At 71.3% G+C, this 53,127-nt stretch carries 61 protein-coding genes and 1 pseudogene (1 of these 62 only partly in view); 25 read left to right on the forward strand and 37 right to left on the reverse strand.

Translation table 11 applies throughout. From position 1 onward, the window contains the following. The coding region (locus tag AC1DUE_RS00005; protein WP_477037324.1) for a sigma-70 family RNA polymerase sigma factor at positions 1 to 862 on the reverse strand (862 nt) is incomplete at its 3' end. A gap of 152 nt (positions 863 to 1,014) precedes the next feature. Between AC1DUE_RS00005 and AC1DUE_RS00010 the strand changes: the two genes are divergently transcribed. Next, positions 1,015 to 1,845, forward strand: coding sequence for a hypothetical protein (locus tag AC1DUE_RS00010; protein WP_477037855.1), 831 nt, complete (start codon positions 1,015 to 1,017; stop codon positions 1,843 to 1,845). Between the two features lie 113 nt (positions 1,846 to 1,958). Next, positions 1,959 to 2,804, forward strand: coding sequence for a phosphotransferase (locus tag AC1DUE_RS00015; RefSeq protein ID WP_477037325.1), 846 nt, complete (start codon positions 1,959 to 1,961; stop codon positions 2,802 to 2,804). A 90-nt stretch (positions 2,805 to 2,894) separates the two neighbouring features. Here the strand turns inward: AC1DUE_RS00015 and AC1DUE_RS00020 are convergent, their stop codons facing one another. From AC1DUE_RS00020 to nrdH, 7 genes are all read right to left on the reverse strand, one after another. Further along, entirely contained in the window at positions 2,895 to 3,194 is a 300-nt protein-coding gene (locus AC1DUE_RS00020) for a DUF1540 domain-containing protein (protein WP_477037326.1), read from the reverse strand. Between the two features lie 167 nt (positions 3,195 to 3,361). Next, positions 3,362 to 4,237, reverse strand: a complete 876-nt coding sequence (locus AC1DUE_RS00025; RefSeq protein WP_477037327.1) for a DUF2510 domain-containing protein — start codon at positions 4,235 to 4,237, stop codon at positions 3,362 to 3,364. Continuing rightward, entirely contained in the window at positions 4,234 to 4,998 is a 765-nt protein-coding gene (locus AC1DUE_RS00030; protein WP_477037328.1) for a DUF2510 domain-containing protein, read from the reverse strand. Before AC1DUE_RS00030 ends, AC1DUE_RS00025 begins: the two co-directional genes overlap by 4 nt. A gap of 95 nt (positions 4,999 to 5,093) precedes the next feature. Beyond that, positions 5,094 to 6,068 (reverse strand): class 1b ribonucleoside-diphosphate reductase subunit beta, encoded by a 975-nt coding sequence (gene nrdF, locus AC1DUE_RS00035; protein ID WP_477037329.1) that lies wholly within the window; start codon positions 6,066 to 6,068, stop codon positions 5,094 to 5,096. A gap of 43 nt (positions 6,069 to 6,111) precedes the next feature. Beyond that, entirely contained in the window at positions 6,112 to 8,259 is a 2,148-nt protein-coding gene (nrdE, locus tag AC1DUE_RS00040) for a class 1b ribonucleoside-diphosphate reductase subunit alpha (protein ID WP_477037330.1), read from the reverse strand. After that, on the reverse strand, positions 8,229 to 8,660 hold the full coding sequence (nrdI, locus tag AC1DUE_RS00045) for a class Ib ribonucleoside-diphosphate reductase assembly flavoprotein NrdI (protein ID WP_477037331.1): 432 nt from the start codon (positions 8,658 to 8,660) through the stop codon (positions 8,229 to 8,231). Before nrdI ends, nrdE begins: the two co-directional genes overlap by 31 nt. A gap of 99 nt (positions 8,661 to 8,759) precedes the next feature. Further along, on the reverse strand, positions 8,760 to 9,005 hold the full coding sequence (gene nrdH, locus AC1DUE_RS00050; protein ID WP_477037332.1) for a glutaredoxin-like protein NrdH: 246 nt from the start codon (positions 9,003 to 9,005) through the stop codon (positions 8,760 to 8,762). A gap of 420 nt (positions 9,006 to 9,425) precedes the next feature. Here nrdH and AC1DUE_RS00055 point away from each other — a divergent pair, with 420 nt between their 5' ends. From AC1DUE_RS00055 to AC1DUE_RS00065, 3 genes are all read left to right on the forward strand, one after another. Further along, positions 9,426 to 9,809, forward strand: coding sequence for a Rid family detoxifying hydrolase (locus tag AC1DUE_RS00055; RefSeq protein ID WP_477037333.1), 384 nt, complete (start codon positions 9,426 to 9,428; stop codon positions 9,807 to 9,809). 95 nt (positions 9,810 to 9,904) lie between these two features. Continuing rightward, positions 9,905 to 13,087 (forward strand): winged helix-turn-helix domain-containing protein, encoded by a 3,183-nt coding sequence (locus tag AC1DUE_RS00060; protein ID WP_477037334.1) that lies wholly within the window; start codon positions 9,905 to 9,907, stop codon positions 13,085 to 13,087. Between the two features lie 37 nt (positions 13,088 to 13,124). Next, positions 13,125 to 13,454 carry a YbjQ family protein gene (locus tag AC1DUE_RS00065; RefSeq protein WP_477037335.1) on the forward strand — a complete coding sequence of 110 codons (330 nt, stop codon included), beginning with the start codon at positions 13,125 to 13,127 and terminating at the stop codon, positions 13,452 to 13,454. A gap of 52 nt (positions 13,455 to 13,506) precedes the next feature. Here AC1DUE_RS00065 and AC1DUE_RS00070 read toward each other — a convergent pair whose 3' ends face one another. The 5 genes from AC1DUE_RS00070 to AC1DUE_RS00090 all read right to left on the reverse strand — a co-directional run bounded on the left by AC1DUE_RS00070 (position 13,507) and on the right by AC1DUE_RS00090 (position 18,403). Next, on the reverse strand, positions 13,507 to 14,340 hold the full coding sequence (locus AC1DUE_RS00070; RefSeq protein ID WP_477037336.1) for an ABC transporter permease: 834 nt from the start codon (positions 14,338 to 14,340) through the stop codon (positions 13,507 to 13,509). Then, positions 14,340 to 15,335 carry an ATP-binding cassette domain-containing protein gene (locus AC1DUE_RS00075; protein WP_477037337.1) on the reverse strand — a complete coding sequence of 332 codons (996 nt, stop codon included), beginning with the start codon at positions 15,333 to 15,335 and terminating at the stop codon, positions 14,340 to 14,342. The genes AC1DUE_RS00070 and AC1DUE_RS00075 overlap by 1 nt, the downstream gene beginning before the upstream one ends. A gap of 151 nt (positions 15,336 to 15,486) precedes the next feature. Continuing rightward, a complete protein-coding gene (locus tag AC1DUE_RS00080) occupies positions 15,487 to 16,656 on the reverse strand; it encodes a substrate-binding domain-containing protein (protein WP_477037338.1) in 1,170 nt (389 codons plus the stop codon). A 27-nt stretch (positions 16,657 to 16,683) separates the two neighbouring features. Next, positions 16,684 to 17,325, reverse strand: coding sequence for a flavin reductase family protein (locus AC1DUE_RS00085; protein ID WP_477037339.1), 642 nt, complete (start codon positions 17,323 to 17,325; stop codon positions 16,684 to 16,686). Beyond that, the gene (locus AC1DUE_RS00090) at positions 17,318 to 18,403 is read right to left on the reverse strand and encodes a DUF1989 domain-containing protein (RefSeq protein ID WP_477037340.1); all 1,086 of its coding nucleotides are present in this window, start codon (positions 18,401 to 18,403) and stop codon (positions 17,318 to 17,320) included. The genes AC1DUE_RS00085 and AC1DUE_RS00090 overlap by 8 nt, the downstream gene beginning before the upstream one ends. A 118-nt stretch (positions 18,404 to 18,521) precedes the next feature. On the opposite strand from AC1DUE_RS00090, the gene AC1DUE_RS00095 reads away from it, so the two are divergent. Then, positions 18,522 to 19,202: a GntR family transcriptional regulator gene (locus tag AC1DUE_RS00095; RefSeq protein WP_477037341.1), complete on the forward strand. Its 681-nt coding sequence runs from the start codon at positions 18,522 to 18,524 to the stop codon at positions 19,200 to 19,202. Here the strand turns inward: AC1DUE_RS00095 and AC1DUE_RS00100 are convergent, their stop codons facing one another. The 5 genes and pseudogenes from AC1DUE_RS00100 to dnaK form a co-directional block, all read right to left on the reverse strand. Beyond that, positions 19,203 to 20,372 (reverse strand): aminotransferase class V-fold PLP-dependent enzyme, encoded by a 1,170-nt coding sequence (locus tag AC1DUE_RS00100; protein ID WP_477037342.1) that lies wholly within the window; start codon positions 20,370 to 20,372, stop codon positions 19,203 to 19,205. It lies immediately after the preceding gene. A gap of 43 nt (positions 20,373 to 20,415) precedes the next feature. Then, complete coding sequence (locus AC1DUE_RS00105; RefSeq protein ID WP_477037343.1) at positions 20,416 to 20,829, reverse strand: heat shock protein transcriptional repressor HspR; 414 nt, start codon at positions 20,827 to 20,829, stop codon at positions 20,416 to 20,418. A gap of 2 nt (positions 20,830 to 20,831) precedes the next feature. Further along, the gene (locus tag AC1DUE_RS00110; RefSeq protein WP_477037856.1) at positions 20,832 to 21,806 is read right to left on the reverse strand and encodes a DnaJ C-terminal domain-containing protein; all 975 of its coding nucleotides are present in this window, start codon (positions 21,804 to 21,806) and stop codon (positions 20,832 to 20,834) included. 66 nt (positions 21,807 to 21,872) lie between these two features. Continuing rightward, positions 21,873 to 22,346, reverse strand: a pseudogene (gene grpE / locus AC1DUE_RS00115) (nucleotide exchange factor GrpE); the annotation flags it as partial. Continuing rightward, positions 22,343 to 24,208, reverse strand: a complete 1,866-nt coding sequence (dnaK, locus tag AC1DUE_RS00120; protein ID WP_477037344.1) for a molecular chaperone DnaK — start codon at positions 24,206 to 24,208, stop codon at positions 22,343 to 22,345. The gene dnaK and the pseudogene grpE, both read right to left, overlap by 4 nt. Before the next feature lie 361 nt (positions 24,209 to 24,569). On the opposite strand from dnaK, the gene AC1DUE_RS00125 reads away from it, so the two are divergent. The 4 genes from AC1DUE_RS00125 to AC1DUE_RS00140 all read left to right on the forward strand — a co-directional run bounded on the left by AC1DUE_RS00125 (position 24,570) and on the right by AC1DUE_RS00140 (position 27,165). Further along, on the forward strand, positions 24,570 to 24,968 hold the full coding sequence (locus tag AC1DUE_RS00125; protein WP_477037345.1) for an MmcQ/YjbR family DNA-binding protein: 399 nt from the start codon (positions 24,570 to 24,572) through the stop codon (positions 24,966 to 24,968). A gap of 294 nt (positions 24,969 to 25,262) precedes the next feature. Beyond that, a complete protein-coding gene (locus AC1DUE_RS00130) occupies positions 25,263 to 25,937 on the forward strand; it encodes an ATP-binding cassette domain-containing protein (RefSeq protein ID WP_477037346.1) in 675 nt (224 codons plus the stop codon). Further along, positions 25,937 to 26,623: a hypothetical protein gene (locus AC1DUE_RS00135; protein WP_477037347.1), complete on the forward strand. Its 687-nt coding sequence runs from the start codon at positions 25,937 to 25,939 to the stop codon at positions 26,621 to 26,623. Before AC1DUE_RS00130 ends, AC1DUE_RS00135 begins: the two co-directional genes overlap by 1 nt. A gap of 203 nt (positions 26,624 to 26,826) precedes the next feature. Further along, on the forward strand, positions 26,827 to 27,165 hold the full coding sequence (locus AC1DUE_RS00140) for an iron chaperone (RefSeq protein WP_477037348.1): 339 nt from the start codon (positions 26,827 to 26,829) through the stop codon (positions 27,163 to 27,165). A gap of 3 nt (positions 27,166 to 27,168) precedes the next feature. Here AC1DUE_RS00140 and AC1DUE_RS00145 read toward each other — a convergent pair whose 3' ends face one another. Genes AC1DUE_RS00145 through AC1DUE_RS00155 form a run of 3 tightly spaced genes read right to left on the reverse strand, consistent with a single transcriptional unit; the run spans position 27,169 to position 28,419 of the window. Beyond that, on the reverse strand, positions 27,169 to 27,618 hold the full coding sequence (locus AC1DUE_RS00145; RefSeq protein WP_477037349.1) for an SRPBCC family protein: 450 nt from the start codon (positions 27,616 to 27,618) through the stop codon (positions 27,169 to 27,171). Beyond that, positions 27,615 to 28,088 carry an SRPBCC domain-containing protein gene (locus tag AC1DUE_RS00150; RefSeq protein WP_477037350.1) on the reverse strand — a complete coding sequence of 158 codons (474 nt, stop codon included), beginning with the start codon at positions 28,086 to 28,088 and terminating at the stop codon, positions 27,615 to 27,617. Before AC1DUE_RS00150 ends, AC1DUE_RS00145 begins: the two co-directional genes overlap by 4 nt. Beyond that, complete coding sequence (locus AC1DUE_RS00155; protein WP_477037351.1) at positions 28,075 to 28,419, reverse strand: ArsR/SmtB family transcription factor; 345 nt, start codon at positions 28,417 to 28,419, stop codon at positions 28,075 to 28,077. The genes AC1DUE_RS00150 and AC1DUE_RS00155 overlap by 14 nt, the downstream gene beginning before the upstream one ends. Before the next feature lie 184 nt (positions 28,420 to 28,603). On the opposite strand from AC1DUE_RS00155, the gene AC1DUE_RS00160 reads away from it, so the two are divergent. The 5 genes from AC1DUE_RS00160 to AC1DUE_RS00180 all read left to right on the forward strand — a co-directional run bounded on the left by AC1DUE_RS00160 (position 28,604) and on the right by AC1DUE_RS00180 (position 31,869). Then, positions 28,604 to 29,134, forward strand: coding sequence for a DUF3995 domain-containing protein (locus AC1DUE_RS00160; RefSeq protein ID WP_477037352.1), 531 nt, complete (start codon positions 28,604 to 28,606; stop codon positions 29,132 to 29,134). 239 nt (positions 29,135 to 29,373) lie between these two features. After that, positions 29,374 to 29,934, forward strand: coding sequence for a GNAT family N-acetyltransferase (locus AC1DUE_RS00165; protein ID WP_477037353.1), 561 nt, complete (start codon positions 29,374 to 29,376; stop codon positions 29,932 to 29,934). 148 nt (positions 29,935 to 30,082) lie between these two features. Beyond that, positions 30,083 to 30,499 (forward strand): RidA family protein, encoded by a 417-nt coding sequence (locus tag AC1DUE_RS00170; protein ID WP_477037354.1) that lies wholly within the window; start codon positions 30,083 to 30,085, stop codon positions 30,497 to 30,499. 40 nt (positions 30,500 to 30,539) lie between these two features. Next, complete coding sequence (locus AC1DUE_RS00175) at positions 30,540 to 31,178, forward strand: YdeI/OmpD-associated family protein (protein WP_477037355.1); 639 nt, start codon at positions 30,540 to 30,542, stop codon at positions 31,176 to 31,178. 73 nt (positions 31,179 to 31,251) lie between these two features. Continuing rightward, on the forward strand, positions 31,252 to 31,869 hold the full coding sequence (locus AC1DUE_RS00180) for a DinB family protein (RefSeq protein WP_477037356.1): 618 nt from the start codon (positions 31,252 to 31,254) through the stop codon (positions 31,867 to 31,869). Between the two features lie 14 nt (positions 31,870 to 31,883). Here AC1DUE_RS00180 and AC1DUE_RS00185 read toward each other — a convergent pair whose 3' ends face one another. Further along, entirely contained in the window at positions 31,884 to 32,546 is a 663-nt protein-coding gene (locus AC1DUE_RS00185) for a TetR/AcrR family transcriptional regulator (RefSeq protein WP_477037357.1), read from the reverse strand. Positions 32,547 to 32,671: 125 nt separating this feature from the next. On the opposite strand from AC1DUE_RS00185, the gene AC1DUE_RS00190 reads away from it, so the two are divergent. After that, the gene (locus AC1DUE_RS00190) at positions 32,672 to 33,286 is read left to right on the forward strand and encodes an NADPH-dependent F420 reductase (RefSeq protein ID WP_477037358.1); all 615 of its coding nucleotides are present in this window, start codon (positions 32,672 to 32,674) and stop codon (positions 33,284 to 33,286) included. Positions 33,287 to 33,310: 24 nt separating this feature from the next. Here the strand turns inward: AC1DUE_RS00190 and AC1DUE_RS00195 are convergent, their stop codons facing one another. Then, positions 33,311 to 33,961 carry a GNAT family N-acetyltransferase gene (locus tag AC1DUE_RS00195; protein WP_477037359.1) on the reverse strand — a complete coding sequence of 217 codons (651 nt, stop codon included), beginning with the start codon at positions 33,959 to 33,961 and terminating at the stop codon, positions 33,311 to 33,313. A 155-nt stretch (positions 33,962 to 34,116) separates the two neighbouring features. Between AC1DUE_RS00195 and AC1DUE_RS00200 the strand changes: the two genes are divergently transcribed. From AC1DUE_RS00200 to AC1DUE_RS00210, 3 genes are all read left to right on the forward strand, one after another. Continuing rightward, complete coding sequence (locus tag AC1DUE_RS00200) at positions 34,117 to 34,689, forward strand: dienelactone hydrolase family protein (RefSeq protein ID WP_477037360.1); 573 nt, start codon at positions 34,117 to 34,119, stop codon at positions 34,687 to 34,689. An 89-nt stretch (positions 34,690 to 34,778) separates the two neighbouring features. Next, positions 34,779 to 35,351 carry a hypothetical protein gene (locus tag AC1DUE_RS00205; RefSeq protein ID WP_477037361.1) on the forward strand — a complete coding sequence of 191 codons (573 nt, stop codon included), beginning with the start codon at positions 34,779 to 34,781 and terminating at the stop codon, positions 35,349 to 35,351. Next, positions 35,348 to 35,644 (forward strand): transcriptional regulator, encoded by a 297-nt coding sequence (locus AC1DUE_RS00210; protein WP_477037362.1) that lies wholly within the window; start codon positions 35,348 to 35,350, stop codon positions 35,642 to 35,644. Before AC1DUE_RS00205 ends, AC1DUE_RS00210 begins: the two co-directional genes overlap by 4 nt. Before the next feature lie 11 nt (positions 35,645 to 35,655). Here the strand turns inward: AC1DUE_RS00210 and AC1DUE_RS00215 are convergent, their stop codons facing one another. From AC1DUE_RS00215 to AC1DUE_RS00245, 7 genes are all read right to left on the reverse strand, one after another. Continuing rightward, positions 35,656 to 36,597 carry a cold-shock protein gene (locus AC1DUE_RS00215; RefSeq protein ID WP_477037363.1) on the reverse strand — a complete coding sequence of 314 codons (942 nt, stop codon included), beginning with the start codon at positions 36,595 to 36,597 and terminating at the stop codon, positions 35,656 to 35,658. 100 nt (positions 36,598 to 36,697) lie between these two features. After that, positions 36,698 to 37,126: an HIT family protein gene (locus tag AC1DUE_RS00220; RefSeq protein ID WP_477037364.1), complete on the reverse strand. Its 429-nt coding sequence runs from the start codon at positions 37,124 to 37,126 to the stop codon at positions 36,698 to 36,700. Positions 37,127 to 37,150: 24 nt separating this feature from the next. After that, a complete protein-coding gene (locus AC1DUE_RS00225) occupies positions 37,151 to 37,723 on the reverse strand; it encodes a hypothetical protein (protein WP_477037365.1) in 573 nt (190 codons plus the stop codon). Positions 37,724 to 37,810: 87 nt separating this feature from the next. After that, positions 37,811 to 39,400 (reverse strand): GGDEF domain-containing protein, encoded by a 1,590-nt coding sequence (locus AC1DUE_RS00230; RefSeq protein WP_477037366.1) that lies wholly within the window; start codon positions 39,398 to 39,400, stop codon positions 37,811 to 37,813. 114 nt (positions 39,401 to 39,514) lie between these two features. Then, a complete protein-coding gene (locus AC1DUE_RS00235) occupies positions 39,515 to 40,882 on the reverse strand; it encodes a transaminase (RefSeq protein ID WP_477037367.1) in 1,368 nt (455 codons plus the stop codon). A gap of 105 nt (positions 40,883 to 40,987) precedes the next feature. Beyond that, a complete protein-coding gene (locus tag AC1DUE_RS00240) occupies positions 40,988 to 41,437 on the reverse strand; it encodes a group II truncated hemoglobin (protein ID WP_477037368.1) in 450 nt (149 codons plus the stop codon). A 294-nt stretch (positions 41,438 to 41,731) separates the two neighbouring features. Next, complete coding sequence (locus tag AC1DUE_RS00245) at positions 41,732 to 41,905, reverse strand: hypothetical protein (protein WP_477037369.1); 174 nt, start codon at positions 41,903 to 41,905, stop codon at positions 41,732 to 41,734. Between the two features lie 253 nt (positions 41,906 to 42,158). On the opposite strand from AC1DUE_RS00245, the gene AC1DUE_RS00250 reads away from it, so the two are divergent. Continuing rightward, complete coding sequence (locus AC1DUE_RS00250; protein ID WP_477037370.1) at positions 42,159 to 43,043, forward strand: aldo/keto reductase; 885 nt, start codon at positions 42,159 to 42,161, stop codon at positions 43,041 to 43,043. Here the strand turns inward: AC1DUE_RS00250 and AC1DUE_RS00255 are convergent, their stop codons facing one another. Together AC1DUE_RS00255 and AC1DUE_RS00260 are read right to left on the reverse strand one after the other, a co-directional pair. Continuing rightward, complete coding sequence (locus AC1DUE_RS00255; RefSeq protein ID WP_477037371.1) at positions 43,044 to 44,147, reverse strand: epoxide hydrolase family protein; 1,104 nt, start codon at positions 44,145 to 44,147, stop codon at positions 43,044 to 43,046. It abuts the gene before it with no gap. 75 nt (positions 44,148 to 44,222) lie between these two features. Beyond that, complete coding sequence (locus AC1DUE_RS00260; protein ID WP_477037372.1) at positions 44,223 to 45,047, reverse strand: SDR family oxidoreductase; 825 nt, start codon at positions 45,045 to 45,047, stop codon at positions 44,223 to 44,225. Between the two features lie 92 nt (positions 45,048 to 45,139). Here AC1DUE_RS00260 and AC1DUE_RS00265 point away from each other — a divergent pair, with 92 nt between their 5' ends. Further along, positions 45,140 to 45,529, forward strand: coding sequence for a hypothetical protein (locus AC1DUE_RS00265; protein ID WP_477037373.1), 390 nt, complete (start codon positions 45,140 to 45,142; stop codon positions 45,527 to 45,529). Here the strand turns inward: AC1DUE_RS00265 and AC1DUE_RS00270 are convergent. Both AC1DUE_RS00270 and AC1DUE_RS00275 read right to left on the reverse strand, forming a co-directional pair. After that, positions 45,526 to 46,164, reverse strand: coding sequence for a hypothetical protein (locus AC1DUE_RS00270; protein ID WP_477037374.1), 639 nt, complete (start codon positions 46,162 to 46,164; stop codon positions 45,526 to 45,528). The genes AC1DUE_RS00265 and AC1DUE_RS00270 overlap by 4 nt on opposite strands. 155 nt (positions 46,165 to 46,319) lie before the next feature. Further along, a complete protein-coding gene (locus AC1DUE_RS00275; protein WP_477037375.1) occupies positions 46,320 to 47,078 on the reverse strand; it encodes a ParA family protein in 759 nt (252 codons plus the stop codon). A 135-nt stretch (positions 47,079 to 47,213) separates the two neighbouring features. On the opposite strand from AC1DUE_RS00275, the gene AC1DUE_RS00280 reads away from it, so the two are divergent. After that, positions 47,214 to 47,663, forward strand: coding sequence for a nitroreductase/quinone reductase family protein (locus AC1DUE_RS00280; protein ID WP_477037376.1), 450 nt, complete (start codon positions 47,214 to 47,216; stop codon positions 47,661 to 47,663). 5 nt (positions 47,664 to 47,668) lie between these two features. Here AC1DUE_RS00280 and AC1DUE_RS00285 read toward each other — a convergent pair whose 3' ends face one another. Both AC1DUE_RS00285 and AC1DUE_RS00290 read right to left on the reverse strand, forming a co-directional pair. After that, positions 47,669 to 48,133, reverse strand: a complete 465-nt coding sequence (locus AC1DUE_RS00285; RefSeq protein WP_477037377.1) for a GNAT family N-acetyltransferase — start codon at positions 48,131 to 48,133, stop codon at positions 47,669 to 47,671. A gap of 9 nt (positions 48,134 to 48,142) precedes the next feature. Beyond that, positions 48,143 to 48,574, reverse strand: a complete 432-nt coding sequence (locus tag AC1DUE_RS00290) for an ester cyclase (RefSeq protein WP_477037378.1) — start codon at positions 48,572 to 48,574, stop codon at positions 48,143 to 48,145. Positions 48,575 to 48,935: 361 nt separating this feature from the next. On the opposite strand from AC1DUE_RS00290, the gene AC1DUE_RS00295 reads away from it, so the two are divergent. From AC1DUE_RS00295 to AC1DUE_RS00305, 3 genes are all read left to right on the forward strand, one after another. Then, positions 48,936 to 49,871, forward strand: coding sequence for a DMT family transporter (locus AC1DUE_RS00295; protein ID WP_477037379.1), 936 nt, complete (start codon positions 48,936 to 48,938; stop codon positions 49,869 to 49,871). Further along, positions 49,868 to 50,239 carry a group I truncated hemoglobin gene (locus AC1DUE_RS00300; RefSeq protein ID WP_477037380.1) on the forward strand — a complete coding sequence of 124 codons (372 nt, stop codon included), beginning with the start codon at positions 49,868 to 49,870 and terminating at the stop codon, positions 50,237 to 50,239. Before AC1DUE_RS00295 ends, AC1DUE_RS00300 begins: the two co-directional genes overlap by 4 nt. Before the next feature lie 98 nt (positions 50,240 to 50,337). Next, entirely contained in the window at positions 50,338 to 51,024 is a 687-nt protein-coding gene (locus AC1DUE_RS00305; RefSeq protein ID WP_477037381.1) for a DUF998 domain-containing protein, read from the forward strand. Between the two features lie 21 nt (positions 51,025 to 51,045). Here AC1DUE_RS00305 and AC1DUE_RS00310 read toward each other — a convergent pair whose 3' ends face one another. Beyond that, a protein-coding gene (locus AC1DUE_RS00310) for an AfsR/SARP family transcriptional regulator (protein WP_477037382.1) crosses the window boundary here: on the reverse strand, positions 51,046 to 53,127 show its 3' portion. Its footprint extends 735 nt past the window's final position; 2,082 of the gene's 2,817 nt are visible here — the last part of the coding sequence; its start codon lies off the right edge, out of view; its stop codon occupies positions 51,046 to 51,048.

Here is a 53,127-nt window from a genome sequence, read left to right on the forward strand (position 1 = left end):
CGGCCCCGCCGGCCGCGCCGCTCGCCGCTGCACCCGCCGCGATGCCGCCGCCGACGGGCAGCGCCACCCCGAGCGCTCCGAGGGCCGCGATCCCGAGCACCAGCGGGGCGATGACGGCCCGCATGCCGTGGTTGACGTCGCCGAGCTCGAGCACGAGGGCGCGACAGTCCCCGCAGTCGTCCAGGTGGGCCTCGACCTGCGCGGTCTCCCGCGTGCCGAGACCGCTGCGCACGTAGGCACCGAGCTTGCCCGCGACCCCGCGACAGCCCTCGTCGAGCGGATCCTGCAGGTGCTGCTGGAGGTACGCCTGGCGCAGACCCTCGCGCGCCCGGTAGGACAGAGCGGCGACGCCGTTCGCGGTCAGCCCGAGGATCGGCGCGATCTCGGCGGGGGGCAGGCCCTCGACCTCGGTGTGCCACAGCACGGCCTGCCAGCGCTCGGGCAGAGAGTGGAACGCGCGCGCGACGACACCACGCTCGAACCCCGCGAGCGCCGGGTCCTCCGCGGTCGCGGCCATCGCGGTGCCGCGCTCGAGGACCGCGACGTCGTCGGTCGGCTCGACGCGCCGCGCCTTGTCGCGCCCGACCCCGGCCACGCGGCGCACGACGGTGAACAGATAGGCACGGAACGCTGCCTCGGGACCCTTGCCCCGCTGCAGGGCTCCGAACACGGCCGCGAAGGAGTCGGCGACGACGTCGTCGGCGTCGGCCTCGGAGTTCGTGTACTGCCGGGCGACCACCCAGGCGGCCCCCGCGTGACGCTCATAGAGCGCGCCAACGGCAGCGGCGTCGCCGGTGCGCGCGGCAGCGATGAGCTCCGCGTCGCCCGTGACGCCGTCGTCGAGCCGCGCGCTGAGTGCCACGACACGCTCCCGTCCGTACAAGCGTCCGAGGGCACAGCCTGCCATATGCGTCGAACCACTCGAACCACACGTACCAGGGTGAAATTCACCGGGTGAAAAGCGCAGGACCGGCGTCACAGACCGCGCACCGCCCACTCTCATCCGGCGTGACGATGAACTCGGGACCGAACAACGCTGCCTTTCCGGCGCTCTCCGGTGAGTCCCTCGACGGGCTCCCCCACGGCGTGCTGCCCGCCGCCCTGCGCGAGCGGTGGCGCGACGAGAGCGTCGGCTCTGTCTGGCTGCGGCCCTCCGACTGGTATCACCCCGCGGTCGACGCGATCGCCGCCGCCATCCTGTCGCCGTCCGACACCGCGGTCGCCGCGGAGGAGCTCGGTCGTGCGCGCGGCTACGACGGGGTCGGCATCGGCGAGACGATCGACGACCTTGGAGCCCTCTACCGGGCGCTCGGCGCGACAGAGCCCCCGGCCACGGTGATCCGCGCGCTGTGCGAGGGATGGGCCGACGCCCAGGCCGGCGCGCTGGCGTTCGGCACCGCGCTCGACCCCGAGTCGGGTCTCCCCACCCGGCAGTACCTGGCGATCCGGCTCGCGGAGACGTACCGCGACGCCGCGATCCCGACGCAGCGCGCCCGCACGTCGAACGACGTCGGCCACCACCTGGTGCTCGTCGACGTGGCAGCGGGGGACATCGACCCGTTCACGCGGGCCGCCCGGTCCGCGGCCGTCGGCGCGGCAATGACCACCACGTACGGCGAGGGTCACCCGATGGCCACGCTCGGCGGCGGCGTGTTCGCGGTGCTTTCCCGGACGGACGAGCACACGCCCACCCCGCTGGAGGCCCTGCACGCCGAGATCGACCGACGGTGCGAGCTGCTCGACATCCGTGCGGCGACACGCATGCCCGTCCGGGTCTGGGTCGAGCCCCTGCCGGACACCCACGAGCAGGCGCTCCGCACCCTGGAGCGGGTCGCGCGCGCCTGACGATCCGCGTGTTGCCCAGGTCAAGCACTCGTCATGCTCGGCTCCGCCGCAGGTCAGCGACGAGTCGGTGGCCAGGCCGGGACAAGTCCGATCTGCCGTATTAACGTCTATGCATGAACTCCGCTGGACTTGCCCCGAACGACCCCACAGGGCGGCCGGTACACGAGTCGCCCAACCCGCCGAGCGTGCCGACCGCTCGGCCCCCGCACGACAGCTCCCTCCCGCCGGTCGACCCCTCCCTGGCCGCGGAGCCGGGCCCGTTGCTGGCTTCCGGCGCGACCGTCGACGTGTTCGCGATCGACGACCAGACGGTGCTGCGCCGGTACCGGTCCGGACGCGACGCCACCCACGAGGTGTCCCTGCTCCGCCACGCGGTCGCGCACGGGTTCCCCGCCCCCGCGGTGCTCGCGGCCAGCGGCCCGGACCTGGTCATGGAACGCCTGCACGGCCCGACCCTGCTGCAGGCCCTGGGTGCCGACGAGGTCTCGCTCCCGGACGCAGCCGCGATCCTGGCCGACCTGCACACCCGCCTGCACGCCATCGACGCTCCCGCGGGCTGGGGCGCGAGCGAACCGGACGCCTGGCCGCTCCTCCCGGCCGGACCGGTGATCGTCCACCTGGACATCCACCCCGCCAACGTCATCCTGTCCGAGGCGCACGGCCCGGCGCTCGTCGACTGGTCGAACGCCCGCACCGGCACCGCGGAGCTCGACGTCGCGCTGACGGCGTTGATCGTCGCCGAGGTGGCGGTCGACGCGGGCGGGCTCTACTCGCAGGCGGCCCGTGCACTGCTCGCGGCGTTCCTGCACGCGATCGACGTCGACCCGACCGACGCGCTCGACGCCGCCGCCGAGCTGCGGTCCGCCGACCCGTCGCTGGTGCCCGGCGAGAAGGCCCTGGTGCCCGCGGCGGCCGGGCTGGTGCGGGACCTCATCGCCGTGGCCCGGCCGTCGAGCTGACGGCGACCACGCACACCCGCACACGACGACGGCCGCCCTCGGTCGAGGGCGGCCGTGTCTCTTGCAGGTCTGTGGGTGTCCCCGCGCCGGTCAGGCGGGCGTGAACGTGAGGCAGTCGGCCTCGTCGTGACCCGCGCCGATGCGGATCGACGCGGCCGTGCACTCGAGGTGTGAGTTGTGGGTGCACTCCGCGCGCTGGCAGGCGCCGACGTGGGTGACCACCTTGTCGAGGCCGCCCTTGATGCCGAGCGGGATGAACGTGGTGCACTGCGCGTCGCCCGAGCCTCCACCGATCGTCACAGCGGCCGCGTGGCAGTGCGAGTGGTCGTTGTACGAACAGCCGGCGACCGAACACTCGTCGACGGCGGGCATGTCCATCAGCGTGCTCATGACGACCTCCGTGGGGGACTCAGCGGTGCGTTCTTCACGACGGTAGACCCGTTGCGGGCAGCCTGCCTAGCCAGTGAGGCCTTGCTTACCCGCAGGTCAGAGGCCCTTTTGAGGTGAGGCTGCCCTCACCAGGACGGCCGTCCGGGCGCCCCACCTGCGGCGATGCGCTACAGCGACGTGTAGCGGCGGGACCTGACCAGGCCGCGCACCGCGAAGCCCGCGAGCAGGAGGCCGCCGAGCGGGATCAGCCAGATGAACGGGCTCGTGCTCTTGATCCGGGCGTCGCCGTCGCCCGGGTGGACCGTCGTGTAGATGACTGTCACCGCCGACCCCATGGCCGGGCAGCTCTGCGTCGAGATGCTGGTGCCCGCGCGGTAGGTGGAGCCACCGACGCTGAACGACGCGACCGGCGAGCACATCGAGCTCCCGTCGTCGTCGACCCAGGTCCGGTGGTCGACGACCGTCCCGGAGACCGTCGACTCGTCGGAGTGGGTCAGGTTCTCGCTTGTGATCGAGGTCGCGACGACGAGCCCGATCAGCAGGACGACGAGCCCGAAGACCAGCTGCCCGACGGGGCCCATCGGCTTGCTCCGGCGACGACGCCCGGCATGGCGGTCGTCCGGGTCCGGCCCGCCCGTGAACGGACCGACCCGCCACGAGAGGCCCCCGGTGCTCGCGGCGTCGCCGGCGCTCGTGCCGAACGGGTTCTCGAACGCGGGCCGGCCGTAGGGCTGGACGCCCGGGCCGGTCGGCGTCGGTGGCGGAGTCTGGGACTCGATCAGGTCGGCCGCCACGGCCGCGAAGACCCCGACGAGCCCGCCCTGCTGCTGCATGGCGTCGAGCGCGGCGACGGCCTTCTCGCGGTCGTCGGTCGGTGACGCCTCGTCGGACCCGTAGGGCTGCACGGTGTCCGTGCGCTGCGTGGGCACGGCGACCGTCTCCGGGTCGGGCCGCGTCATCGACGTCCAGGCCGTGCCGTTCCACCAGCGCTGCAGCAGGTCGTCGTCAGGGCTCGGGTACCAGGCCGCGGGCGGCGTGCTCATGCGTTGGTCCCCCCGCCGCGCCTCGTCGACCGAGCGCCGCTCAGGGCGCGGCCCACGGCACCGAGCTCGCGCGCGCTGCGGTGCAGGTCCCGGCTGGTCACGTACAGCACGCGGACGCCGATGCCCACGAACACCAGCCCGACCAGCTGCAGGACGACCGCGACGACCGGCGGTCCGACGAAGAGCAGGACCAGACCGAAGACGCCGACCACGGCGCCGAACCCGATCGCCTTGATCGCGCCGAAGGGGCTGATGTCCAGGTCGTCGTCGTCATCGTCGCCGCCGAGCCCGACCTGCAGGTTCTGCAGGGCCGGGTCGTGCGTCCGGGCGAACCCGAGGTCGCCGAGCATCACCAGAGGCACGCCGGGTGCATCGGTGATCGGGACCGATCCGTACGGGACGGGTGGGTACTGCGCGGCCTGCTGGTGAGCTGGCCGTTGCGCGGGCGGGTACTGCGCGGCGGGCTCGTAGCGGGCGACCGGCTGCGGTGCGGCGACCTCCTGCGCGCCCAGGGCCGCGGACATCGCGCCGCCGATCGTGCCCGCGAGCCCGCCGCGCTCCTTCATGGCGTGCCACATCTCGGCCGCCTGGCGGTTGTACGGCTCGACGTGGCTGACGTCGAGCACGCGCGCGGTCGGCTCACCCGGCACGGGCTGCGGCACGTCGTGCCGGACGTGGTCGGTCCAGCGCGCACCGTCCCACCAGCGATGCACGCCGTCGCTGTCCGGGCTCGGGTACCACCCGGGCGGTGCTGTGCTCACGCGTGCCCCCATGCGTTTCGACGCCCGACGACCGAACGGCCGACTCCTTCGAGGAATCGGCCGTTCGTGGTCGGCGGTTGAGCGCCCGTTCGGGTTCAGAAGTCCCAGTCGTCGTCTTCGGTGTTCACGGCCTTGCCGATGACGTAGGACGAGCCCGAGCCGGAGAAGAAGTCGTGGTTCTCGTCGGCGTTCGGGGACAGGGCCGACAGGATCGCCGGGTTGACGTCGGTCTCGTCGCGCGGGAAGAGCGACTCGTAGCCGAGGTTCATGAGGGCCTTATTGGCGTTGTAGCGCAGGAACTTCTTGACGTCCTCGGTCAGGCCGACGCCGTCGTAGAGGTCCTGCGTGTACTCGACCTCGTTGTCGTACAGCTCGAAGAGGAGCTCGAACGTGTAGTCCTTGAGCTCGGACTTCTCGGCCGCCGACAGCTTCTCGAGGCCCTTCTGGTACTTGTAGCCGATGTAGTACCCGTGGACGGCCTCGTCGCGGATGATCAGGCGGATGAGGTCGGCCGTGTTGGTGAGCTTGGCGCGGCTGGACCAGTACATGGGCAGGTAGAAGCCCGAGTAGAAGAGGAACGACTCCAGCAGCGTGCTGGCCACCTTGCGCTTGAGGGGCGAGTCGCCGCGGTAGTACTCCATGACGATCTCGGCCTTGCGCTGGAGGTTCGCGTTCTCCTCCGACCAGCGGAACGCCTCGTCGATCTCCTTGGTGGAGCACAGCGTCGAGAAGATCGAGCTGTACGACTTGGCGTGCACCGACTCCATGAACGCGATGTTCGTGTAGACGGCCTCCTCGTGCGGCGTGATCGCGTCGGGGATCAGCGACACCGCGCCGACCGTGCCCTGGATGGTGTCCAGCAGCGTCAGGCCGGTGAAGACGCGCATGGTGAGCGTCTTCTCCTGCTCCGTCAGCGTCGCCCAGCTCTGCACGTCGTTGGAGACCGGCACCTTCTCCGGCAGCCAGAAGTTGCCGACGAGGCGGTCCCAGACGTCTGCGTCCTTGTCGTCGTCGAGCCGGTTCCAGTTGATCGCCGAGACGCGGCTGACGAGCTTGAGCTTCTCGCTCATCGGTGTGCTTCCTTCGTGTCGAGCAGAACGTCGAGCAGAGCGGTCAGAGCATGCACGAGACGCAGCCCTCGACTTCCGTGCCCTCCAGCGCGAGCTGGCGCAGGCGGATGTAGTAGATCGTCTTGATGCCCTTGCGCCAGGCGTAGATCTGCGCCTTGTTCAGGTCACGCGTGGTGGCCGTGTCCTTGAAGAACAGGGTCAGCGAGAGGCCCTGGTCGACGTGCTGCGTGGCCTCGGCGTAGGTGTCGATGACCTTCTCGTAGCCGATCTCGTACGCGTCCTGGTAGTACTCCAGGTTGTCGTTCGTCATGAACGGCGCCGGGTAGTAGACGCGCCCGATCTTGCCTTCCTTGCGGATCTCGATCTTCGACGCGATCGGGTGGATCGAGCTCGTCGAGTGGTTGATGTAGGAGATCGACCCCGTCGGCGGCACGGCCTGCAGGTTCTGGTTGTAGATGCCGTGCTCCTGCACGAGCGCCGACAGCGCCTTCCAGTCGTCCTGCGTCGGGATGTGCACGCCGGCCTCGGCGAACAGCTCCGCGATGCGGGCCGTCTTCGGCTTCCACTCCTTCTCGGTGTACTTCTCGAAGTACTCACCCGTCGCGTACTTCGAGTCCGCGAAGCCCTCGAACGCGCTGCCGCGCTCCTGGGCCAGCAGGTTCGACGCCCGGATCGCGTGGTACGCCACCGTGTAGAAGTAGATGTTCGTGAAGTCGAGGCCCTCGTCGGACCCGTAGAAGATGCGCTCGCGGGCCAGGTAGCCGTGCAGGTTCATCTGCCCGAGGCCGATGGCGTGGCCGCCGGCGTTCGCCTTCTTGATGGACGGCACCGACTCGATGCTCGTCTGATCGGCCACGCCGGTCAGGGCGCGGATGGCGACCTCGACCGACTTGCCGAAGTCGGGCGAGTCCATCGCCAGGGCGATGTTCATCGAGCCGAGGTTGCAGGAGATGTCGCGGCCGACCTCCTTGTAGGAGAGGTCCTCGTTGTACGTCGACGGCGTCGAGACCTGCAGGATCTCCGAGCACAGGTTCGAGTGCGTGATCTTCCCGGCGATCGGGTTCGCGCGGTTCACCGTGTCCTCGAACATGACGTACGGGTAGCCGGACTCGAACTGCAGCTCGGCGAGCGTCTGGAAGAACTCGCGGGCGCTGATCTTCGACTTCTTGATGGCCGCGTTGTCGACCATCTCGTAGTACTTCTCGGTGACGTTGATGTCCGCGAACGGCACCCCGTACACGCGCTCGACGTCGTACGGCGAGAACAGGTACATCGGCTCGTTCTTCTTGGCCAGCTCGAACGTGATGTCCGGGATGACGACGCCCAGCGAGAGGGTCTTGATGCGGATCTTCTCGTCGGCGTTCTCGCGCTTGGTGTCGAGGAACCGGTAGATGTCCGGGTGGTGCGCGTGCAGGTACACCGCGCCGGCGCCCTGGCGGGCACCCAGCTGGTTGGCGTACGAGAAGGAGTCTTCGAGCAGCTTCATCACGGGGATGACGCCGGAGCTCTGGTTCTCGATGTGCTTGATGGGTGCGCCGTGCTCGCGGATGTTGCTGAGGAGCAGGGCCACGCCGCCGCCGCGCTTGGACAGCTGCAGGGCGGAGTTGATGCCGCGCGCGATCGACTCCATGTTGTCCTCGATGCGCAGCAGGAAGCAGGAGACGGGCTCACCGCGCTGCGCCTTGCCGAGGTTCAGGAACGTCGGGGTGGCCGGCTGGAAACGACCGGACACGATCTCGTCGACGAGCGAGATGGCGAAGTCCTGGTTCCCCTCGGCCAGCGCGAGGGACACCATGCAGACGCGGTCCTCGAAGCGCTCCAGGTACCGCTTGCCGTCGAACGTCTTGAGCGTGTACGACGTGTAGTACTTGAACGCGCCCAGGAACGTCTGGAAACGGAACTTCTTGGAGTACGCGTACTCGAAGAGGGTCTTGATGAAGGCGCGGTCGTACTGCTCGAGGACCGCGGGGTCGTAGTACTTGTTCTCGACGAGGTAGTCGAGCTTCTCGTTGAGGTCGTGGAAGAAGACCGTGTTCTGGTTGACGTGCTGCAGGAAGTACGCCCGCGCCGCCTCACGGTCCTTGTCGAACTGGATCTCCCCGTTCGCGCCGTACAGGTTCAGCATGGCGTTCAGGGCGTGATAGTCCAGGCCGGACGTCTCTACGCGGGTATCTGCGACTGTCGTTGCCAAAATCTTCCCAATCCCTCACGGACGTTGTGAACGTCCTCGCTCGTACCCATGAGCTCGAAGCCGTACAGGTAGGGGACGTGGCACTTGGCCGCGATGATGTCCCCCGCTATGCAGTACTTCTCGCCGAAGTTCGTGTTACCGGCCGCGATCACGCCACGGATCAGTGCACGGTTGTCCTCGTCGTTGAGGAACTTGATGACCTGCTTTGGCACTGCCCCACCCTCGTTGCCCCCGCCGTACGTCGGCAGGATCAGCACGTACGGCTCGGAGGCGTGCAGGAACGGGTCTGTCGGCTTCAGCGGGATGCGGTGCACATTCACGCCGAGCGCGGCCAGGCCCAGTTTCTGCACGAATCGGTGGGTGTTGTCCGAGGCGGAGGAGAAGTAGATGAGGGAGCTCATCGGGTCCATCCCCTCGGCCTCGGGTCGTACGTACGGCTGTCCCACCGGGCCGGCGCGGTTCGAGACCAGCGCCGGGCCCGGGAGTGGTTGGGGCGTCCGTCAGGCGACGGCGGTGGCCAGTCGCTCGGCGAGTGCCTTGATGCGGTCGGGGCGGTAGCCCGACCAGTGCTCGCCGTCCACGATCACGACGGGCGCCTGCAGGTGACCGAGCGACATGACGTAGTCACGCGCGTCGGCGTCCTGGCTGATGTCCACGACGGTGTAGTCGGCCTCGAGCTTGTCCAGCGCGCGGTAGGTCGCGTTGCACTGGACGCACGCGGGCTTGCTGTAGACCGTGATCGTCATCGTGGCTCCTGTGATCTCACGTACTGCGAGGCTGCCGCGTGCTTCCTGAACCGCTAGGTGAGCCCGCGCTTGATTGGCTTGGCAAGACACTACACCTAGTGGTCGGGGAAGCAATGGACCACTAGGGCTTGTAGTGACACGGATGTCATTCTTCACCCTGTGGACAAGATCCAGGCTACAGCCGACCACTGACACGGCCCCTCACCAGCGCGTTAGCAGGGGCTTCCACAGGCATCCACAGACCCCCATCGGACACCCACAGGGCGGTGCACACCGCTATGCACACGCCGTGTGTCCGATTCGCCCCGAAAAGGGCGCGGGGGCGCCGCCTGCACCAGGAGCTGTACGTTCGTCAGGACGGCCGCGGCTCCCCTTACGCCCGTCCTGCTCGACCCGACACGGCCCGGTCAGGGAGACCCGATGACTCGACAGAGCGTGCACACCGACGACGCCCCCGCCGCGCTCGGCCCGTACAGCCAGGCGATCGTCGCGGGTGGGTTCGTCTTCTGCTCGGGCACCGCCGGGATCGACCCGGTGACCGGCGAGATCCCGGACGGCATCGAGGCGCAGACCGAGCTGGCCCTGCGCAACGTGTCCGCGACGCTCGAGGCGGCGGGCTCGTCGATGGCCGACCTCGTCAAGACCACGATCTTCTACGCCGACGTGGCCGACTTCGCGGCGCTCAACGCGGTGTACGCACGCCACATGCCGACCCCACCACCGGCGCGCTCCGCCCCGGCGAACGTCGTCCTGCCCCGCGGGCTGCTGGTCTCCATCGACGCCATAGCGGTCGTCTCCGGCTAGGTCGGCCCGACGACCACCCTGCGCACGACGCGTTGCTGAGACACCCTCAGCCGCCGTGCGCGACCGACGTCGGTGTCGTGCGGGATGCTGTCCTCGTGCAGATCACCACCCTCGGGGCGCTGGCCGTCGACGGCCGACCCGTCCGTGGCGACAAGCTGGTCGCACTCATCGGCGCGCTGCTCGACGCGCGCGGGCGTGTCGTGTCGTCGACCACCCTCGTCGAGGACGTGTGGGAGGGCATCCCGCCCGACGACGCCGGCGGTGCGGTGCAGGCGCTGGTCTCCCGGGCGCGCCGGCTGGGGCTGCCCGTCACCGGGGCGCCCGGCGGGTACCGGCTGCCGGTCGACGACCTGGAGGTCGACGTCGCGCAGGCCGAGGCGCTGCTGGACAGCGCGCGGTCCGCGCTGCGCGCCGGCGAGCCCGCGGTGGCGCACGCGCTGACCGGGCAGGCGCGCGCGCTCGTCCCCGCCGTCCCGGACCTGGCCGACGCCGCGACGGCCCGCCTGCTGGGCGAGGTGGTCGCCCTGCGCGCCGAGAGCGGGCTGACGGTCGGGGACACGGCCGACGTTCTCGACGACCTGCGCCGCTGCGCGCTGCGCACGCCGCCCGACGAGCCGCTCGTCGCGCTCCTGGTCCGCGTGCTCGCCGCGCAGGGTCGCGACGCGGAGGCGCTCGAGGTGGTCGAGCACGTGCGCGAGGAGCTCGCCGACCGGTACGGCACCGACCCGTCCCCGGTCGTCGCGCAGGCGCACCTGGCGCTGCTGCGCGGTGAGCTGGCCTCGACGCCCCCAGAGCCGGCGGCCCGGGCGCGGTCCGTGCTGCCCGGCTCCTGGCGGCGGCCGGCGACGGCCCTGCTGGGTCGCGACGAGGACGTCGCGGAGCTCGAGCGCGCGCTGACGACCAGCCCGCTGGTCACGATCGTCGCGACGGGCGGTGCCGGGAAGACGCGGCTGGCCACCGAGGTCGCACGACGGGCCGTCGCCGACGGCAAGGCCGTCCGCGTCATCGAGCTGGCCGGCCTGCGCGGGCCGGCGGAGGTGCTGCCTGCCGTGCTGGCGGCCATCGGCGGCGGTGACGCGACCGCGGTCCGCGTGGACCTGGCCACCGAGCGGCGGCTGCTCGACCCCGAGGACCGGCTCCGGATCGCGGCGAAGGACCTGGACGGCCTGCTGGTGATCGACAACTGCGAGCACGTGCTGGACGCCGCTGCGACGGTCGTCGGCGACCTCCTCGCCGTCGCGTCGGACGACGTCGTCGTGCTGGCGACGAGCCGGGCTCCCCTGGGACTCGTCGGCGAGGCCGTGCACCGCCTGCGGACGCTCCCCGACGACGACGCGCTGGGTCTGCTGGAGGCGCGCGCCCGCGCGGGCCGGGCGAGCGTCGGCTGGGAACCCGCGCGAGCGCTCGAGCTGTGCCACCGCCTGGACAACCTGCCGCTCGCGCTCGAGCTCGCCGCCGCGCGGCTGCGGTCGATGACGGTCGAGGACGTGCTCGACGGGCTGACCGACCGGTTCTCCCTGCTCGACGACGCGCTGCGCGGGCTGCCCGAGCGGCACGCGAGCCTGTGGGCGATGGTCGACTGGAGCCGCGAGCTGCTCGACCCCGCCGACCGCGAGCTGCTGGAGCGCGTGTCGGTCATCCCGGCGCCGTTCACGGCCGAGACCGCGATCGCCGTCGCCGACAGCCAGCCGCACATCGTCCGGCGCGGCCTGTCGACGCTCGTCGAGCAGTCGCTGCTGAGCCTCGACGAGCACGACGACGGCTCGGCCCGGTACCGCATGCTCGAGACGGTCCGCGAGTACGGCGAGGCCCGGCTGGACGCCGCGGGCGCTCGCGCGGCCGCGATGACCGGGCTGGTGCGCTGGGCCGGGGTCGAGGCCGGCAGGCTCGGCGAGGACTTCATCGGGTCCGGGCAGGTCGCCGCGTTCGACCGGTGCGCGCAGGAGCAGGAGTCGCTCGTCGCGGCGCTGCGCTGGGCGGTCGAGCACGACGACGAGATCGCGCCGGTGCGCATCGCCGCGACGCTGTTCCATCTGTGGAGCGTGCGCGGCGCGCACGTCGAGGTGGTCGAGTGGTCGATGCGGATCTTCAAGGCCGACGACCCCGTCGCCCGCCGGACCTCGGCACTGTTCCGCGGCGCCTCGTCGGGACGGCCGTTGCCCGATGCCGACAAGATCGCCGCGGCCGGCCTGTTCGCCGCGATCAACGCGGGCGTCGCCATGTCGTTCCGGCTGGTGGCGCTGGCCTGGCGCGCGATCCAGGTGGTCATGGCCGAGCGGCCCACGCAGGTGAGCCCGCGGATGGCGTCGCTGACCTCGATCATGCCCGCGCTCGGCAGCCTGGACACCGCCGAGTCCGTGGCCGCGGCCCAGCGGCTGGTCGACACCGCGGACCCGTTCCTGCGCGGCATGGGCCTGTTCATGCGGGCGGCCACGCGCGAGAACGCGGGCGACCCGCTGGCGTCGAGCGACGACGCCCGGGAGGCGTACCGCGTGTTCGAGCAGGCGGGCGACCACTGGGGCATGGGCATGGCCGCGCAGGGCGTGGGCCAGTGGGAGAGCGCCCGCGGTGGTGCGGACGCGGACGAGTGGCTGATCCGCAGCATCGAGCACCTCGAGCTCGTCGGCGCCATGCAGGACGTCCGCAGCATCCGGGTCCTGCTCGACGTGCAGCGGGCGATCGCCGGCGAGGACGGCGCGCTCGACCGGCTGCACGAGGTGACGCGGTCGCCGCAGGTCGAGGACATGGACGTCGCGCAGGCCTACCTCGGGCTCGCCCACGTCGCGTGGGAGGGCGACGACGTCGCGGACGCCGTGCGCTACGCCGAGGCGGCCACGGCGATGATCCAGGGCGACGCGATCCACGCGCCGCAGGCCCGCATCCTGTTCCGGGTGGCCGCTGCCGTCGTGCACCTGCGGTCCGCGGGGACGCCCGGGATCGACGAGCGGACCGCGCTGCCCCGGGCGGTCGAGCTGCTCGAGCTGGCGCGGGTCGAGGCGCAGAGCATGGCCGACATGCCCGTGCTCGGCTCGTTCGCCCTGGGTGCCGCCGAGCTGGCCGCCTACCGGGGCGACGTCGCCACGGCGCGCGAGCTGTGGGCGCTGGGCGTCCGGCTCGGAGCGAGCCTGGTGCTGCAGTTCCAGCTCCGTCTCGCCGACCGGCTCGTGCTCACGCTCGGTGACCAGGAGACGCAGGACGCCTCGACGGCGGCCGCGCGCACGCTCTCGTCGCCCGAGGCTGCCGCGCGGATCCGCGCGCTCACGGCCGTCCTCGCCTGACGGTCCTACGCTCGAACCACGACGGAGAGGAACGGCCATGGACTTCCTGGTCTCGACGATGAACGACGCACCCGGCTACCGGATCGTCACCGTGCTCGGCGAGGTGACGGGCCTGACCGTGCGGGCGCGCAACGTCGGCGCGCAGATCGGCGCCGGGCTCAAGGCCTTCGTCGGCGGAGAGCTCAAGGGCCTGACCAAGCAGCTGCAGCAGAGTCGCGACGAGGCGGTGCAGCGGATGGTCGAGGCCGCGCAGGCCCGCGGCGCCAACGCGGTGATCGCGATGCGGTTCGACGCCGACGAGGTGGGCAACGGCTACCAGGAGATCGTCGCGTACGGCACGGCCGTCGTGATCGCCCCGGCGGCCTGACGACACGAGGAAGGCGGCCACCCGAGGGTGACCGCCTTCCTCGTCGGAAAGGTCAGGCCTTCTTGCGGTACGCCCGCAGGGCCAGCGGCATGAACACCACGACCAGGCCGAGGCACCACAGCAGCGTGTAGACGAGGCTGTTGCCCATCGGCGTGCCGAGGAAGAAGCCGCGCATCGCGGCGACCAGGTGCGTCAGCGGGTTCCACTGCACGAACGTCTGCATCCAGCTGGGCAGCGACGTCGCGGGCACGAACACGTTGGACGCGAAGGACAGCGGCATGATGATCAGGAACATGATCCCCTGGACGGCACCCGGGGTCCGGACCTTCATCCCGACGAAGACCGAGACCCAGCTGAGCGACAGGGCGAACACCACTGCGAGCAAGCAGCCCGCGACCGCGCTGAGCGGGTCGGTGAGGATCCGGAAGCCCATCAGGTAGCCGATGGCGAGGGTGACGACCGTGACGATGACGTAGCGGACCACGTCGCCGAACACCGAACCGACCAGCGGGGCCGACCGGGGGATGGGAAGCGACTTGAAGCGGTCGAAGATGCCCTTCTCCATGTCGGTGTTGAGGTTCACGCCGATGGCGATGGCGCCGGTCGCGATGGTCTGCGCCAGGATGCCGGGGAGCAGGAACTGCAGGTACGTCTGGGTGTCACCGGCGACCGCGCCGCCGAAGATGTAGACGAAGATCACCAGGAAGATCGCCGGCTGGAGCGTGACGTCGATGAGCGCCTCGGGGGTGCGCATCGTCTTGATGAGGCTGCGCTTGGCCAGGGCAAGCGAGTGCCGGACCAGCGGGAACGGACGCCTCTTGACGACGGCGGCGGCGGACGGGGTGTTCGGCGCCAGGGCGCTTCGCGACGTGGTTGCGGTGGTCATCACGCCACCTCCTTCTTGTCTGTGATGCCGGCGGTGACGGTGGTGTCGTCCTCGGACGCGGTGCGACCCGTGAGCGTGAAGAACACCTCGTCGAGGCTGGGCAGGTGCAGGGAGAGCTCGGTGACGCCGATGCCGACGCTCGCCAGGCGCGAGACCGTGGCGGTCAGCGCCGAGTCGTCGGCGACCGGGACCGCGAGGACGCCCTTGCGGATCTCCTCGGCGCGACCGTCGGAGGACACCTGCGCGAGGATCGTCGCGGTCTCCTCGAGGCGGGTCAGGTCGGAAGGGCGGACCTCGAGGGTCTGGCCACCGACCACGCGCTTGAGGCCGTCCGGGGTGTCGTGCGCGATGACCCGACCGTGGTCGATGACCGTGATCTCGTCGGCCAGCGCGTCTGCCTCCTCCAGGTACTGCGTGGTGAGCAGGACGGTCGAGCCCTCGTTGACGAGGGTGCGCACGACGCCCCACATGTCCTCGCGCTTGGAGGGGTCCAGGCCGGTCGTCGGCTCGTCGAGGAAGATGACGTCGGGCCGGCCGACGAGGCTGGCGGCGAGGTCGAGGCGACGGCGCATGCCGCCGGAGTAGGTCTTGGCGGGCCGGTCGGCCGCGGCCGTGAGGTCGAACCACTCGAGCAGCTCGGCGGCGCGGGCGCGGGCGTTGACCTTGCCCAGGTCCAGCAGGATGCCGAAGAGCACGAGGTTCTGGCGGCCGGAGAGGTCCTCGTCGACGGACGCGTACTGGCCGGTGAGGCCGATCGACTGGCGGACGCGCACGGCGTCCTTGACCACGTCGAAGCCGTTGATGCGGGCGGTGCCGGCGTCGGGGTTGAGGAGGGTGGACAGGATGCGGACCGCGGTCGTCTTGCCGGCACCGTTGGGGCCCAGCACGCCGAGGACGGTGCCGCGAGCGACGGCGAGGTCGACGCCCTGAAGCGCCTTCGTCTCACCGAAGTGCTTGACGAGGCCGTGGGCCTCGATCACCAGGTCTGTTGTCATGGCACCAGCCTGTCCGGCCTCGCTGACAGGGCACCGACACGGCGCTGACACGGCGGTGTGGGCGGTGTCAGCGCCCGTGTCAGCGCAGTGACCAGCGGCAAGGTCCGAGCAGATGAGCGCTCGGGGGCTCATCTGCKCGGACGTTGTGTGGTTACGGGAGGGCGATCGTGGGGTCGAGGAACTCGTTGGTGTAGAGGTCCGACGCCGTCAGGCCCTTGGCCGGGGCGGTGCCGGCGTCGATGAGGATCGGGGTCGCGATGTCCAGGATCTTCTGCACGCGGGACTCCTCGAAGCTGCCGAGCGTGCCGTCCGGGCCGTTGGCCACGATGCCGAGGTCGAGCTGCTGCTTGGTCCCGTCGGCGGCCTGGGCCGCGTCGTAGACCCATCCGGTGTTGAACTCCTGCACGGCCTTCACGACGAGGGCGTTGGCCACCGTCGGGTCGGCGAAGTAGTCGACGGTGGCCTGCTGGACCACCGGGATCAGCTTCTTCAGGCAGTCGGCCTGCTTGGTGACGTCCTCGGTGCGCACCGACAGCGCGACCGCGTAGAGCGGGTAGCCGGTGTCGGCGATGAGCTGGTAGTCCACCGGCTTGTTCCAGGACGGCAGCTGGTTCTCGTAGACGAACGGCTCGTCGGTGGCGAAGCCCTGCTGCGCGTCCTTGCCCTGCGCGGCGACGAAGTTGGCGGGCGTCCCGTCGTAGGTGCCGTCGATCTGGTCGGGCCGCAGCTGGCCGGAGCCCGTCAGGTAGGACATCCACGTGGCGCCGGCGAAGTAGCGGACGAACGCGTCGGTGTCGGCCAGGTCGGAGATCTTGTGGACGTCCGGGTACGTCGCCGGGTCCCACATGATCATCCAGGGCGCCTTCTCGAACGTCGCCATGACCGCGGTGGTGGGCAGCGCGACAGAGTTCTGCACGGACTCGTCGGTGTTCACCCAGCCCAGCAGCACGTCCTTGTCGGAGTACATCTGCGACGGCACGGGCGTGAACCCGATGGCCGGCCCGCCCGCGCGGACCTCGACGTCGACCCCGGTCCACTCGCCCTGGGAGTACAGCGGGCCGCGGACCACCTTGGCGTCGGCGTCGATCGTCGGGTTCGGGCCGAGCAGCTGGTAGAGGCCGCCCTGCTCGGCCTGCGGGTTCCAGTCGGTCTGGATGACGACGGTCGCGGGGCAGACGCCGCTGAGGTCGACGGCGCCGATCGGGGTGCCGGCGGTCGCCGACGACTCGGACTCGGCCGCGGTCGAGCCGCCGCACGCGGCCAGGGAGAGCGTCACGAGGCCGGCGACGACGGCTGCGCCCACGCGCTGGGAGGTGGTCATGGTGATGCTCCTTATTGTGAGGGGACTTCAGAGCCGGTCGATGTCGGTCGCCGAGACGGGGGTCCCGGAGGCGTCCGACGCAAGCGAGAAGCGGTTCTCGGTGGTGACGTAGAAACTGGCGCCGAAGCGGCCGACGGGGTGGAAGTCCGCGAGCGCCACCCGCCAGAGCTCGGTGTCGACGAGGCCGTCGGCCGCGTGCAGGTGTCGGATCCGGCCGAGGTAGACCTGCCGGGTCGTGGTGAGGATCCGTTCGTCGACCGTGCACTCGAACGCGACGGGCGCCTCGGCGATCCGCGGCGGCCGGACGCGGTACGCGGGCGTGGCGGTGAGGCCGACGGTCGCGAGCTCGTCGACGTGGGCGGGGAACGCCTCGCCGCACGCGTGCATCCGCGCGGCCATCGGCTGGTCCGGGATGTGCACGACGAACTCGCCGGAGGCGTCGAGGTTGGCGGCGGTGTCCTTCTGGGCGCCGCCCTCGAGCCGGTTGATGCTGATCATGAGCAGCGGCGGATCCTCGCCGACCATCCCGAACATGCTGAACGGGGCGGCGTTGACCACCCCCTCGGTGCTGAGGGTCGTCACCAGCGCGATCGGCCGGGGGACGATCAGCGACGCCATGAGCTTGTACCGCTGGTGGACCCCGAGCTCGTCGAAGTCGATCTCAGCCATGCGAGGCCACCCACCAGCTGAGCAGGACGTCCCGCAGGGCGTCGCCCTCCTCGGCGTAGCGGTCGCGGTCGTGGAGCGCTCGGAGACGAAGCGCGTCGGCCTCGTCGAGCTCGACCGGCACGTCGATCAGGCGGACCGGCGTCCGGGCGAACGCGGGTGCGTACGACGGGTCCTTGGCCAGACGCCGCTCCGTGCGGATCGTGGGCTGGCGGAAGTCGGCGGGCGTGCGCTGCGTGGCGTAGGACCGCAGGGGCGGGACGGCCTCGATCTCGTCGGTCGTGGCCGTGCGGACCTCGACCCGCACCGGGTTCAGCGAGAAGTTGCTGGTGCCCATGATGTCGTTGCCGCAGACGTTGGGCACCGCCAGCACGTCGGTCAGCGCGAGCAGCTCGACGAGGTCGCCCGGAGCCGTCGACTGGCGCAGGATCTCGGGCATCCCGTCGACCACGCGCGTGGCCATGAAGAGGTTGAACGAGTCGTGCACGTCGTCCGGGGTGAGCCCGTACTCGCGCTGCGCCTCGGCCTGGATGTCCGCGCAGTTCGTGTGCTCGGCGAAGCCGTGCATCGACTCGTACATGGTGGCGCTGCACCGCGGGAACAGGGTGTCGTTGATGCCGGCGGTGTCGGTCTGCAGGTACATCAGCGCGCGCTCTCGCGGCGGCGCGGACCACAGGAACGACCCGGTGCTGGGGTTGGTGCCGTGCAGCGTGCGGGTCCGGCCCACGTGCATGAACTCGCGGTAGTCGTGCAGGTTGAAGACGTTGAGGTCGACGCACTGATCGCCGGTGATCTGCTCGACGCGCAGCACCTGGCCGGCCCGGACCTCGAACGCCTTGCCGGTGCCGGGCTCCAGGACGGTCTCCTCGAGGGTGGTCCGCTCGTCGGCGGCGTCGATCTCCGCCCACCACTGCCACGGGGTGCCGTTGGTCCGTGGGTGCACGCGGCGGACGACCCCGTCCGCGCTCTCGCCCAGGGCGAGCCGGACGAGCGCCGGGGCGTCCGGTGCCTCGTCGGCACGGATCGACGCCTCGACGAGCTCGAGCTGCTGGTCCGTCAGGCGGACGATGATCTGCGACATGATGTCCTCTCGTATACGGAACCGACGTTAGTTCGTATACGGAAACTCACCGTTTCGTATCCGTCAAATGTTCGTTGCGGTCAGGTTTCGCGCGTCCCGGCCCGTATACGGTTGCCGCATGGACCGACCTGCCGACCGCGCGAACGCCGCCTTCCTCAGCCTGCGGTCCGCGATCGTCGAGGCTGCGCTGCCGCCCGGCACCCGGCTGCCCGAAGACCTTCTGGCCCAGCAGTACGGGGTCAGCCGCACGCTCATCCGCGGGACGCTCGCCCGGCTGACCGCCGCGGGGCTCGTCGAGACGGGCAAGGCGAAGTCGGCCCTGGTGGCCAACCCGTCCCTGACCGACGCGAAGGAGACGTTCCAGGTGCGGCGCTGCCTCGAGCGGGAGGCCGTGCGGCGCATCGCCCTCGGCTGGCAGTCGGCGACCGGCGAGGTCCTGAGCGCGCACATCGAGCGCGAGCTCGCCGCGACGGCCACGCCCAACCCGCAGGTCTCCGGCCGGCTCGGCGCCGAGTTCCACATCCTGCTGGCCGAGCTCAGCGGCAACGCGCTGCTGGAGCGCTACCTCAGCGAGGTGGTCTGGCGGTGCGCGCTGATCCTCGCCGTGCACGGGCGCGACCACGACCAGCGCGGGTCGGTCGCGGAGCACGAGCGGCTCGTCGCGCTCATGGCCGCCGGTGACGCCGACGGCGCCGAGGCACTGATCGTCGCGCACGTCGCCGCGGTGGAGGAGCGCACGCTCGCGGGCGTCGGGGTCGACGAGCACCTCGACCTGGCGTCGGTGCTCAGCCGGTACTGATCAGAGCAGGGTGGCGAGCAGCCGGTCGAGCTCGTGGTCGGACGTGAAGTAGTGCGGCGAGGCCCGGACGACCTCCGTGAGGCCCCGGGCACCGAAGTCGAGCTGGGCCGACGAGACGCGCGTGACGCTGACGTTCACGCCGGCCCGGGCGGCAGCGACCCGGACCTCGTCGGCGGACCTCCCGTCCACGGTGAACGTGACGATGCCGGACCGGCGCACGCCCTTGTCGCGGACGGTCACGCCCTCGATCGCGGCCAGGTCGGTGCGCAGGCGGGCCGCCAGGCCGCAGACCCGCTCCTCGATCGCCGGCAGGCCGACGGCCAGGGCGTAGTCGACCGCCGCGCCGAGGCCGAGGTTGTCGGCGATCGAGCGCTCCCAGGTCTCGAAGCGACGGGCGCTCGGGACCGGTGCGTAGGTGGTCGCGGACGTCCACGTGGCTGCGCCCAGGCCGAGGACCGGCGGGACGAGCTGCTCGGTGATCGCGCGCGACGCGTAGAGGAACCCCGTCCCTCGCGGCCCGCGCAGGAACTTGCGGCCCGTCGCGGCGAGCAGGTCGCAGCCGATCGCCGTGACGTCGACGTCGAGCTGACCGACCGACTGGCACGCGTCGAGCAGGAAGAACGCCCCGGCCCGCCGGGTGAGCGCGCCGACCTCCGCCGCCGGGTTGACCACACCACCCCCGGTCGGCACGTGCGTGAGCGCGACCAGGGCGACGTCGCCCGTCTCCAGCTCGGCGCCAAGAGCGGACAGGTCGACCTGGCCGTGCTCGTCGTCGTCGATGACCTGGAGCGTGGCGCCCGTCCGCTCGCACGCCTGCAGGAGCGCGATCGCGTTGCTCACGTACTCGGTGCGCGCGGTGAGGATGCGCTGGCCCGGCTTCAGCGGGATCGACGAGAACGCCACGTCCCAGGCCACGGTCGCGCTCTGCACCAGGGCGATCTCGTCGTTGTGCGCGCCGACGAGCCGCGCGACCGAGTCGTACACGGCCTCGACGCGCCCGGTGGCCTCCGTCTCGGCCTCGTACGGACCGATCTCCGCCTCGCGGCGCAGGTGCGCGACGACCGTGTCGGTCACCACCTGCGGCCGCAGCGAGCCGCCCGCGTTGTTCAGGTGGGCGACGTGCTCGACGCCGGGGGTGTCACGCCGGACGCGGTCCAGATCGATCGTCACGCGGGGATCTTAGGCAGGTGCGCCGCCGGCGGGACCAGCTGGTTCAGCGGCTGGAAGGTCGCCAGAGGACGACGGCCGCGCGGTCGCTCGGGGAGGCAGGGCGACGGCTGCGGGCGCGATTGACGGCGACGTCGCCGGTCGGGTCGGCCGTGAACACGCGACGACCGGGGTCGACGAACGCGCGGAGGTACTCGATCTGTCGTCGCAACCCGTCGAGCTCCTGCTCGAGCTCGAGGATGCGCTTGATCCCGGCGAGGTTCACGCCCTCGTCCTGGGACAGCCGCTGGACCTCGCGCAGGGTGGCGATGTCGCGCAGCGAGTACCGCCGTCCCCGGCCGCTGGCGCGGCTCGGGGTGACCAGGCCGAGGCGGTCGTACTGGCGCAGGGTCTGCGGGTGCATCCCGGCCAGCTCGGCGGCGACCGAGATGACGTAGACCTTCGCGTCCTCGCCGGGCACGGCTACTTCCTCGCCGAGTCCAGCAGGCCGGCGCGCACGTCCTCACCCGACGTCGCGATGCCGAACGCCTGGACCGCCTCGCGCGCCGCCCCGGAGAGCCGCTGGGGCACGACGACCTGGACGGTGACCAGCAGGTCGCCGGTGTTCTTCGCGGTGGCCACGCCCTTGCCCTTGACGCGCAGCACCCGCCCGGACGGCGTGCCCTCGGGCACCTTGACCCGGACGGACGAGCCGTCGAGCGTCGGCACCTCGATCGTCGCGCCGAGCGCGGCCTCGTCGAACGCGACCGGCACCGTCAGGCGCAGGTTGTCGCCGTCGAGCGAGAAGACGGGGTGCGGGGTGACGTTCACGGTCACGACCAGGTCGCCCGCCGGGGCGCCCATGTCGCCGGGGCGGCCCTTGCCGCGCAGCCGGATCTTCTGGCCGTCGCGGACGCCCGCGGGGATGCGCGCGTTGACGGTGCGGCCCTCGACGTTCAGCGAGACCTGCGAGCCCTCGACGGCCTGCCGGAACGGCATGGTGACCGTCGCAGCCAGGTCGGCGCCGGCCTGTGGTCCGCGGGAGAAGCCACCGCCGCCGCCGTTGCCGAACAGCCCGCCGAGCAGGTCCTCGAACCCGCCCTGGTTCGACGAGTACCGGACGCGGCCGCCGCCCGGGGCACCGCCGCCGCCGAACATGCCGCCGAACACGTCCTCGAAGCCGCCGTTGGCGCCGCGGCCGCCCGACGTGAAGCGGGCACCGCCGGCCATCGCGCGCAGCTGGTCGTACTGGCCGCGCTGCTCGGGGTCCGACAGGACCGCGTACGCCTCGCCGACGTCCTTGAAGCGGGCCTCGGCCTTGGCGTCACCGGGGTTGTGGTCCGGGTGCATCTCGCGCGCGAGCTTGCGGTAGGCCTTCTTGATGGCGGCCGCGTCCGCGTCCTTGGGGACGCCGAGAACCGCATAGAAGTCCTTCTCGAGCCAGTCCTGACCGGTCACGACGCCTCCTCTCGTTCCGTCCCGCAGCGTCCGAGCAGATGGCCGCCAGGTGCGGCATCTGCTGACGGTCGGCTCGCTGACCTCGGCGGAGTGCGAGTGCATGAGCGCCTCGTGCACCGCCGGGTCGAACGGCTCGCCGGCCGCGCCGTACCGGGTGACCCCGAAGCGACCCAGGGTCGCCTCGAGCTTGTCCGCGATCGACGCGAACGGTCCGGTCAGGTCGCCGTGCTGGCGGGCCAGCTCGATGTCGTCGAGCACCGGGATGAGGGCCTCGACGACCGCGTGCACGCCCCGGTCGTGGGCGGCCAGGCCGTCGGCCTTGGACCGCTTCACGAACGAGGAGTACTGCTGCTCGAGGTTGTAGTAGGCCGCCTTGGACCGCTGGAGCTCGTCGAGACGCTCCGCGGCGATCCGCTCGGCCTCCACGAGACCCTCCAGGACGACCTCCTCCTCCGCGTTCTCCGCGATGGACTCGGCCTCGGCGAGGACCTGCTCCTCAGGAGTCAGGTCGTCGCCGTCGCCCTCGGTCGACGACGTCACTTGGACGCCGCCTCGTCCTCGTCGTCGACGATCTCGGCGTCGACGACGTCCTCATCCTGAGAAGCAGAGCCGGCCGGGGCGTCCGCAGCAGGCGCCTCGTCAGAGGCGTTGTTCGCCGAGTACAGCGCCTCGCCGATCTTCTGGCTCGTCGTGAGCAGGGCCGCGTGCTTGGCCTTGACCTCGTCGACGTCCGTGCCCGCGAGCGCGGTCTTCAGCTCGCCGACGGCGGCCTGGACCTCGGTCTTGACGTCGTCGGACAGCTTGTCCGCGTTGTCGACGAGCAGCTTCTCGGTCGAGTAGACGAGGCCCTCGGCGGCGTTGCGCGTCTCGGCCTCCTCGCGACGGGCCTTGTCCTCGGCCGCGTGCTCCTCGGCCTCGCGCACCATGCGCTCGATGTCCTCCTTGGGGAGGGCCGAGCCGCCGGTGATCGTCATCGACTGCTCCTTGTTCGTGCCGCGGTCCTTGGCGGACACGTGCACGATGCCGTTCGCGTCGATGTCGAACGTGACCTCGATCTGCGGGACGCCACGCGGAGCCGGCGCGATGCCGGTCAGCTCGAACGTGCCGAGCGGCTTGTTGTCCCGCGCGAACTCCCGCTCGCCCTGGAACACCTGGATCAGCACGGACGGCTGGTTGTCCTCGGCGGTGCTGAAGATCTCGCTCCGCTTGGTCGGGATGGCCGTGTTGCGCTCGATGAGCTTGGTCATCACGCCGCCCTTGGTCTCGATGCCGAGGCTCAGCGGGGTGACGTCGATGAGCAGGACGTCCTTGCGGTCGCCCTTCATGACGCCGGCCTGCAGGGCGGCGCCGACGGCGACGACCTCGTCCGGGTTGACGCCCTTGTTGGGCTCCTTGCCGCCCGTGAGCTCGGTGACCACGTCGGTGACGGCCGGCATGCGGGTCGAGCCGCCGACGAGGACCACGTGGTCGATGTCGGCGAGCTTGATGCCCGCGTCGCGGATGACCGACTGGAACGGCGCCTTGGTGCGGTCGAGCAGGTCCTGCGTCATCTGCTGGAACTGCGCGCGGCCGAGCTTGGTGTCCAGGTGGACCGGCCCGTTCTCGCTCATGGAGAGGTACTGCAGCGAGATGTTGGTCGTCGTCGCCGACGACAGCTCCTTCTTGGCCTGCTCGGCAGCCTCACGCAGACGCTGCACGGCGATCTTGTCCTTGGCCAGGTCGACGCCCGTGGAGTTCTTCACCTCGGCGATGAGGAACTCGACGATGCGCTGGTCCCAGTCGTCGCCGCCGAGGCGGTTGTCACCGGAGGTCGCGCGGACCTCGATCGTCGAGAAGCCGTCGTCGTCCTTGCCCACCTCGAGCAGGGAGACGTCGAACGTGCCGCCACCGAGGTCGAAGACGAGGATGAGCTCGTCCTCCTTGCCGCGCTCCAGGCCGTAGGCCAGGGCGGCCGCAGTGGGCTCGTTGATGATGCGCAGGACGTTGAGGCCCGCGATGGCGCCCGCGTCCTTGGTGGCCTGGCGCTCGGCGTCGTTGAAGTACGCCGGGACCGTGATGACGGCCTCGGTGACGGGCTCGCCCAGGTAGGCCTCCGCGTCACGCTTGAGCTTGGAGAGCACCCGTGCGCTGATCTCCTGCGCGGTGTACTTCTTGTCGTCGATCGCCGTCGACCAGTCCGTGCCCATGTGGCGCTTGACGGACGTGATCGTGCGGTCGACGTTGGTGACGGCCTGGCGCTTGGCGATCTCGCCGACCAGCACCTCACCCGTCTTGGAGAACGCGACGACGGACGGCGTCGTGCGCGACCCCTCGGCGTTGGCGATGACCGTGGGCTCGCCGCCCTCGAGGACAGCGACCACCGAGTTGGTGGTACCGAGGTCGATGCCGACTGCTCGTGCCATGTGTGTGCCTTCTTTCGTGTGCTGCTGTTGCTGGGAGTGCTCTTGAGTCCGGCTGGCTCAAGTCTGCGTCCGCTTCCGGCCAGACGCAAACTCGTGTCGGCCAAACTTGAGTCTGTATCGCTCAACTCTGGCCGATGGTGAAGCATTCCCGTCGGGGGTCCGCAGTTCGCCGAAACTGCCAAGGGAATCGGCCTCCAGAACAGAGGGCCCTTGACGCCCAGATCCCTCGGCAGCCGTGGCCACACCGGTCCTCCGAGCTGGGCCCGATAGTCCGATGACGTCGGCGCGGCCCCGCCAACCCCGGAGACTCTGATGTGCTGATGTCCTACCCGGCGGGGAGGATGGGCGCGGGAAGGTACAGATGAGCGACATCGCGGACGTTCCACCCGCCGTTGTGGGCAGGCTCCGGGTGATCTGCGGGGAACTGCCCGAGGCGTACGAGGAGCCGGCGTGGATCGGCCTGCGGTGGCGGATTCGCCGGCGGACGTTCTTGCACGTCTACACCACCGACGAGAGGCGGTCGGCGTATATCGATCTGGACCATCCGGCCATCCTGATGACCTTCCGGGCGCCGCCCGGGGAGTTGGCCGCGCTGGCGCATTCCGGCCCTCCGTTCTTCCGGGCCGACTGGGGTGAGAATGTCGTGGGAATGGTGCTGGACGACGAGACGGACTGGGTCGAGGTTGCCGAGCTGGTGACGGACAGCTATCGCGTGCAGGCGCCCCGCCGCCTTGCGTTCCGGCTGAAGGCAGGTGGATGAACCGCCGGCTCGTCCCAGTGGGAACTCACCGGCGTGATCGGTCGGCCACGTGCTGCAACTCGCAGTCGCCGTCAGGAGAACAGCTGGACGTGGCGCTCGACGCCACTTGGTGGCTCTCGATGAGTTCCTACAACCGCGCGCTGATGGAGCGTGCCGAGTCCCGACTGCCACCCGCTGCTGGTTCGCCTTGCTGCCGCAAGTCCACCGCACCACCTAGCCGAGACGACTCCGTGCGTGCAGGAAGTGTGGCGCGAGCAGCAACTGTTCCCCGACGGCGCCTCGTAGAGTCGCCGCATGGCTTCCGACGATGCCGTTTCCCGCTCCGCGCCCGCACCGGCGTCACCGCCGACCGTCCCCTCGCCCAAGGTCGGTGGCCTCGAGGTCCGCTCCGTGACCAAGTCATACGGGCGGCGCCGCGTCCTGACGGACATCTCGTTCCACGTCCCCGCAGGACGGTCGCTGGCCGTCGTGGGAGCGAACGGCTGCGGCAAGTCGACCCTCTTGAAGGTCTGCGCCGGCCTCGTCTCGCCCGACCGCGGCACGGTCCGCGTGCACGGCCGCCTCGGGTACTGCCCGCAGGAGATGGGGCTCGACGGGTTCCTCACCTCCGAGGACCACCTCGCCTGGTTCGGCCGCGGGCGAGGGCTGTCCCGCCGGGCCGCGGTCGCCGAGGGCAGCCGGGTCGCGGCGGCGCTCGACTGGTCTGTCCCCCGCCGGCAGCAGGTCCGGCACCTGTCGGGCGGCACCCGGCAGAAGCTCAACGTCACGACGACGATGCTGTCCGACCCGGGCGTCGTGCTGCTCGACGAGCCCTACCAGGGCTTCGACCACGGCAGCTACCTGGACTTCTGGGGCCTCGTCGACCAGTGGTGCGACGAGGGCCGCGCGGTCGTCATCGTCACGCACATGCTGCACGAGCTGAACCGCGTCCACGACGTGCTCGACCTGTCCGGGACAGAGATCGACTGATGCGTGGCCTCGCCGTGACCGCCCAGATGACCATCCGTGACCTGCTCGGCCGTCGCACCGTCGTCCTGCTGCTCATCCTCGTCCCGCTCGTCTTCTACGCCGCCCGCCGCGACGACTTCCAGGGGCAGGCCATCCGGTTCGCGAGCCTCGGCCTGGCGTGGGCAGTCAGCACCGTGGCGCTGTTCGCCACGAACAGCGTCCGCGCGCTCGAGCCGCGGCTCCGTCTCGCCGGGCACGGCAGCGTCGGGCTCTACCTGGGCAGGCTGACCTCCACCGTGGGGCTGGGCGCGTTCGTCGCCGCCCTGTATGCCGTACTCGTCACGCTCGACCAGGAGACCGTGAACCCCTGGTCCGCCGTGCTCGCGCTTGTCGCGTCCGGGACGATCGCCGCGGTCCTGGGTCTGCTCGTCGGCGCGGTCATCCCCCGGGAACTCGAGGGCATGCTCGTTCTGATCACGATCGTGGGCCTGCAGATGATCATCGACCCCACCAGAGCCGTCGCCGAGGCGCTCCCGCTGTGGTCCACTCGCGAGCTGGTCGGGCACGCCGTCGACGGTGTCGGGGACGTCGACGCCGCGATCGTGCACTGGGTCGCGTACGGCGTCGGCATGGCCGTCGTCGCCCTCGCGATCACCGCGGTGCGCCTGCGCCGGCGCCGGCACCAGGAGTACGTCGGCGCCGCGTGAGCACTGCACCGATGCCTGGTCAGAGCGGTGCGCTCCGGACAGATCCCCTGAGTTCCTACACTGCGTCTCATCTAAGTTGGCCAAACCTGGTTGGCCACTGCGCGCCCGGGGCAACGACCGGGCTGCGCGTCTCCGCGGTTCAGCGGATACCGTGACGTGACCGACACGCTCTGGATCGACGGCAAGGCGAGCAACACAGGCCGATGAATCCGACAGACGAGTACATCGCGTCGTTCCCCGACGAGGTCCGGCCCATCCTGACGGAGGTCGCCGAGGCGCTGCGCCGGGCACTTCCCGGAGCCGAGGAACGGATCCGCTACGGGATGCCGGCGTTCATGCTGAGCGACCGGTACGCGCTGCACTTCGGCGGGTGGAAGAAGCACGTCGGTCTCTACCCGGTCGCCCCGCTGGAGCCGGAGCTCGAGGCCGAGGTCGCCCCGTACCGCGCGGCGAAGGACACGGTGAAGCTCCTGTACCGCGATCCGGTCCCGACCGACCTCGTCGAGCGGATCGCGACGGCGTTGCGGGCCCAGCACCCGTAGCACTCAGAAGGTCGCGGCCAGCTTGTCCAGCGACGAATCCAGGCCCCGTCGCGACAGCTCGGCGACCTGCTCGTCGGCGTACCCGCGCTCGACGACGGTCATCAGCCCGTCGCGGACCGTGATGACGTGCGGGACCTCGCGCGGGATGCCGGGTGGGAAGCCGAGGTCCTGCGGGTCGTGAGAGCCGCCATCGGCGTCGCTGAACCCGTGGAGGAACTCGAGCCGCTCGCCGACGTCGACGCGCGTGTAGGTCCACGTGCTCCAGAGGTCGACCCCGTCGGGCGTGCGCATGGCCACGAGCGAGACCCCACCGACCCGCACGTCCATCCGCGCGACCGGGCAGGTGAACCCCTGCGGCCCCCACCACCTGCGCACGGCTTCGGAGTCCGTCCAGGCAGCCCACAGGACGCTCGCCGGGGCGTCGAACGCCCGCCGCACCTCGATGTCGGTCATGACGCCAGCGCCTGGTCGAGGAGGGCCATCGACGAGCGCGTCCCCGACTCCAGCCCGCCGGACGGCACCCACCGGTCACGGTCCTCCACCGACGCGAACAGCGACACCGACGTCAGCCGGCACCCGGACGCGGTGGGCTCGAACGTCTCGACGAGCAGCTGCAGGGCGCCCGGCCCGCCCTCCTCGAACTCGAAGGTCGACACCAGCCGGTGCGGCGCGCTGACCTCGTGGAACACCCCACGCATCGGGTACTCCGTGCCGTCACCGCGGGTCATCACCAGGCGCCAGCGCCCCCCCACGCGCAGGTCGTGCTCGTCGACGACGACCGCGAACCGGTCGGACCCTTTCCAGCGCGGCATCAGCTCGGGGTCGGTGTAGGCGCGGAACGCGATCTCGGGCGGCGCGTCGAAGTCGTGCACGACGACGACGTCCTGCCGCCCGGGCTCGATCATCAGCTCAGTGGTTCCCATCGAGGTTCTCCTCGTCTCTCCGCAGTGCGGCGATCTCACGGTCCAGGGCGTCGAAGCGCTGCCGGAAGGCAGCCCGGTGGTGCTCGAGCCAGTCGGTGGCGTCATCGAGCGCGTCTTCCCGGAGCCGGCTCGGACGCCACTGCGCACGCCGGCCCCGCGTGATCAGGCCGGCCTCCTCGAGCACGCGCAGGTGCTTGGAGACGGCCTGGCTCGTCATGTCAAACGGTTCCGCCAGCTCGGCAACGGTCGCCTCGCCTTCGGCCAGCCGGGCGAGGATGGCCCGGCGGGTCGTATCGGCGAGGGCGGCGAACGTCGCGCTCAGCGAATCCATCTGTGAAACCTTCTGGTTGTGTAACCGGTTGGTTGGATACTGGCCCTGGCGACTGCCGTTCGTCAAGCGCATCCGGGAGGCCGGAGGGCGCACCGGGTCGGGGAGTCCACGAAGGTCCGCGGCAAGCTCGTTCTCACCGTCGGCTGACCTGCTTGACCCCGGAGGTCCTCGCTACGGTGGCCAGGTGGTTCCCCACCGGCCTGCCGCTCCTTGGTCGGCCCCACGGCTCGCGGCAGCAGTCGCCACTGTGCTCGGGCTCGGCAGCGCAGCGGTCAGCGCCTATTGGGCGCTCGGCGGGGACGGCCTGCTCGACACCGTCGGCGGCGAGATCGAGGAGTGGGGACGCCGACGGACCGCGAGCGTCGCCGTCGTGCTGTGGCTCGTCGTCTCGCTCAAGGCCGGCGTCGCGCTCGCCGCACCCGTGCTCGCCGGGCCCCCGGGCCGGTTCCCCGGCTGGATGACCGGCCGTCTCCCCCGCACGCTGGGATGGATCGCCGGGATCGTGCTCCTTGGCTACGGCGGCGTCCTCACCGCGGTCGGCCTTCTGGTCCAGGTGGGCGTCATGCACGCGAGCCAGGACAGCGACCAGCGGGCCTTGGCCTGGCACGCCTACGTGTGGGACCCGTGGTTCGCCCTCTGGGGACTGGCTCTCGTGACCAGCCTCTGGTTCAGCAGGCCCGGCGCCGCCGGTCGAGAGGTCGCCCGACGAACGTGACGCCAGCGCTCGGCGCCTTCGACGACCACGATTGAAGCTGGAATGAGTTCCGTAGGTGCAGTGACCGAGGACTTGGACACGTACATGAGACGACGGCCGTCTCACCTACTTGTCCGGTCGCAGGTCAGCGAGGTGGGCGTCGGACAACCCGGATGAGTTCCTCCAGAAACTCGCCAGCCTCTCCAGCCGCCCGGCACCGGCCCGTTGAGGGTGTTGCCACCTTGCGCGAGAATCGCGCCATGGCGCTGACCACCCGGATGCTGACGCCGGACACGTGGGACGACTTCGCTGCGCTCGTCGAGTCGAACAACGGTGTGTGGGGTGGCTGCTGGTGCATGGGATTCCATCCGGGCGGTTCCACCGGGACGCGCCAGGGCAACCGGGACGCCAAGCAGCAGCTCGTGCAGCACGGTGCCGTGCGCCAGGTACTGGTCTACGACGAGGAGAGATGTGTCGGCTGGTGTCAGTTCGGCACCCCACCGGAGCTCCCCAACATCAAGAACCGCCGCGCCTACGACGCTGAAGCGCAGGATCCGCCCGACTGGCGGATCGGATGCATCTTTACGAACTCGAAGGACCGCGGCCACGGGATCGCTGCGGCCGCCGTGCAAGGGGCCCTGGACGAGATCCACCGCGCCGGCGGCGGCGTCGTCGAGGCCTATCCGGAACAAACGGCGGATCGACCCCCGCAGCGAGGCGCATATCTCCACACCGGACCCGAAGAACTGTACGAGCGGCATGGATTTGTGAGGGACCGGCGCATCGCCAAGTGGCGGTGGGTCATGCGCGCCACCCTCTGACTCATGAGCAGCCCGCCCGTCAGAGCTCGGCAGGCGGAACCCCTCGCCAGTACCCACCGCCCCGCCACCGCGACGACGACTGCTCGCTCGGGCCGGCATGCGATTGCTCCTGCACGTCCTCGACCTCCGCCCGCTAGCGTGGGTCGCCATGTCGTCCGAGCCCGCGATCACCTTCGTCCGACCTCCGCAGCTGACGGCGCGAGCGCCTTACGCCTACGCGGCTGTTGCCGGGCCCGGCCAGCTCGTCTTCACCGCGGGAGCCTGCCCGCTCGACGCCGACGGCAGGACGGTCGCTGTGGGCGACGTCGCCGGACAGGCCGCACAGGTCATGGCGAATCTCGTCACCGCGCTGCAGGCCGCCGGCGCGCAGCTGACCGACGTCGTCAAGACGACCATCTACGTCGCGTCATCCCAGCAGGCCGATCTCGGCATCGCCTGGCACGTCGTCCGTGCTGCCTTCGGCACCCACGACGCCCCGAGCACCCTGCTCGGCGTCAGCGTCCTGGGGTACGACGACCAGCTGGTCGAGGTCGAGGCGATCGCGATCCGTCCGAGCGCGATCTGAGATGACACGTGACCAGGCAGAGTCCAGGACTCCGGGGCGGATGGACGGCTCGCCCGAACGACCTGCGCGGTTCTTCGACAGTCCCGAGGAGTTCGGTGCCTGGCTGGCACTGCACCACGACACGGAGACGATGCTGTGGATGGGCTTGAAGAAGAAGGGCGCGGCTGATCGCGGCCTGACCTGGGAGCAAGCGGTCGTCGAGGCGCTGTGCTGGGGATGGATCGACTCGGTCTCGCAACGCATCGACGACGAGTCCCGGCGGCAGCGCTGGACCCCTCGCAAGAAGACGTCCCACTGGAGCCGGGTCAATCTCGATCTCGTCGAGAAGCTGCGCGCCGAGGGGCGGATGCAGCCGAGCGGGTTGGCGATCTGGGAGCAGCGCACCCGCGAAGAGGCGCCCTACAGTCACGAGCGACCGTGGGCCGGACTCCCGGACTCGTTTGCCGAGGAGCTGGCTGCGTCGCCGGCGGCCACCGCGTTCTGGGAGGCGTCGACTGCGACCTACCGCAAGTTCTGCGCCGTGTGGGTCACCTCAGCCAAGCAGGACGTCACCCGCGCCCGCCGGATGGCACAGCTGATCGAGTGCAGCGCCGAGGGCCAGCTCGTGCCGGGCCAACGCTACGGCGACGTTCCGGCGTGGTTGGCGCGGGCCGCCGCTGCCGCGGCTGAAGCACGATGAAGGAGAAAGCCTGCGTCCTACGTCGTCGAGAATCCTCTTGCGGTCGGCACGCCCCACGCGCAACGGTCGGGGCGTGACCGTCCCCCCGCGCCTCGCCCCCCTGCTGGCCGAGTACGACTTCGCCAGCACCCGGCTCCTGCAGCGCCTCAGCGGCCCCTGGGTCGACAGCGGCGACGACGAGCAGGTGGTGGTCGAGCCGCTCACGGACGCGGAGCTCCTCTGGGAGCCCGTCCCCGGCGCGTGGACCATTCGCCGGCAGACGGACGGGCCCGGCGGCCTCGGCGCGACGAGACTCGTCGGAGCGGGCGAGTGGGGCCACGACGGGGGCCGCCCGCACCCCTGGCCGCCGCCGGTCACGAGCATCGGCTGGCGCATCAACCACGTGGCCAAGACGCTGGCGGGCCGCGCGGACCACACCGACGGCACCCACACCCACACGGAGGCGTCCGACGAGCCGCAGGGCACAGCAGCGGGAGCCGTCGCGGGGCTGACCGCAGCGGTCGCGGCATGGCGCGCGACACTCCTGGGAGCCGACGACGCCGCCCTCGACACGGTCGGCTACAGCACCTACCCGAACGGTTCCGACTCCGAGGAGACCTTCCTCGACGTCGTCTGGTGGATGAACCAGGAGGTCGTCCACCACGGCGCTGAGATCGCCCTCCTCAGGGACCTGTACATCCGGCTGGCGTGACGCGCAGGTGCGCCCTAGTCCGCCTGGCTGAGATGCACCATGGCGTCATAGAGCTGCTCGTCCGTCATCGGCGGTTCGGGGATCGGATGTGCTCCCTCGGCGCGGTAGGCGTCGAGCATGAGGTAGAGAGGGCGCCGCCACGCCGTGGGCGCCGTGGAGCTGGTGGCGTCGATGATCCGCCCGTTGGACCAGATGAGGTTGACGATGTCGGCCCGAGTGATGTCGAGGCGTGCCGCGCCGGCTCCTTGCGCTCGGGCGAGCACGTCCTCGATCTGCTGGCACATCTGATCGTGGATGGACTCGGTGACAGCGTTGCCGGGAAAGCGTCGGGAGAGGAAGTCGTTGAATCCTCGGTCGCCCGCCTGCACCGCGAACAGGTTCTCCAGATAGGCGACGAAGCCATCCCACGGATCGTCGATCCCCATCGCCTCGTCGGCGCCACGGAGGAACTCCTCGAGCCGCGGCCTGAAGGCGGCCATGAGCAGGTCCAGACGTGTCGGGAAGTGGCGATACAGGGTGCCGATGGCGACCCCGGCGTCGCGCGCGATCTTCTCCAAGGAGGCGTCCACACCGTGCGCGGCGAACTCGCGCTGCGCCGCATCGATGAGCTTGGCACGGCGCTCGCGAGCGTCGCGGCGTAGCGGCCTCCGCGTCTGCTCGATGTCGCTGGTGCTCACCCGCCGAGTCTACGGGAGGCACCCCTCCGGAATATCCTGAGGCATCCCTCCGGTTAAGCGGGGACGGCCTCAAGGGCCAGCACCGATCCGGTATGCACGCCGGACACCACGGAGGGACGATCATCATGACCACGATCAGCATCATCGGCTCGGGCAACATGGCCACGACCATCGGCGCCCGGGCAGCGAGACACGGCCACTTGGTCGAGATCATGAGCCGGGACGCCGCCAAGGCTCGCGCGGCTGCCGACCAGATCGGCGACGGAGCCACCGTAGGGACGTTCGGCGCAAGGCCGGCGGGCGACATCGTCATCATGGCCGTCCTGTACGCGGGCGCGGTCGACGCCGTCGTTCACTACGGCGATGCGCTGGCCGGCAAGATCCTGGTCGACATCACCAACCCGTTCAACGCCGACGCGAGCGGGGTCGTGACCACGCCCGGCAACTCGGTCTCCCAGCAGATCGCCGCCGCCGCGAAGGGTGCGCACGTCGTCAAGGCGTTCAACTCGATATTCCGCGGCGTCATTGCCGCCGACAAGCCCTTGGACGTGCTCTTCGCCGGTGACAGCGCCGACGCGAAGGCACGCTTCGCGGCGTTTCTGACGAGCTTGGACATGCGCCCCCTCGACGTCGGAGGGCTCGAGATGACTCACGTCCTCGAATGGGCCGGCATCCTCCTCATGGGCCTGGCGCGCAACGGCGCGGGCTTCGACGTCGCCTTGAGTGCCGAGGTCGGCTGAGCATGGCGGCGGGTCCGCGGCGCGTCAGTCTCTACGGGAAGAGGGGCTGACCGTCGTCGGACGGTTGTCCGCCTGCAGGTCGCGCGGTGACCCGATGAATTCCTCCAGGCCCTGCGACCGCTCCCACTGCTCCCTGGTGACCTCATACCTGAAGCCGCCGAGCTCGGCGCCCTCGACCGCCATCATGTCCTCGGGCGTCTCCAGCGTCTGCGTGACCACCATCCCGACCTTCTCCATCACGTGCTGCGACGTGCGGTTCAGCGCCATCGTCTCGCCCCACACCATGCGGACGTCGAGGTCGGTGAACGCCTTCGCGAGCAAGGCCGCGGACACCTCGGTAGCCAGGCCCCTGCCCCAGGCGGCCTGCCGCAGCCGGTATCCGAGCTCGGCCTCGTCCAGCGGCCCGTCGCGCTCGGGACGCAGGCAGAACCACCCGATGAACGCGCCGCCCGCCGTCTCGTACGCCGCGAAGAGGCCGAAGTCGCCGGCCCACCGGTCGTAGCCGGCGAGGATGCTCGGCATGCCGAGATCGCGGTACACCTCGAGCGCGGTCGGCTCGCCTCCGGACAGGTAGCGCATGACCGCGGGATCGCTGTCGAGCTCGGTCAGCAGGTCGGCGCCGTCGGCGCCGAAGCGGCGCAGCGTCACACGTTCGGTCTGCAGGTACGGGTCCACGGCGGCAAGGATGCCCGAAACGGGACCTGGCGAGCACGGTATTTCGGCGCCGCGGTCGGGCACGGGAGCGAAAGAGCAGCCAGTGCGCGTCGATGTCGTCGGCAACCACCGGCCGACCGCTTGTCGGTGTCGGACGACGGTGGGAGGGTGCCCGGATGACGGAGGTCCTGCTGCTGCACCACGTCCTCGGGCTGACGGACGGAGTCCGCGCGCTCGCCGATCGCCTGCGCTCCGCAGGCCACACCGTCCACACGCCGGACCTGTGGGACGGGCGCGTGTTCGACAACCTCGCGGCCGGCATGGCCCACGAGGAGGAGACGCTCGGGTGGGACGAGATGGTCGCCAGGGCAACGGCCGCGGCCGAAGGGCTGCCCACCGACGTCGTGTACGCGGGCATCTCGATGGGGGCCGTGTACTCGCACCTGCTCGTCGCGAGGCGACCGGGAGCACGCGGCGCCGTGTTCCTCGAGGCGTGCACCGGCCCGGACGACTTCGGTGGCTGGACGCCCGGCGTCCCGTTGCAGGTGCACGGCCACACAGGTGACGAGTTCTTCGGCCCCGAGGCGGTCGCCGACGCCGAGGCGAAGATCGCCATCGCGGGGTCCGGCGCCGTCTACGCCTACCCCGGCGACACACATCTGTTCGTCGACAGCTCCCTGCCCACCTACGACGAGGCGCAGACGGATCTCGTGGTGGAGCGGATGCTCGAGTTCCTGGCCGACCGCTAGGCGCGCCCGGCCGGTGCGCCGGACTCGCTGGCGGCAGTCCGGACGCTGGATACTTGCCATATTGGAAAGTTCGATCCATACTTTCCAACATGGAAAACATGGACCCCGCTGCGGCGGCCGCCGCCCTCGATGCGTCCGACCGGGCGCGGTCCGCCATCGCACGCTCGGTCCAGGTGCCACGCGGTCACGACGTGCTCATCGGCGCGGCGGTCGCGGTCCAGATCGCCACGGCGGTCATCGGGATCGCGAGTGCCGACGACGTCGGAGCGTCGGAGGGTTCCGTCCTCGCCTGGGTGGCCGCCGGTGTCGTCGTCTTCCTCGTCGCCGCGCTGGTCGAGGTCGTGCGGTTCCGTCGGCTGAACGGGGTGCGTCTCGACGGGTTCACGGGCCGGGTCGTCCTGGGCACCGACCTGTGGGCGTCGCTCTCGTACGGTGGCGCCGCGATCGTCGCCTACGTCGCCGCGGACAGCGGGCTCTGGTGGCTGGCCCTGCTGGTCTCGTCCGCGGGCGGCGCCGCCTACGCGTTGTGCGGCCGGCGCTGGATGCGCCGCTACCGGGAGGTTCCCGAGCGCGGGCTGCGGACCGAGTCGAGGGTGCTCCTCGGTCTCTATCTCGGCGTCGCGGTCGTCGCGCTGGGCCTGCTGGCCGCGAACTCACGATGAGCGCAGCACTCGACCCGCTGATCAACCCGCCCGCGCGGCTGATGCTGCTGTCCATGCTGACCGCGGTGTCCGAGGCGGAGTTCGCCACCGTGCGCGACCAGCTCGACGTCAGCGACTCGGTGCTGTCCAAGCACGTGTCCGCACTGGCCGCCGCCGACTACGTCGTGAGCCGAAAGGGAGTGCACCGCGGGCGCCGCACCACCTGGATCGCGCTCACTCCGACGGGCCGGACGGCGCTCGGCGTGCACGTTGCGGCCTTGCGCGCCGTGATCGACGGCATCCCGGCGGGCTGAGGCCCCGGCCCTCAGGCCCGTTCGACGCTGTCGGCCTGCGGTCCCCGATCGCTCTGGCGCACCTTGTAGCGGACCCGGTCGCCTTCCTCCAACGCGTCGGCGCCGCGGACGACCGACACGTGCACGAACAGGTCCGCGCCCCCGGCGTCCGGGGTGATGAACCCGAACCCACGCTCCGCGTCGTACCGCGCGACGACTCCCTCGCCGCCGCGCACGGAGCCGGCGGACTCGCTCGGGGCGCCGTATCGACCGCGGCCCGACGGCGCGGGCGGCGCACCGCGACGTCCCGAACCGCCGACGAGCCGGACGTTGCGAGCCTGCGGTCCCTTGTCGCCCGCGGCGGCGTCGAACGTCACGCGATCCCCGTCGGACAGCTCGGACAGCCCTCCGAGCAGCTCCCGGACGTGGACGAAGGCGTCCTCGCCTCCGGCGTCCGGGGTCACGAACCCGAAGCCCTTGTCCGCGTCGTACCAGGACACGGTGCCGTCGGCTCCGTCGGACGCCACGGCCCGTGCGGCCTGGGCCCCGAGCGGGAGCAGGTGGTCCGCCTGCGGCCCCTTCTCGCCGTCGACGACGAGGAACGCGACCCGCTGCCCGTCCGTGACGACGCCGCCGCCCACGATGGCCGAGCTGTGCACGAAGATCTCCGCGCCGCCGCCGTCGGGCGTGACGAAGCCGTACCCCTTGCCCGGCTCGTACCAGGAGACCGTGCCGAGCACGCCGAGGGGTGCATCGGGCGCGTGGTCGCCGATGACCCGGACGCGACGAGCCTGCGGGCCGCGGTCTCCCTCGCCCACCTCGAACTCGACGACCTGCCCCTCTCGGAGAAGCCGCGGTCCGCCGTCGTCGAGGATCTCGGAGGCGTGGACGAACAGGTCCTCGGCCTCGTCCCCGAGGGAGAGGAAGCCGAAGCCTCGCTCGGCGTCGAACCAGCGGACAGTTCCCTGGGGCACGGGTCACTCCTTGTCGAGGCAGCAGTTTGCTGTCACCAGTCTCCCCCGACGAGGCCGCGGGCAGGTGCCCGACGTGGGTCCAGCTCGCCGGGCGGACGCCTCAGAACATCGACGCGAGGGCATCCGTGATCGCTCGTGCGTCGCCGTCGAGGAGGGATCTCGCCCGTTCCGGCGGCTCCGACCTGAGGATCCAGCCGTCTCCGCCGAAGCGAGGGATGACGTGCAGGTGGAAGTGGAAGACCGTCTGAAACGCGGCTTCGCCGTCGCAGAGCAGGAGGTTGATCCCCTCGCAGCGCAGGCGCGATCGTCGCAAGGCTCGCGCCATGTCGTGACCGACCGACCAGACGTGAGCGCTCGTGCCTCGATCGAGGTCGTCCAGGCCCGCGGCGTGGGTGCGCGGGACGACGAGAAGATGGCCGGGCGTGACGGGGTTCAGGTCCATGAAGGCGACGACGGTCTCGTCCTCGTACACCACACTGGCCTCGGCCCGTCGGGCCGCGATGGCGCAGAAGATGCACCCTTGTGCCACCGATGTCACGTCGTGCGTCATGCGTCAGCCGCCCAGCGCCGGTGGGTCAGCCTGCTGGCCCTCGCCACCCTGCTGCAGATCGGGTCGCTCGACCGGGCCCTGCGGCGTCGGGAGCTCCGCGAACAGGTCACCGAGCTCGCCCGACGTCGGCACGCGGACCGCGTCGGCGGCCGTCCGCAGGGTCTCGGGGTCGACGCCGTCGCCCTCGAGCAGGATGTACGCCTCGCCGCGCTGGACGGAGCACCGCAGGACCGCCGCCGCGGCGTCCGGCAGCTCGGCACATCGGGCGACGCTCGGGTCGGTGTGCCGATCGGTCGTCAGCGCCACCGTGCGCCCCCCGTCCTTCGTGCCGTACGTCGCCGACATGCCGTCGTCGCCCATGACGCCGACGGACTGCGGCCAGAGGTCGAACCCGTCGACCTCCGTGACGTAGACGAGCTCGGGCGCGATCCCGACGTACTCGGTCCGGGCGGCGATCTCGGTGGGCTCAGCGGGATCGGTCGCCGAGGCGGCTCGTCCGGCACACGCCCCGAGCGCGAGCGTGAGCATCACTGAGGCGACGGCGACGGCGACGGCGACGGGGCGGGCGTGGATCACTGAGGCAACTTATCGGGGAGTGAGTCCGTCGGCTTCGTCGAGGCACGTGCGGGCCGTCGCTGTACCGGCCACGTCGCTCGCGGTGGCTCAGGCGTACGCGACGACGACCTGGTCCCGGCCGGCGTCCTTGGCGGCGAGCAGGGCAAGGTCGGCCGCGTGCAGCGGATGGTCACCGGCGACCAGCGGCCCGACACCGACGGACACCGTCACCTCGAGGCCTGGGGCGAGCTCGCCCCATGCACGCCGCCGGACGAACTCATGGACGCGCCGCGCGACGGTCTGTGCGGCCAGTCCCCCGTCGCTCGGCAGGATCACGAACTCGTCGCCGCCGTACCGCGCGACGACGTCGCCGCTGCGCGACGCGGCCCGCAGGATCTCCGCGAGGGTCTGCAGGACGAGGTCCCCGACCGAGTGGGACCAGGTGTCGTTGATGGCCTTGAACTGGTCGATGTCGACGAACACCGCGTACGCGCCGTCCGCGGCCGAGGCGAACGCCTCCGGGAGGACCCGGCGGTTGGCGAGCTGGGTCAGCGGGTCCTGGCCGGCCGCCCGGCCGGCTCGGGAGGTCTCCGAGGCCAGGCGGCGCAGGTCGTGCCGGTCCCGCAGCGCGGAGTACCGAGCCTCTCGTTCGGCCCACGCGCGCCCGAGGGCCGCCTGCGCGGTCTGCCGCCACAGGTCCATCGCGGGCTGCGGGCCGTGCTCGGCGACGATGAGGTCGGCCAGCTCGGCTCGAGCGGCTCCCGCCCACACCTCGCGGCTCGGGCTCTGGGTCGCCTCGAGCACGGCGTGGAGCTGTTCGGCCGCTGCGCCGTACTCCCTCGCCTCGACGTGCGCTCGGGCCAGGACGAGCCCCAGCAGGTGGGTCTCGAGGAGCTCGGGGCGCGCCGAGAAGCCCTCGGCCGCGCCACGGGCCCGACTGAACGCCAGGTCCGGCTCGCCCAGGTGCAGCAGCGCGTACGCCTCGATGACGCCGGCGCGGGCCTCCATCGACGGCTGGGACGCCCTCTGCGCGAGCCTTCGCATGCGGCTTGCCCTGCTGGCGGTCCGCGCGAGGTGGGCGTCGGCCTCGTCCACCCGCCCCTGGGTGAGCAGTGCGGTCGCCCAGTAGGCGCTCAGCATCGCCATCTCCTGCGCGACCAGGAGCTGGAGCTCGGGCTCGTCCTGCCGGGTGATCGCGCTGAGTGCGGCCTCCGACTGCTCGACCAGGTGCGCCGACCGCATCGCCAGTGCCACCGCCATGCTCGCCGACAGATGGCCGTAGCTGTCGGCCGGGATGTCCTGGAGCAGCCAGTCCGCCTCTGCCGTCGCGGCGATCGCCACGCTGTGCTCGCCCAGGCTGTTGCTCGCCTCGGCCACCATGGCGAGCGCCTTGGCGCGCCAGGTCGGCATGGCCGCCTCGCCCAGGCTCGTCAGGAGAGTCTGGGCAGCAATCACGGCGGCCCGGTGCTCGCCGAGCTCCTGGAGGGCGATCGCCTCGATGTAGCGCAGGTAGAGCGACGTGAGCCAGTCGCCGGCGGCGTCCGTCACGCACACCCACTGGCGGCACTGAGCCACGGCCCGCGTGGAGAAGCCGTCGAGGTAGCTCTGGTGCGCCACGTCGGAGAGCTCGTCCAGCGGGCCGAACTCCGACACCAGGACCAGCTCGCGGCTGGTGGCGCCCACTTCGGTCGGAGGCATGACCCTCCCGGCGAGACGATGGCTGACCGTGCGCCGGCGACGCACGAATGACTTATCGGCTCGAAGGCCCGAGCTGTTGAACGATCTCGCCCGCTCGCACGGGTGATCCACCCGCTACCCGGCGAGTTCCCGGACCGCCTCGGCGAACACCGCGAGGTGACGGTCGACGTCGGCCGCGGTCGTCGCCGGCGACATGAGCGCCATGTTGTGGAACGGCGTCAGCAGGATCCCCCTGTTGGCCAGGAAGAGGTGGAGGAAGGCGTCCAGGTCCGGGTCCGCCGCGGCGGCCGAGGCCCCGCCGTCGCGCGGCGCAGGTCGGGCGAAGCGGTACTCCGCCCGGGCGCCCAGCTGCACCACGGACCAGGGCAGGTCGTAGGCGTCGATGGTCTGCTGGATCCCGGCGGTGTAGCGGCTCGCGAGCTCCACCATGCCCTCGAACGCCTGCGCGGTGAGCACCTCCTGCAGCGTCGCTCGCATCGCCGCGAGCGACAGCGCGTTGCCCGCGAGCGTGCCGCCGACCCCCCCGACGTCCACGATGTCGGCGGTACCGCGAGCGACGCAGTCGTGGACGGCGTTCGCGACGTCGGCGCTCAGCCCGTACGCGCCGCTCGGGATGCCGCCGCCGATCGACTTCCCGATCACGACGATGTCGGGAGCGAGGCCGTCGCGCTTCGTCATGCCGCCCGGGCCGGCGGAGAACGTGTGGGTCTCGTCGATGATGAGCAGAGAGCCGTGCCGGGTGGCCAGGGCGCGCATCTCGTCGAGAAAGCCAGGATCCGGCAGGACGATGCCGATGTTGGTGAGGGCCGGTTCGGTGAGGATCGCCGCGACGTCCCCGTGGGCGAGCTCGCGGTCGAGGGCGTCGAGGTCGTTCCACTCCACGACCCGGGTGGTCGTCGTCGGATCCACCGCGGGGCCGACGTTGCCGGGACGGACCTGGGGGGTGCCGTCCGGCCCGACCACGACCAGCGACTCGTCGACCGTCCCGTGGTAGCAGTACGAGAACACGAGCACGCGCGGCCTCCCGGTCACCATGCGCGCCAGCCGGATCGCCCAGCGGTTCGCGTCGGTGGCGGTCAGCGTGAACGACCACTGTGGGACCCCGAAGCGGTCGGCGAGCTCGGCCGCCACGGTCTCGGCGTCCTGCGTCGGCATCATCGTCGTGATGCCGCCCTGTTCGGCGATCCGTTGCTGCACCGCACGAACGGTGGGCTCCGGCGAGTGGCCCGCCATGGCGCCCGTGTCACCGAGGGCGAAGTCGACGTAGTCCAGGCCGTCGACGTCCGTGATGTGCGCCCCGCGGGCCGTGCTGAACGCCAGGGGAAACCCACCTGCACCCATGTTCATCCAGGTCATGGGCACCCGGCCGAACAGGTGCTCGGCGCGATCTCGCAGCGCCGCTGACTCCGGGTGCAGAGCGCGATAGCTCTCGACCTCCCGCTCGAGCAGGGCGGCCAGGCGGGTGCGGTCGACGGTCGTCACGAGGGCACGCTATCGGTCGCGACCTGCCCGTATGCCTTCCCAGGCCACCCTCGTTGGCCGCGTTGGCCGCACCAGGGCCGGTGCGGGCTCAGGCGGGGCGATCACTCAGTCGGCCGGCCCGTCCCAGGTCCACTTCGGGATCGTCAGGCCCGCGGGCACGTCGTCGGCCGACGACTCGTAGCGGGCCATCGTCGTGGTCGTCGCCCACGCGAAGTAGACACGCAAGGCGGCGGCCAGGCGCGGGTCGGAGGTGAGCCCGACGTCGTCGAGCGCGCCATCGAAGCAGGCGATCGCGCGGCGGTCCATCTCCTCGTGGGGGCCGTTCCCGCTGTGCATCCGCACCACCGACGACTCGTCGCCGTACCGCTGGGAGTACTCGTCGGGACCGCCGAGCGCCTCGACCCAGTAGGCCGCCAGCCGTTCGGTGTGCTGCGGGTGGAAGCCGTGACTGAACGCGTGGCTCACCACCTCGTCGGCGAGGACACGCTCGTGCCAGGCCTCGGCGAGCCGGTAGAGCCCGTCGTGCCCGCCGGCGGCCTCGAACAGACTCGGCATACGACCACTGTGGCACCGGCGACCGCCGACGACCAGGCACGTGTCACCACCACGCTCGGCACACCCGGTCTCGCTCCCGGGGCCGCTGCGTCGGCGCGCGAACGCAGCACGCACCGACAGTGCTGCCTTGTCGGGCCTTTCGGCCCTGTGCCGTCGTCTGTCGCCGCACGAGGATCGAAGACGTGAACGCACCTTGGTGGCGAGTCGAGATCGCGCAGACGGACGGCACGCTGAAGACGTCCGACGAACCCGACGAGGACCTGCTCCCGCCGTTCTTCGACTAGCGAGGACCGCTCAGCCGCGGTCCTGCGAGTAGCGCGGTCCGGTGTCGCCGGCACCGATCCAGAAGCTCGAGTTGTCGTAGACCAGACGGACGCCGTGCGTCAGCTCGCACTCGCGCGCGAGGCGACCGACGGGGTAGCGGGTCCGGCACTCACCGCAGTGCAGCGTCGTGTCGTCCTGGGCCATGGCGCACCTCCTCCGAGGGTGGCGGCCAGCGGGGCGTCGGGCCGCTTGCACTTCATGGTGAGACCTGAGCACGCCCGATCGGGCGGAACGTGAGACAGGTCACCGTCGCGCGCGGTCCGGACGAGCACGTCGACGATCCCTTGAACCCCTCAACGCACGGTGGCCCGTCCTCCCCGGGTTCGGAGCGCGGAAGGGGTCGAGGGGTTCCGACAGCCCCTGCCTCGACGGCTGCTCCGGGCCTAGCGTGGAGCGCATGACGATCCCCACCCTCACCCTGAACAACGGCGTGACCATGCCCGCCCTCGGCTACGGCGTCTTCCAGACCCCGCCCGACGAGACGATCGCGGCGGTGCGCTCGGCGCTGGGGGTCGGGTACCGGCACATCGACACGGCGGCGGCCTACGGCAACGAGCGCGAGGTCGGGCAGGCGCTGCGCGAGTCCGGGGTGCCGCGCGACGACGTCTTCGTCGAGACGAAGGTCTGGATCAGCGACTACGGGTACGACGCGACCCTGCACGCGTTCGACAAGTCCGCCGCCAAGCTCGGCATCGAGACGATCGACCTGCTGATCTTGCACCAGGCGCTGCCCAGCCGGTTCGACCTCACGATCGATGCCTATCGCGCGCTGGAGACGCTGCTCGCCGACGGCAGGGTCCGCGCGATCGGGGTGTCGAACTTCATGACGAACCACCTCGACGACCTGCTCGCCGCGACGGCGGTGGTGCCCGCGATCAACCAGCTCGAGATCCACCCGTACTTCCGCCAGCCGGCGGTGCTGGCCGCCGACGCCTCTCACGGCACCGTGTCCCAGGCGTGGTCCCCGATCGGCGGCATCACGTTCTACCGCGACTCCGGGCACACCTCGACGCTCGAGGACCCGACGATCGGCGCGATCGCCACCGCGCACGGCAGGACGCCCGCGCAGGTCATGCTGCGCTGGCACCTGCAGCAGGGGCGCTCGGCGATCCCGAAGTCGGTCACCCCGTCGCGCATCGCGGAGAACTTCGACGTCACCGGATTCGACCTCACCGACGAGGAGCTCGCGACCATCGACGGCCTCGAGACCGGTCACCGCGGCGGTCCGGAGCCCGAGGCGATGACCCTCGAGGCCTTCGGCCGCCCGATCCCGGAGGCCTGATCAGCCCTCGAGCTCGCCCGCGAACCGGCGCACCCGCTCGGCCATCGCCGCCGGAACCTCCGCGACGGCGAAGTGGCCGCCCTCGGGCAGTCGCTCGAACACGCGCAGGTCGCGGTAGAACCGCCGCGCGACCGACTCGGGGTTGTCGTGCTCGTGCCGCTGCACGAAGACCGCCGCCGGCACCTCGACGGGTGGGACCTCGGCGTCCTGCCCGTCGAAGTACGACCGGAACGAGGTGCCGATGGTCTGCGTGACCCAGTAGAGCGTGGCCTCGGTGAGGATGCGGTCGCGGGAGATGCGCCGCTCCACCGCCGAAGGGTCGCCGGGCGGGGTGTCGCTCCACTCGACGAGCTTCTCGGCGATCCACGCGAGCAGTCCGGCGGGTGAGTCGTTCAGCGCCGCGGCGAGGACGTCCGGCCGGGTGCCCTGGACGTGTGCGTAGCCGGCCTGCTGGTACCAGCCGTCGGCCATGCGGTCGTAGAAGGCGCGCTCGGTCGGGTCGGTCGTCGCCTCCCGCTCGTCCTGCGCCAGGAAGTGCGCGTGCGTGACGACGATCCCCGCGACCGCCTCGGGGTGCGTCGCCGCGATCAGGTCGCTGACGTTGGCGGTCACGTCCTCGCCGTAGGTGAGGTAGCGCGAGTAGCCGAGCACGTCGGTCATCAGCGCGTGCGCGAGCCCGGCGATCCGCTGCTCGGTGATCGGCCCGTCGAGCGGTGGCGAGAAGGTGAACCCCGGCAGGCTCACCACGACCACGTCGAAGTCCGGCAGCAGGTCGGAGAAGTCGAGCTGCAGGGCGAACGTGTGCGGCCAGCCGTGCATGACCAGGAGCGCCGGGGCGTCGGGGACGGCCGACCGCCGGTGGGCGAAGTGCAGCGTCGCCCCGTCGACCTCGGCGAGGAACTGCGGATGCTCGTTCAGCCACGCCTCGCGCGCACGCCAGTCGAACGACGACCACGTCGCGACGAGCTCGCTCAGGTACGCCGCGGTCATGCCGGAGGCCGGACGACGGGGCGAGTCGTCGAGCAGGCGCGTCCGCGCCAGCCGCTCGCGCAGGTCGTCGAGAACCGGCTGCGGCACGTCGATGGTGAACGGTCGGACTGTCATGGGCCGACGGTACGAGCACCCTCCGACATCCCGCTGGACACCACCCCTGCGCCTGGCACGGGTGCGCGGAGCGGCTCAGCCCTGCGCGAGCCTCGCGACGTCCTCCCACTGCTCCCACGTGGCGATCCGCGACGCGTAGTCCGCCTTGGCGGTGCCGAGCGGCGAGGCGCCGAAGAACACGCGCAGCGGCGGCTGCTCGGCGTCCACCACCCGCAGGATGGCCGCGGCCGACGAGGTCGGGTCGCCCGGGGTGCCGATGCGCCTGGCCCGCGCCTCCTGCATCTGCGCCCGGTAGTCGTCGTAGTCGGCGAGCGGGGTCGCGTGCCGGGCCGACGAGCCGCCCCAGTCCGTCGAGAAGCCTGCCGGCTCGACGAGCGTCACGTGGATGCCGAAGCCCGCGACCTCCTGGGCGAGCGCCTGGCTGAACCCCTCGAGCGCCCACTTCGACGCGTGGTACGCGCCGATGTTCGGGAACGCGGAGATCCCGCCGATCGACGAGACCTGGATGATGTGCCCGGCGCCCTGCGCCCGCAGGAACGGCAGGGCGGCCTGGGTCACCCAGAAGGCACCGAACAGGTTGGTCTCCATCTGCTCGCGCAGCTCGGCTTCGCTCAGCTCCTCGATGAAGCCGAACTGCCCGTAGCCGGCGTTGTTCACGACGACGTCGAGCCGACCGAAGTGCTCGTGCGCCCGCTGCACGGCGGCGAAGTCGGCGGCACGGTCGGTGACGTCCAGCGTGAGGGGCAGGACCGCGTCGCCGTACGTCGCGACGAGGTCGTCGAGGGTCGAGGCGTCGCGGGCCGTCGCCGCGACCCGGTCGCCGCGTTCGAGGGCCGCGACCGCCCACTCCCGGCCGAAGCCGCGCGACGTGCCGGTGAGGAAGCAGGTCTTCTGCGTCATGCCTCGACGCTAGGACTTCGAGTGCACTCGAACGCAAGTCGGACCGCCGAATCGACCTGGACAAGGCAGAGGGTTCCGACGACGATCGGCCGATGCCGCCGGAGAGCTGGATCGAGCACCGCCGCCCGAGCGACCGCGAGATCGTCGGGTGGATCAGCCCGGAGGGTGACGGGTTCGTCGCCCACGACGCCCTGGGACGCGCGGTGACCGGGACGGTCGACTGGCTGGACGCCGAAGAGGCGCTCGAGGAGCGCGGCCTGCACTGGATCGCCGACCTGTGGCAGCTCGACCTGCCCGACGGTTCCCGCGAGCGCGTGCGGATCGTCGAGGTGACGCCCGAGCGCGTCGTCGTCAAGGTGGACGACTTCGGGGCCGTCGACGTGGTGACGGCCAGCTACGTCCTGCCCTTCCCGGCGCCGGACACGCTGCGCCCGTTCGAGGGCGACGCGAACACGATCGACGGCGGTCTGGCCGGGAGCTAGACCAGCTTCGGGTACGCCACCAGGAACGACGAGGCGACGACGAAGAGCACGAGCGCCAGCCCGAGCAGCACGTCACCGCCGCGCGTGGACTTCATCCGGCCGGAGATGGCGGCGAAGAACAGGACCGCGGCGAACGCCACCGTGAGCACCGTGTAGTTGTCGCCGCGCTGGTTGTTGGTCAGCGCCTGCTGGTACTTCGCGTCGGCACGCGCGTCGGACGCCTTGGCCAGGTCGAGCTCGGGGATCTTGTACTCGGGCAGGTCGAAGGGCGTCGCCGCGGCGTCCGGGTTCTGCAGGGGCTTGGACTCGATCCACACCGGGAACGCGGTCGCGAGCGGCTCCGGGAACCGTGCCGACAGGAACTCCGCGAGCGCCGTGTCGTTCGCCGCGTAGGCCGCGGCCCACTGGGAGAACAGCGTCGCCTGGACGCTGATCTTGCGGTTCGCGACGCCCTCGTAGCGTGTGGCCTCGATCCGCGCCGTCGACGCCTGGCTGAACGAGATCGACATCGCCCCGCCCCACTTGCTCGACTGGAAGCCGACCCACGCCGTCAGGATCGTCGTCACGGAGAGCAGCACGACCACGACGACCTCGCGCCAGTCCACGCCAGTGCTCGCCGGCGCCTCGTCCTCCATGTGCCGATCATGACGCCGCGCCGGGGGATCACGCGTCCCGACGCGCGCACGCTCACGCGTCGGGAGGCGCCGGACCCATGGATCCGCGGACCACGAGCTCGGTCGCCTCGCCGACATCCGCCTCTACGGGTAGAGGGTCCGCGCCCGCCCGGCGGTCACTTCTGGCGCGAGGCCTTGGCCGCCGGGCGGACCTCTGCCCAGAGCTGCTCGTAGCATCGCGCGGCGCGGCTCGCCGGGGCGAACGCGGTCACGGGGGCGCGCTGCTCGGCCATCTGCTCGATGATCGAGAGCGCGGGGATCTCGGTGCTCGCGACGCGCGTGCCGTCGCGCGGGATCGACTCGATGACGTCGCGGTGCAGCCGCTTGCGGCGGTCGACCATCGAGAAGAACGCGACGAGCTCGGGTCTCGGCTTGTCCGAGTCGGCGACGAACGTGCTCAGCTGGTCGAAGGTGCGCAGCGAGAGCGTCGCGGGGATGAGCGGCACGAGCAGGGTGTCGGCGGCGTTCAGGATGTTCTCGGACATCAGCGAGATGCTCGGCGGGCAGTCGAGGAACACCATGTCGTAGACGTCGGGCACGGTGCCGATCAGCTGGCGGAGCCGCCGCGTGCGCTTCTTGGCGTCGTCGAGCTCGAGGTCCATGTTGCGGTAGCTGAAGTCGGCCGGCAGGAGGTCCAGGTCGCCGAAGTCGGTCGACCTGATCGCGTCCTCGATCGGGCGCTTGCCGGTCACCAGGGCGTGGCCGCCGCCCTTGACCCGCGGCTTGACGCGAAACATGTACGTCGCCGCGGCCTGCGGGTCGAGGTCCCACAGCAGGGTTCGCCGGCCCTCGCGCGCGGACAGGTGCGCGAGGTTCACGGCGGTCGACGTCTTCCCGACCCCGCCCTTGATGTTGTACGACGCGAAGACCTTCATCGGGTGCCTCCCTGACGGTTCGAATGTCGAAGGTCCGACGTACGCACGGTCTCACGCCCGTCGTCCCCGCGGGGCCGTACCCGACGAGCTCGCGTGCTTTCATCGAGCCATGAGCCGGCTCCCGAGGACCAGGGCATGACGAGCACGTTCGTGATGAGGACGCTGAGCGGGGTGCACCGCGCGATCCTGACCGTGAGTCGCGGCCGGCTCGGAGGCACCCTGCTCGGGCATCCGTCGCTCGAGCTCGTCACGGTCGGACGCCGCTCGGGGCGGGCGCGTACGTCGATGCTGACGTCGCCGGTCCAGCTCGGGGAGAGCCTGGTGATCGTCGCGTCGCGGGGCGGCGACGACCTCGACCCCGCGTGGTTCCTCAACCTGCGCGACCACCCGCAGGTGCGGGTCGCGGTCGCCGGCGGCCCGGCCGGTCCCATGCAGGCCCGGGTGGCGACGCCGGACGAGCGCGACCGCCTCTGGCCGCGCGTCGTCGCCGAGATGCCGCGCTACGCGCAGTACCAGGAGCGGACGTCGCGGGTCATCCCGGTCGTCCTGCTGGAGCCGACGGACGGCCCTGCCGCCCAGGTCTGAGCGGGTCAGCGCAACCGCAACCGCACGATGACCTCGCCGTTGCCGTCCTGTTCCCCGGTCGGTACGAAGCCGAGCCGCGCGTAGAACCCGGCCGGCCCGCCGACGCCCTCGACGTAGCTCGTCAGCAGCTCGGTCGCCCCCTCGGCCCGGACGAGGTCGGCGACGCGAGCGACGATCTGCGCGCCATAGCCCCGGCCCTGCTCGGCCTCGTCGACGAGCAGCTTCCACAGGAACCACGGGCCGACGATGTTCGGAGGCTCCGGCACGACGTCCCAGCTGAGCATCACGAAGCCCACGGGCCGCCCGGACACGTAGACGGCCCGGTACCACGGCCGCGCCTGTGGGTAGGCGGCGGCGTCGGACAACGCGCCGCGGACGGTCCCGACGAACTGCTCCTGGGCTGCGGACACCCGCACCGCGCACACCTCCGCCTCGTTGGCGGCTGTGATCTCGACGAGCTCGACGGGCACGGCCCGAGCCTAGGTCGCCGGGGCGACGAGGACCGCGGCGTGCACGGCCGCCAGCGCGCCGAGCTCGTCGGCGACCATGGTGACGGCCGCGATCCTGCCGTCGACGACCGTGAGCACGTCGATCACCCGGAGCGACAGCCTCTCGCCGGTGGGGGCGAGCACGCCGGCCGAGGTGGTCAGCGGTCCGACGTGCCGGCCCTCGAGGCGGAAGGCCACGGCGACCTTCGAGCCGGCGTCGCACACGTCCAGGATGTCGCGGCTCACGTCCGCGAACGCCTGCTGCAGGGTGCGCGCGCTGCGCACCAGGTCCTCGGCGCTCAGGAGCGTGCCGTTCACGCGGACCGGGTCGGCGTAGAGCCCGCGGAACGCCTCGGCGGCGTCGGAGCCGGTCGGGAGCGGCCTCGTCCACAGCTCCAGCAGAGCCGGGATGTCGACGCTCACGACGTCCCCCGAGAACGTGCCCTGGCGCGGGCCTTCGACCGGGAGCGTGCGACACGCGCCTGGCGCAGCGCGTCACGGTCGGCGGCGAGCCGACCGAGGTGCACCTCGTGCACGCCGCGGGTGGAGCCGAGACGGTCCGACCACAGGCGGTCGTCGTGGGAGGGATGGAACTGCCGAGCAGACATGGCACGACCTCGTCAACGGTGGGGAACGCACCGCGTCCCGGTGCTGAGCCCAGGCAACCCGGTCACGCCTGCAGGACGGTTGCGAGGAGCTTGCAGCCGGGAGGGCTGAAGCGGGCTGCAGGTTTTCTGCAGGTCGGTCCCGTGACGATCCGGGCAACCGATCGAAGGACGAACCGATGACCACGCTGCTCTCGACGAGCGCCCCGACCCGTGGCGCCACCCTGCTCGAACCGGGTCCGTCCCGAACGTGGCTGCCGCCCGCGGCACTCGCCCTGGTCGCGGTGATCTGGGGCGTGACCTTCACGGTCGCCGACGACGCCGCCGCGGCGCTGCCCGCCGCAGACCTCGTGGCCTGGCGGTTCGGGCTCGGTGCCCTGGTCCTCGCCCTCGCCACCCGGTCGGCACCGCCCCTGCCGCCCGCGCTGCGCCGACGCGGGCTGGCCCTGGGCGCCCTGCTGGGGTCGGGGTTCCTGCTGCAGACCTGGGCGTTGACCTACACCGACGCCCTCACGTCGGGCTTCCTCACCAGCCTGCTCGTCGTCATCGCCCCGCTCGCCGCGTGGCTGGTCTTCCGCGAGCGGCTCGGACGCGCCACCTGGGCCGGCGTCGCGCTGGCGACCGCCGGCGTCGCGGTGCTGAGCCTGCGAGGCGCCGGCCTCGGGCCGGGGGAGCTGCTGACGATGGCGTCCGCCGCGGCCTGGGGCGCCCACGTGGTCCTGCTCTCGCGCTGGTCGGTGCCTGGTCATGCGCTGCGGCTCGCACGGGTCCAGACGGTCGCGGTCGCGGGCCTCGCCCTGGTGGTCGTGGCGCTCCGCTCCGCGGCCACGGGCACCCCGCCGATGCCCGCCCTGCCGCCCGACGCGGAGGCGTGGGCCTGCGTCGGCTTCCTCGCGGTCGTCGCGACCGCACTGGCGATGGCCCTGCTGAGCTGGTCGCAGTCCCGGGTGAGCGGTACCCGCGCGGCTGTCATCCTCACGCTGGAGCCCGCCGCGGCTGGACTGACGGCCGTCCTGACGGGAGCAGCGCTGTCAGCCCGGACGGTGGTCGGCGCGGTGCTGCTGCTCGGCGCGATGTACGTGGTCGAGCTGGGCAGCCGGCGAGGCGACCGATGAGGCCGCCGACGAGCCTCGTCGAACGCCTCGGCGGCGTCGACGCCGTCCACCTCGCGGTCGACGACCTCTACCGCCGCGTCCTCGCGGACCCGGCACTGCAGCCATACTTCGCGCACGTCGACATGGCCGCGCAGCGCCGGCACATGACCGAGTTCCTGCTCGCGGTGCTCGCCCCGCGGACGCGCCCGGCCGACGAGGCCCGGCTCACGAGCGCGCACGCGCCCCTGCACCTCACCGACGACGTGTTCGACCGCACCGCCGGGCACCTGCTCGACACCCTCGCGGCACGGGCGGTCGAACCCCGGCTGATCGACGACGTGATCGTCGAGATCGCGGCTCTGAGGTCGCAGGTCGTCGCCGTGCGCTGACGGCGTTCAGGTTCCTGCAGGCCGTCTGCAAGCGACTCCACCCAGAGTCGTCCACATCGAGCGGACCACCACGGCCGCCACCACTCAAAGGAGTTCTCATGACCACCACCCTCAGCCCGGAGCTCGTCGCCCCGGAGCAGGTCGACAAGGGCAAGCGGCTCGTGCGCCTGGCCGTCGTCAGCGCCGGCGCGGCCGTCGCCGCGATCGCCCTGGCAGGCCTTCTCGACCCCGGCTACAGCGCCCGGAGCGAGGCGATCAGCGCACTCGCGTCGGAGGAGTCGAAGTCCGCAGCCATCATGATCTTCGGGTTCGTCGCGATGGCGGTCACCCTCCTCGCGTCGGGCAGCTACCTGTTCACCCGGCTCAAGGGCAAGGCGGGCAAGGCAGGCTCCGCCCTGGTCGTCGTGGCCGGCGTGCTCACGCTCGTAGCGGGCTTCGCCCGGCAGGACTGCTCGAACCTGCAGCAGGCGTGCCTGGCGCAGGAGGAGGCCGGCCTGGTCTCGAGCCACCACGTCGTCCACAACCTGGTGTCCCTGGTCCTGTTCCTGGTCCTCATCGTCGGCACGTTCCTGCTGGCCTCCGGTGTGCGGCGTTCGGGCCAGCCCGGTCTCGGACGCCGTACCCGGTTCGCCGCGACCGCCTCGCTCGTGCTCCTGCTCTGGTTCGTCTCCGGCGCCTTCGGCTCCAACGGCGGCCTGGTCGAGTGCGCGTTCATCGCCGTGGTGTTCGGCACTCCGGTGCTCCTCGCCACACGGATCCTCGGACGCGCCCAGCCGGTCGGCTGATCGTGCGGGAGGTTGCCCGGGTCAGCCGTGCACCAGCACGGCGACCCGGGCGAACGCCTCGTCGGTGTCCAGGGCGTGGCCCTCGTCGTACCGCGCGGTCAGGTCCTCGGCGGTGATCCGCCCGGTGATCTCCCCCAGGTACGCGAGGGTCTCGACCGGGTCCATCCGCTCGGGGGCGAAGCCCACGAGCTGGCCCTGCCGGTGGGCGATGCCCGCCAGCTCGGCGGCGTGACCGCTCTGCCCGCGCCGGAGCAGGACGTAGGCGGCGCTCACCACGCCGACCAACCAGGACGTGACGTCGCGGTCGGCCAGGGAGTCGCCGATGACGCGCGCCAGCCCGGCCTGGGTCTCGTCCGAGAAGTCGCCGTCCGTGATGCGCGCCTTCGACCCGATCCACAGGGACGCGACCGCGCACCACGCGTATCCGCAGGCGTCCGCCTCGGTCACGGCCGCCGCGGAGTGTCGTCGGGACTCGACGAGGTCGCCCGCGCGCAGATAGCCCGTGCTCATCGCCAGCAGCGCGTCGGCGGCCCGTTGCGGCGAGTCGATGCTGCGGGCGAGCTCCAGGGCCACGCCGGAGTCCCGCAGCGCCTGGTCGATCTGGCCGAGGTTGGCCTCGAAGAAGGCGACGGTCGAGAGCGCGTAGCTCGTGGCGGCCTCGTCCTGCGACTCGGCGGCGAGACCCGAGGCGGTCCCGAGCTCGTGCACGAGCGTCGCGTAGTCCCCTGCCAGATAGCTGAGGAGCACCCGGCCGACCGACCCGCGCAGCAACAGTGCCGGGTCCTGGGCGGCCGACAGCGGCTCGAGCGCACGCAGGCCCTCGACGATGTGCCCCCGCCGGTACCAGAACCAGACCATGCCCACCGCGATCCTCAGGTGGACCTCCGGGTCGCCGACCGGCCAGGCGAGCGCCGCCCGGATCGTGTCCTTGTCCTGGTCCAGCCGGTGCATCCACTCGCGGCTCGCCGGGCCGCGCAGCTCGACGTCCGCCCGCTCCGCCACTGCCGCGGCCCATTCGACCACCGCCTGGCGGACCCGCTGCGTCGTCTCGTCGGAACGCTGAAGTGCCGCGTACTGCCGAAGCGTCTCCAGGATCCGGTAGCGCCTCGGCGTGCCCTCCAGGACCGAGACCAGCGACTTGTCGACCAACGACAGGAGCGTCGCGAGCACGCTGCGCCCGCCGGCGATCGCCGTGGCCCCCTCCAGGTCGAAGGACCCCTCGAACACGCTGAACACCTCGAACATCGCACGCTCGTCCGCGGAGAGGGTGTCGTACGACCAGGCGATGGCCGCCGTCATGCTGGCGTGCCGTTGGTTGCCGCGACGCCCGCCGCTGAGGAGTGCGAACCGGTCGCCCAGCTGGTCGGCCAGCTGGGCGACCGACAGGGCCCGGCACTGGGCCGCGGCCAGCTCGATGGCCAGGGGCAGGTCGTCGAGTCCCCGGCACAGCCGCGCCAGCGCCTCCCGCTCGGACGCGTCGGGGTGCCACCCCGGCAGGAGGACGGACGCACGCTCGAGGAACAGCTGCTCCGCCTCGCCGCTCGGCAGCGGCCGCAGGTCGAGCACGAGCTCACCCGGAGCACCGAGGGTCTGCCGGCTGGTCGCGAGGACCCGCACGCCCGGGCACGTCTCGAGGAGGGTTGTCGCCAGCTGCGCGACGTCGTCGGCGATCTGCTCGCAGTTGTCCAGGACGAGGACGACCTGGCGCTCGCGCAGGGTGGTCGCCAGCGCGGCGGCGTCCTGCGCACCGCCGATCGCCAGCGCGGTCGCCACCGCCTCCACGAGCAGGGAGCCGTCGGCGAGACCGGCGAGGTCGACGAACCACGGCCCGTCGGCATCGCGGCGCGCGCGGGCCGCCTCGAGGGCGAGCCGGGTCTTGCCCATCCCGCCGGTCCCGACGATCGTGACCAGGCGCTGGGCGTCGAGGCGCTCCGCGAGGATCCGTAGCTCGCCGGCGCGGCCGATCAACGGCGTAACGGACCCGGTCAGGTTGTGGTGGCGGCCGCCCTCGAGGTCGCCGCGAGGAGCCGGTCGCGGACCCGATCGTGGCAGGTCGAGGGCCGGGTCCTGGTCGAGCACCTGCGCGTGCAGCCGGCGCAGCGA

Source organism: Cellulomonas sp. P4_A2, from assembly GCF_056402515.1.

Excerpts from the sequence above, each read along its gene's own strand:
- AC1DUE_RS00010 (WP_477037855.1), top strand. The coding sequence starts at position 1,015 with ATGAACTCGGGACCGAACAACGCTGCCTTTCCGGCGCTCTCCGGTGAG.
- AC1DUE_RS00015 (WP_477037325.1), top strand. The coding sequence starts at position 1,959 with ATGAACTCCGCTGGACTTGCCCCGAACGACCCCACAGGGCGGCCGGTA.
- AC1DUE_RS00020 (WP_477037326.1), bottom strand. The coding sequence starts at position 3,194 with ATGAGCACGCTGATGGACATGCCCGCCGTCGACGAGTGTTCGGTCGCC.
- AC1DUE_RS00025 (WP_477037327.1), bottom strand. The coding sequence starts at position 4,237 with ATGAGCACGCCGCCCGCGGCCTGGTACCCGAGCCCTGACGACGACCTG.
- nrdF (WP_477037329.1), bottom strand. The coding sequence starts at position 6,068 with ATGAGCGAGAAGCTCAAGCTCGTCAGCCGCGTCTCGGCGATCAACTGG.
- nrdI (WP_477037331.1), bottom strand. The coding sequence starts at position 8,660 with ATGAGCTCCCTCATCTACTTCTCCTCCGCCTCGGACAACACCCACCGA.
- nrdH (WP_477037332.1), bottom strand. The coding sequence starts at position 9,005 with ATGACGATCACGGTCTACAGCAAGCCCGCGTGCGTCCAGTGCAACGCG.
- AC1DUE_RS00055 (WP_477037333.1), top strand. The coding sequence starts at position 9,426 with ATGACTCGACAGAGCGTGCACACCGACGACGCCCCCGCCGCGCTCGGC.
- AC1DUE_RS00065 (WP_477037335.1), top strand. The coding sequence starts at position 13,125 with ATGGACTTCCTGGTCTCGACGATGAACGACGCACCCGGCTACCGGATC.
- AC1DUE_RS00070 (WP_477037336.1), bottom strand. The coding sequence starts at position 14,340 with ATGACCACCGCAACCACGTCGCGAAGCGCCCTGGCGCCGAACACCCCG.
- AC1DUE_RS00075 (WP_477037337.1), bottom strand. The coding sequence starts at position 15,335 with ATGACAACAGACCTGGTGATCGAGGCCCACGGCCTCGTCAAGCACTTC.
- AC1DUE_RS00080 (WP_477037338.1), bottom strand. The coding sequence starts at position 16,656 with ATGACCACCTCCCAGCGCGTGGGCGCAGCCGTCGTCGCCGGCCTCGTG.
- AC1DUE_RS00085 (WP_477037339.1), bottom strand. The coding sequence starts at position 17,325 with ATGGCTGAGATCGACTTCGACGAGCTCGGGGTCCACCAGCGGTACAAG.
- AC1DUE_RS00090 (WP_477037340.1), bottom strand. The coding sequence starts at position 18,403 with ATGTCGCAGATCATCGTCCGCCTGACGGACCAGCAGCTCGAGCTCGTC.
- AC1DUE_RS00095 (WP_477037341.1), top strand. The coding sequence starts at position 18,522 with ATGGACCGACCTGCCGACCGCGCGAACGCCGCCTTCCTCAGCCTGCGG.
- dnaK (WP_477037344.1), bottom strand. The coding sequence starts at position 24,208 with ATGGCACGAGCAGTCGGCATCGACCTCGGTACCACCAACTCGGTGGTC.
- AC1DUE_RS00125 (WP_477037345.1), top strand. The coding sequence starts at position 24,570 with ATGAGCGACATCGCGGACGTTCCACCCGCCGTTGTGGGCAGGCTCCGG.
- AC1DUE_RS00130 (WP_477037346.1), top strand. The coding sequence starts at position 25,263 with ATGGCTTCCGACGATGCCGTTTCCCGCTCCGCGCCCGCACCGGCGTCA.
- AC1DUE_RS00135 (WP_477037347.1), top strand. The coding sequence starts at position 25,937 with ATGCGTGGCCTCGCCGTGACCGCCCAGATGACCATCCGTGACCTGCTC.
- AC1DUE_RS00140 (WP_477037348.1), top strand. The coding sequence starts at position 26,827 with ATGAATCCGACAGACGAGTACATCGCGTCGTTCCCCGACGAGGTCCGG.
- AC1DUE_RS00145 (WP_477037349.1), bottom strand. The coding sequence starts at position 27,618 with ATGACCGACATCGAGGTGCGGCGGGCGTTCGACGCCCCGGCGAGCGTC.
- AC1DUE_RS00150 (WP_477037350.1), bottom strand. The coding sequence starts at position 28,088 with ATGGGAACCACTGAGCTGATGATCGAGCCCGGGCGGCAGGACGTCGTC.
- AC1DUE_RS00155 (WP_477037351.1), bottom strand. The coding sequence starts at position 28,419 with ATGGATTCGCTGAGCGCGACGTTCGCCGCCCTCGCCGATACGACCCGC.
- AC1DUE_RS00165 (WP_477037353.1), top strand. The coding sequence starts at position 29,374 with ATGGCGCTGACCACCCGGATGCTGACGCCGGACACGTGGGACGACTTC.
- AC1DUE_RS00170 (WP_477037354.1), top strand. The coding sequence starts at position 30,083 with ATGTCGTCCGAGCCCGCGATCACCTTCGTCCGACCTCCGCAGCTGACG.
- AC1DUE_RS00175 (WP_477037355.1), top strand. The coding sequence starts at position 30,540 with ATGGACGGCTCGCCCGAACGACCTGCGCGGTTCTTCGACAGTCCCGAG.
- AC1DUE_RS00190 (WP_477037358.1), top strand. The coding sequence starts at position 32,672 with ATGACCACGATCAGCATCATCGGCTCGGGCAACATGGCCACGACCATC.
- AC1DUE_RS00200 (WP_477037360.1), top strand. The coding sequence starts at position 34,117 with ATGACGGAGGTCCTGCTGCTGCACCACGTCCTCGGGCTGACGGACGGA.
- AC1DUE_RS00205 (WP_477037361.1), top strand. The coding sequence starts at position 34,779 with ATGGAAAACATGGACCCCGCTGCGGCGGCCGCCGCCCTCGATGCGTCC.
- AC1DUE_RS00210 (WP_477037362.1), top strand. The coding sequence starts at position 35,348 with ATGAGCGCAGCACTCGACCCGCTGATCAACCCGCCCGCGCGGCTGATG.
- AC1DUE_RS00230 (WP_477037366.1), bottom strand. The coding sequence starts at position 39,400 with ATGCCTCCGACCGAAGTGGGCGCCACCAGCCGCGAGCTGGTCCTGGTG.
- AC1DUE_RS00240 (WP_477037368.1), bottom strand. The coding sequence starts at position 41,437 with ATGCCGAGTCTGTTCGAGGCCGCCGGCGGGCACGACGGGCTCTACCGG.
- AC1DUE_RS00245 (WP_477037369.1), bottom strand. The coding sequence starts at position 41,905 with ATGGCCCAGGACGACACGACGCTGCACTGCGGTGAGTGCCGGACCCGC.
- AC1DUE_RS00250 (WP_477037370.1), top strand. The coding sequence starts at position 42,159 with ATGACGATCCCCACCCTCACCCTGAACAACGGCGTGACCATGCCCGCC.
- AC1DUE_RS00255 (WP_477037371.1), bottom strand. The coding sequence starts at position 44,147 with ATGACAGTCCGACCGTTCACCATCGACGTGCCGCAGCCGGTTCTCGAC.
- AC1DUE_RS00260 (WP_477037372.1), bottom strand. The coding sequence starts at position 45,047 with ATGACGCAGAAGACCTGCTTCCTCACCGGCACGTCGCGCGGCTTCGGC.
- AC1DUE_RS00265 (WP_477037373.1), top strand. The coding sequence starts at position 45,140 with ATGCCGCCGGAGAGCTGGATCGAGCACCGCCGCCCGAGCGACCGCGAG.
- AC1DUE_RS00270 (WP_477037374.1), bottom strand. The coding sequence starts at position 46,164 with ATGGAGGACGAGGCGCCGGCGAGCACTGGCGTGGACTGGCGCGAGGTC.
- AC1DUE_RS00275 (WP_477037375.1), bottom strand. The coding sequence starts at position 47,078 with ATGAAGGTCTTCGCGTCGTACAACATCAAGGGCGGGGTCGGGAAGACG.
- AC1DUE_RS00280 (WP_477037376.1), top strand. The coding sequence starts at position 47,214 with ATGACGAGCACGTTCGTGATGAGGACGCTGAGCGGGGTGCACCGCGCG.
- AC1DUE_RS00295 (WP_477037379.1), top strand. The coding sequence starts at position 48,936 with ATGACCACGCTGCTCTCGACGAGCGCCCCGACCCGTGGCGCCACCCTG.
- AC1DUE_RS00300 (WP_477037380.1), top strand. The coding sequence starts at position 49,868 with ATGAGGCCGCCGACGAGCCTCGTCGAACGCCTCGGCGGCGTCGACGCC.
- AC1DUE_RS00305 (WP_477037381.1), top strand. The coding sequence starts at position 50,338 with ATGACCACCACCCTCAGCCCGGAGCTCGTCGCCCCGGAGCAGGTCGAC.